This window comes from Pseudomonas sp. Fl4BN1 (assembly GCF_009908285.1).
GTDB lineage: Bacteria > Pseudomonadota > Gammaproteobacteria > Pseudomonadales > Pseudomonadaceae > Aquipseudomonas.
Window position 1 is genome coordinate 1 of record NZ_JAAARM010000035.1, and the last position, 57,671, is coordinate 57,671.

50 protein-coding genes and 1 pseudogene are annotated in these 57,671 nt (G+C 62.4%); 31 read left to right on the forward strand and 20 right to left on the reverse strand.

The features are described 5' to 3' along the window. The first annotated feature begins 85 nt into the window (after positions 1-85). Positions 86-643 (forward strand): NADPH-dependent FMN reductase, encoded by a 558-nt coding sequence (locus GV818_RS27550; RefSeq protein WP_161778034.1) that lies wholly within the window; start codon positions 86-88, stop codon positions 641-643. A 143-nt stretch (positions 644-786) separates the two neighbouring features. On the opposite strand, the gene GV818_RS27555 is transcribed toward GV818_RS27550, so the two are convergent. Further along, positions 787-1,737, reverse strand: a complete 951-nt coding sequence (locus GV818_RS27555) for a DUF1853 family protein (protein ID WP_178125144.1) — start codon at positions 1,735-1,737, stop codon at positions 787-789. Positions 1,738-1,899: 162 nt separating this feature from the next. Between GV818_RS27555 and GV818_RS27560 the strand changes: the two genes are divergently transcribed. From GV818_RS27560 to pepN, 8 genes are all read left to right on the forward strand, one after another. After that, a complete protein-coding gene (locus GV818_RS27560; protein ID WP_161756285.1) occupies positions 1,900-2,790 on the forward strand; it encodes an NAD(+) kinase in 891 nt (296 codons plus the stop codon). Then, positions 2,787-3,761: a metallophosphoesterase gene (locus tag GV818_RS27565; protein WP_178125146.1), complete on the forward strand. Its 975-nt coding sequence runs from the start codon at positions 2,787-2,789 to the stop codon at positions 3,759-3,761. Before GV818_RS27560 ends, GV818_RS27565 begins: the two co-directional genes overlap by 4 nt. A gap of 66 nt (positions 3,762-3,827) precedes the next feature. Continuing rightward, positions 3,828-5,177, forward strand: coding sequence for an ATP-binding protein (locus tag GV818_RS27570; protein ID WP_161778036.1), 1,350 nt, complete (start codon positions 3,828-3,830; stop codon positions 5,175-5,177). After that, on the forward strand, positions 5,177-5,662 hold the full coding sequence (locus GV818_RS27575) for a hypothetical protein (RefSeq protein ID WP_161778037.1): 486 nt from the start codon (positions 5,177-5,179) through the stop codon (positions 5,660-5,662). Before GV818_RS27570 ends, GV818_RS27575 begins: the two co-directional genes overlap by 1 nt. Beyond that, entirely contained in the window at positions 5,662-6,585 is a 924-nt protein-coding gene (locus tag GV818_RS27580; RefSeq protein WP_161778038.1) for a tetratricopeptide repeat protein, read from the forward strand. Before GV818_RS27575 ends, GV818_RS27580 begins: the two co-directional genes overlap by 1 nt. 102 nt (positions 6,586-6,687) lie before the next feature. Beyond that, a complete protein-coding gene (locus GV818_RS27585) occupies positions 6,688-6,948 on the forward strand; it encodes a YeaC family protein (protein ID WP_161756288.1) in 261 nt (86 codons plus the stop codon). Next, positions 6,945-7,775 carry a DUF2797 domain-containing protein gene (locus tag GV818_RS27590; RefSeq protein WP_161756289.1) on the forward strand — a complete coding sequence of 277 codons (831 nt, stop codon included), beginning with the start codon at positions 6,945-6,947 and terminating at the stop codon, positions 7,773-7,775. Before GV818_RS27585 ends, GV818_RS27590 begins: the two co-directional genes overlap by 4 nt. Before the next feature lie 12 nt (positions 7,776-7,787). After that, on the forward strand, positions 7,788-10,451 hold the full coding sequence (gene pepN, locus GV818_RS27595; RefSeq protein ID WP_161778039.1) for an aminopeptidase N: 2,664 nt from the start codon (positions 7,788-7,790) through the stop codon (positions 10,449-10,451). A 546-nt stretch (positions 10,452-10,997) separates the two neighbouring features. Here the strand turns inward: pepN and GV818_RS27600 are convergent. Continuing rightward, complete coding sequence (locus GV818_RS27600; RefSeq protein ID WP_161778040.1) at positions 10,998-12,662, reverse strand: SulP family inorganic anion transporter; 1,665 nt, start codon at positions 12,660-12,662, stop codon at positions 10,998-11,000. Between the two features lie 433 nt (positions 12,663-13,095). Here GV818_RS27600 and GV818_RS27605 point away from each other — a divergent pair, with 433 nt between their 5' ends. The 8 genes from GV818_RS27605 (at position 13,096) to GV818_RS27635 (ending at position 19,500) form a co-directional block, all read left to right on the forward strand. Further along, positions 13,096-14,145, forward strand: coding sequence for a WD40/YVTN/BNR-like repeat-containing protein (locus tag GV818_RS27605; RefSeq protein WP_161778041.1), 1,050 nt, complete (start codon positions 13,096-13,098; stop codon positions 14,143-14,145). A 32-nt stretch (positions 14,146-14,177) separates the two neighbouring features. Beyond that, the gene (locus GV818_RS27610) at positions 14,178-16,553 is read left to right on the forward strand and encodes an efflux RND transporter permease subunit (RefSeq protein ID WP_161778042.1); all 2,376 of its coding nucleotides are present in this window, start codon (positions 14,178-14,180) and stop codon (positions 16,551-16,553) included. Positions 16,554-16,827: 274 nt separating this feature from the next. Next, a complete protein-coding gene (locus tag GV818_RS27615; RefSeq protein WP_161756294.1) occupies positions 16,828-17,121 on the forward strand; it encodes a DUF5629 family protein in 294 nt (97 codons plus the stop codon). Further along, entirely contained in the window at positions 17,108-18,283 is a 1,176-nt protein-coding gene (locus GV818_RS27620; RefSeq protein ID WP_161756295.1) for a lactonase family protein, read from the forward strand. Before GV818_RS27615 ends, GV818_RS27620 begins: the two co-directional genes overlap by 14 nt. Positions 18,284-18,438: 155 nt before the next feature. Beyond that, a complete protein-coding gene (locus tag GV818_RS27625; protein WP_161756296.1) occupies positions 18,439-18,618 on the forward strand; it encodes a hypothetical protein in 180 nt (59 codons plus the stop codon). A gap of 195 nt (positions 18,619-18,813) precedes the next feature. After that, on the forward strand, positions 18,814-18,939 hold the full coding sequence (locus GV818_RS34605; RefSeq protein WP_256667472.1) for a hypothetical protein: 126 nt from the start codon (positions 18,814-18,816) through the stop codon (positions 18,937-18,939). A 118-nt stretch (positions 18,940-19,057) separates the two neighbouring features. After that, positions 19,058-19,243: a hypothetical protein gene (locus tag GV818_RS27630; RefSeq protein WP_161778043.1), complete on the forward strand. Its 186-nt coding sequence runs from the start codon at positions 19,058-19,060 to the stop codon at positions 19,241-19,243. Then, complete coding sequence (locus tag GV818_RS27635) at positions 19,240-19,500, forward strand: hypothetical protein (RefSeq protein WP_161756298.1); 261 nt, start codon at positions 19,240-19,242, stop codon at positions 19,498-19,500. The genes GV818_RS27630 and GV818_RS27635 overlap by 4 nt, the downstream gene beginning before the upstream one ends. An 86-nt stretch (positions 19,501-19,586) precedes the next feature. Here GV818_RS27635 and GV818_RS27640 read toward each other — a convergent pair whose 3' ends face one another. Then, complete coding sequence (locus tag GV818_RS27640; RefSeq protein WP_161756299.1) at positions 19,587-22,685, reverse strand: efflux RND transporter permease subunit; 3,099 nt, start codon at positions 22,683-22,685, stop codon at positions 19,587-19,589. Positions 22,686-22,695: 10 nt separating this feature from the next. Next, the gene (locus GV818_RS27645; RefSeq protein ID WP_161778044.1) at positions 22,696-23,850 is read right to left on the reverse strand and encodes an efflux RND transporter periplasmic adaptor subunit; all 1,155 of its coding nucleotides are present in this window, start codon (positions 23,848-23,850) and stop codon (positions 22,696-22,698) included. A gap of 202 nt (positions 23,851-24,052) precedes the next feature. On the opposite strand from GV818_RS27645, the gene GV818_RS27650 reads away from it, so the two are divergent. From GV818_RS27650 to nudC, 5 genes are all read left to right on the forward strand, one after another. Then, complete coding sequence (locus tag GV818_RS27650) at positions 24,053-24,754, forward strand: response regulator transcription factor (protein WP_161778045.1); 702 nt, start codon at positions 24,053-24,055, stop codon at positions 24,752-24,754. 4 nt (positions 24,755-24,758) lie between these two features. Further along, on the forward strand, positions 24,759-26,060 hold the full coding sequence (locus GV818_RS27655; RefSeq protein WP_161778046.1) for an ATP-binding protein: 1,302 nt from the start codon (positions 24,759-24,761) through the stop codon (positions 26,058-26,060). A gap of 646 nt (positions 26,061-26,706) precedes the next feature. After that, on the forward strand, positions 26,707-27,483 hold the full coding sequence (locus GV818_RS27660; RefSeq protein ID WP_161778047.1) for a class I SAM-dependent methyltransferase: 777 nt from the start codon (positions 26,707-26,709) through the stop codon (positions 27,481-27,483). 214 nt (positions 27,484-27,697) lie between these two features. After that, complete coding sequence (locus GV818_RS27665) at positions 27,698-28,510, forward strand: crotonase/enoyl-CoA hydratase family protein (protein ID WP_161778048.1); 813 nt, start codon at positions 27,698-27,700, stop codon at positions 28,508-28,510. A 6-nt stretch (positions 28,511-28,516) separates the two neighbouring features. Next, entirely contained in the window at positions 28,517-29,347 is an 831-nt protein-coding gene (gene nudC, locus GV818_RS27670; RefSeq protein WP_161778049.1) for an NAD(+) diphosphatase, read from the forward strand. Here the strand turns inward: nudC and GV818_RS27675 are convergent. Next, positions 29,315-30,094, reverse strand: a complete 780-nt coding sequence (locus GV818_RS27675) for a TSUP family transporter (protein WP_161756306.1) — start codon at positions 30,092-30,094, stop codon at positions 29,315-29,317. The genes nudC and GV818_RS27675 overlap by 33 nt on opposite strands. Positions 30,095-30,511: 417 nt before the next feature. After that, positions 30,512-31,747, reverse strand: coding sequence for an acyl-CoA dehydrogenase family protein (locus tag GV818_RS27680; RefSeq protein ID WP_161778050.1), 1,236 nt, complete (start codon positions 31,745-31,747; stop codon positions 30,512-30,514). 390 nt (positions 31,748-32,137) lie between these two features. Between GV818_RS27680 and sfnG the strand changes: the two genes are divergently transcribed. After that, on the forward strand, positions 32,138-33,232 hold the full coding sequence (gene sfnG / locus GV818_RS27685; RefSeq protein ID WP_161778051.1) for a dimethylsulfone monooxygenase SfnG: 1,095 nt from the start codon (positions 32,138-32,140) through the stop codon (positions 33,230-33,232). A gap of 449 nt (positions 33,233-33,681) precedes the next feature. Here sfnG and GV818_RS27690 read toward each other — a convergent pair whose 3' ends face one another. Together GV818_RS27690 and GV818_RS27695 are read right to left on the reverse strand one after the other, a co-directional pair. Continuing rightward, positions 33,682-34,161, reverse strand: coding sequence for a DUF1348 family protein (locus GV818_RS27690; protein ID WP_161756309.1), 480 nt, complete (start codon positions 34,159-34,161; stop codon positions 33,682-33,684). A gap of 58 nt (positions 34,162-34,219) precedes the next feature. Beyond that, entirely contained in the window at positions 34,220-34,783 is a 564-nt protein-coding gene (locus tag GV818_RS27695; RefSeq protein WP_161778052.1) for a TetR/AcrR family transcriptional regulator, read from the reverse strand. 272 nt (positions 34,784-35,055) lie between these two features. Here GV818_RS27695 and pssA point away from each other — a divergent pair, with 272 nt between their 5' ends. After that, positions 35,056-36,399: a CDP-diacylglycerol--serine O-phosphatidyltransferase gene (gene pssA, locus GV818_RS27700; RefSeq protein WP_161756311.1), complete on the forward strand. Its 1,344-nt coding sequence runs from the start codon at positions 35,056-35,058 to the stop codon at positions 36,397-36,399. 47 nt (positions 36,400-36,446) lie between these two features. On the opposite strand, the gene GV818_RS27705 is transcribed toward pssA, so the two are convergent. The 9 genes from GV818_RS27705 to GV818_RS27745 all read right to left on the reverse strand — a co-directional run bounded on the left by GV818_RS27705 (position 36,447) and on the right by GV818_RS27745 (position 46,267). Next, the gene (locus tag GV818_RS27705) at positions 36,447-37,652 is read right to left on the reverse strand and encodes an MFS transporter (protein WP_161778053.1); all 1,206 of its coding nucleotides are present in this window, start codon (positions 37,650-37,652) and stop codon (positions 36,447-36,449) included. Between the two features lie 67 nt (positions 37,653-37,719). Then, complete coding sequence (locus GV818_RS27710; protein ID WP_161778054.1) at positions 37,720-38,550, reverse strand: hypothetical protein; 831 nt, start codon at positions 38,548-38,550, stop codon at positions 37,720-37,722. 149 nt (positions 38,551-38,699) lie between these two features. Then, a complete protein-coding gene (efeO, locus tag GV818_RS27715) occupies positions 38,700-39,524 on the reverse strand; it encodes an iron uptake system protein EfeO (RefSeq protein ID WP_161778055.1) in 825 nt (274 codons plus the stop codon). Positions 39,525-39,559: 35 nt separating this feature from the next. Further along, positions 39,560-40,873, reverse strand: a complete 1,314-nt coding sequence (gene efeB, locus GV818_RS27720; protein WP_161778056.1) for an iron uptake transporter deferrochelatase/peroxidase subunit — start codon at positions 40,871-40,873, stop codon at positions 39,560-39,562. Positions 40,874-40,888: 15 nt separating this feature from the next. Further along, complete coding sequence (gene efeO, locus GV818_RS27725; RefSeq protein ID WP_161778057.1) at positions 40,889-42,088, reverse strand: iron uptake system protein EfeO; 1,200 nt, start codon at positions 42,086-42,088, stop codon at positions 40,889-40,891. Positions 42,089-42,096: 8 nt separating this feature from the next. Beyond that, entirely contained in the window at positions 42,097-42,945 is an 849-nt protein-coding gene (efeU, locus tag GV818_RS27730; protein WP_161756316.1) for an iron uptake transporter permease EfeU, read from the reverse strand. 520 nt (positions 42,946-43,465) lie between these two features. Further along, entirely contained in the window at positions 43,466-44,371 is a 906-nt protein-coding gene (locus tag GV818_RS27735; protein WP_161756317.1) for an AraC family transcriptional regulator, read from the reverse strand. 152 nt (positions 44,372-44,523) lie between these two features. Continuing rightward, entirely contained in the window at positions 44,524-45,822 is a 1,299-nt protein-coding gene (locus GV818_RS27740; protein ID WP_161778058.1) for a glycosyltransferase, read from the reverse strand. A gap of 85 nt (positions 45,823-45,907) precedes the next feature. Further along, positions 45,908-46,267 (reverse strand): response regulator, encoded by a 360-nt coding sequence (locus GV818_RS27745; protein ID WP_161756319.1) that lies wholly within the window; start codon positions 46,265-46,267, stop codon positions 45,908-45,910. A 252-nt stretch (positions 46,268-46,519) separates the two neighbouring features. Between GV818_RS27745 and GV818_RS27750 the strand changes: the two genes are divergently transcribed. From GV818_RS27750 to GV818_RS27770, 5 genes are all read left to right on the forward strand, one after another. Beyond that, the gene (locus GV818_RS27750; RefSeq protein ID WP_161778059.1) at positions 46,520-50,014 is read left to right on the forward strand and encodes a response regulator; all 3,495 of its coding nucleotides are present in this window, start codon (positions 46,520-46,522) and stop codon (positions 50,012-50,014) included. Next, positions 50,014-50,829, forward strand: a complete 816-nt coding sequence (locus GV818_RS27755; protein ID WP_161756321.1) for a CheR family methyltransferase — start codon at positions 50,014-50,016, stop codon at positions 50,827-50,829. Before GV818_RS27750 ends, GV818_RS27755 begins: the two co-directional genes overlap by 1 nt. Further along, a complete protein-coding gene (locus GV818_RS27760; RefSeq protein ID WP_161756322.1) occupies positions 50,826-51,431 on the forward strand; it encodes a chemotaxis protein CheB in 606 nt (201 codons plus the stop codon). Before GV818_RS27755 ends, GV818_RS27760 begins: the two co-directional genes overlap by 4 nt. Continuing rightward, positions 51,425-52,633 carry a hybrid sensor histidine kinase/response regulator gene (locus GV818_RS27765; RefSeq protein WP_161756323.1) on the forward strand — a complete coding sequence of 403 codons (1,209 nt, stop codon included), beginning with the start codon at positions 51,425-51,427 and terminating at the stop codon, positions 52,631-52,633. The genes GV818_RS27760 and GV818_RS27765 overlap by 7 nt, the downstream gene beginning before the upstream one ends. Before the next feature lie 74 nt (positions 52,634-52,707). Next, positions 52,708-53,085: a response regulator gene (locus GV818_RS27770; protein WP_161756324.1), complete on the forward strand. Its 378-nt coding sequence runs from the start codon at positions 52,708-52,710 to the stop codon at positions 53,083-53,085. Between the two features lie 8 nt (positions 53,086-53,093). Here the strand turns inward: GV818_RS27770 and GV818_RS27775 are convergent. Beyond that, positions 53,094-53,453, reverse strand: a pseudogene (locus GV818_RS27775) (response regulator); the annotation flags it as partial. An 82-nt stretch (positions 53,454-53,535) separates the two neighbouring features. On the opposite strand from GV818_RS27775, the gene GV818_RS27780 reads away from it, so the two are divergent. Beyond that, complete coding sequence (locus GV818_RS27780; RefSeq protein WP_161756325.1) at positions 53,536-54,927, forward strand: S-type pyocin domain-containing protein; 1,392 nt, start codon at positions 53,536-53,538, stop codon at positions 54,925-54,927. Between the two features lies 1 nt (position 54,928). Further along, positions 54,929-55,402: a DUF6392 family protein gene (locus tag GV818_RS27785; RefSeq protein WP_178125145.1), complete on the forward strand. Its 474-nt coding sequence runs from the start codon at positions 54,929-54,931 to the stop codon at positions 55,400-55,402. 233 nt (positions 55,403-55,635) lie between these two features. On the opposite strand, the gene GV818_RS27790 is transcribed toward GV818_RS27785, so the two are convergent. Together GV818_RS27790 and GV818_RS27795 are read right to left on the reverse strand one after the other, a co-directional pair. Then, positions 55,636-56,691, reverse strand: coding sequence for a tetratricopeptide repeat protein (locus tag GV818_RS27790; protein ID WP_161756327.1), 1,056 nt, complete (start codon positions 56,689-56,691; stop codon positions 55,636-55,638). A gap of 73 nt (positions 56,692-56,764) precedes the next feature. Then, positions 56,765-57,664 carry a bestrophin family protein gene (locus tag GV818_RS27795; protein ID WP_161778060.1) on the reverse strand — a complete coding sequence of 300 codons (900 nt, stop codon included), beginning with the start codon at positions 57,662-57,664 and terminating at the stop codon, positions 56,765-56,767. Between the last annotated feature and the right edge of the window lie 7 nt (positions 57,665-57,671).

Below are 57,671 nucleotides of genomic sequence, written 5' to 3' on the forward strand. Positions count from 1 at the left end.
AGGAAATGGGTTGGGTGGGGTAGCAGGCAACCCCCTGGCTCATCTATAACTAGCATCTTCTTCAAGCCAACGGTTGGAAACTCCAATGAGCAATGTCTACAAGGTTGCAGTGCTGGTCGGCAGTCTGAGAAAACAGTCCTTGAACCGTAAGGTCGCCCTGGCTCTGGCCGAGCTGGCACCGGCCAATCTCCAGCTGAACATCATCGAGATCGGCGACTTGCCGCTCTACAACGAAGACATCGACGTGACTCCACCGGCGGCCTACGGGCAGTTTCGCCAGCAGATCAGCGCTGCCGATGCTGTGCTGTTCGTGACCCCAGAATACAACCGCTCGGTGCCGGCCGCACTGAAGAACGCGATCGACGTTGGTTCGCGTCCTTACGGCAAGAGTGCCTGGAGCGGCAAGCCGGGTGCGGTGATCAGCGTTTCCCCGGGGGCCGTTGGCGGCTTTGGGGCCAACCATCACCTGCGCCAGTCCCTGGTGTTCCTCAATGTCCCGTGCATGCAACAGCCCGAGGCTTACCTGGGCGGCGCCGGCTCGGCGTTCGACGAGTCCGGCAAGCTGTCCGAGGCAACCCGGCCGTTCCTGCAGGGCTTCATCAGCGCCTATGGGCAGTGGATTGAGCAGCAGAAAAAAGTCTGACCACGATCCATGGCCGGCGACCCCGGGCTCCCTGTCCGGGAGCCGGCTTGCTGGCGAAGGCGTGAGCCTGGCATCGGCCTGGCGGGTGCCCGGGCTGACACTCGCAACGCCGTTCGGTTGCTTCTGAGCCCATCAGTTGTGGCTCATGAGGCTCCCGGTAGATGGGGCCAGAGATCGGCAACCAGGAACAACCGCTCGGCTTCTTCCCAGCTGCCTTGGGCATTTTCCTCCAGCCGCACCAGCAATTGTGCGGGGGCGTGCGAGTCAAGATCCGCTCGCCATTGCTGCAGTTGCGCGGCAGTCCAGGTTTGCTCGGCGAGATAGTGGGCCGGGGCCAGCCAGGCTTGGCGAGGCAAGAGCTGCCAGCGCCCTGGCGCGCTCTGGGAGATGAACGCTGGCCAGTCGCGCTGATGCAGCCAGCGTCCGCGCAGGTGCTGCGGATGGGCGCCGCAGGGGGCTGCGGCATGACCCGGCCAGGGATACAGCAGGTAGCCGCCGAGCCACAAGTGCGCGCTGAAGGCCTGGATATCCAGTGCTGCCAGGGCTTCATGGCTTTCATCCCGGGCGGAGATCGGCAACTGATGCTCTTTCAGGTGCGCCAGCTTGCGATCCAGGCGGTCATGACAGCCGGGGCCCAGCCATTGCGCGCGGTCCTCGCCGTCGCCGTTCTGTGGGCCCAGATAGAGCTTGATCGCCAGTTCCAGGTGATGCACCCCGTCGCGGTCACGCAGCAGCATGTCCAGTTCGCCGAGGGTATGTCCGCCCCGGCGGATCGGCAGGTTGGCGGCCAGCAGTTCCACTCCCGGGGCATGGTGCACGGCAAACTGCCAGAGGCGTTCGTAGTACAGGCCCAGGCGTCGGGTTGGACCCTGGCTCAGCCACTGGCGCAGGGCGCGGCTGTCCAGGTCCTGGCACCGCAGCCAGTGGGCCAGCAGTTGCGGCGCCTGCACCCAGTCGCTGCCGGCCAGGGGGTGGCGCTGCGGCCAGGGCGTGTGGCTGAGCATCGGCGGCGCGAGGATGACCCAGGCGAGGTCGCGGACTTCAGGTTGACGCAACTGGCGGGGGAGGCTGACTAAATCCGCGAACAGGAGCATCTTGCGAGCATAGACGCAAACCCATGCCGTTCGCGATAAATGCGTGCCACTCGCAGTTGCCGCTGATGTTCCTAAGCCCTCGTGGCTGAAAGGATTTTGTCTAACGCCGGGTTTCGCCCATAATCCTCTGTTTCGCCCGTACCCGAACCTCGCAGGAGCCCCATGGAGCAATTTCGCAATATCGGCATTATCGGTCGCCTGGGCAGTTCGCAGGTGCTGGACACAGTTCGCCGACTGAAAAAGTTTCTGCTGGCCCGCCACCTGCACGTGATCCTCGAAGACACCATCGCCGAAGTGCTGCCCGGCCACGGCCTGCAGACGTCCTCGCGCAAGCTGTTGGGCGAGGTCTGCGACATGGTCATCGTGGTCGGCGGCGACGGCAGCCTGCTGGGCGCCGCCCGGGCCCTGGCGCGGCACAATGTTCCGGTGCTGGGGATCAACCGCGGCAGCCTGGGTTTTCTCACCGACATCCGCCCCGATGAGCTGGAGGTCAAGGTCGCCGAGGTGTTGGACGGCCACTACCTGGTGGAAAACCGCTTCCTGTTGCAGGCCGAAGTCCGCCGCCACGCCGAGGCCATCGGCCAGGGCGATGCGCTGAACGACGTGGTGCTGCACCCGGGCAAGTCGACGCGGATGATCGAATTCGAGATCTACATCGACGGCCAGTTCGTCTGCAGCCAGAAGGCCGATGGCCTGATCGTCGCCACGCCCACCGGTTCCACGGCCTACGCGCTGTCCGCTGGCGGGCCGATCATGCATCCCAAGCTGGATGCCATTGTGATCGTGCCGATGTACCCCCATACCTTGTCTGGAAGACCGATTGTGGTCGATGGCAATAGTGAGCTGAAAATCGTCGTGTCCAAAGATATGCAGATCTATCCGCAAGTCTCCTGTGACGGCCAGAACCACTTTACCTGTGCGCCCGGCGACACCATCACGGTCAGCAAGAAGGCGCAGAAACTGCGCCTGATCCATCCACTGGACCACAACTACTACGAGGTCTGCCGGACCAAGCTCGGCTGGGGCAGCCGACTGGGCGGTGGAGGCGACTGATGCTCGATCCCGCGCGTAGCTACGACCTGATCGGTGACGTGCACGGTTGCGCCTTGACCCTGGAGCACTTGCTGGATCGGCTCGGTTATCACAAGCAGGGCGGCGTCTGGCGGCACCCGTCGCGGATGGCGGTGTTCCTCGGCGACATCATCGACCGCGGCCCGCGTATCCGTGAATCCCTGCACATCGTCCACGACATGGTCGAGGCCGGCCAGGCGCTGTGCATCATGGGTAACCATGAGTTCAACGCTTTGGGCTGGAGCACGCCGGCCGCCGAGGGCAGTGGCAAGCAGTTCGTGCGTGAACACACGCCACGCCACGCCCGCCTGATCCACGAGACCCTGGCCCAGTTCGAGCAGCACCCCGGCGACTGGCACGATTTTCTCGAGTGGTTCTATGAACTGCCGCTGTTCGTCGATGCCGGGCGTTTTCGGGTGGTACATGCGTGCTGGGATGCCGGCCTGATCGCCCCGCTGCGCCAGCAGTACCCGAATGGCTGCATCGATCGCCCATTCCTGCAGGCCTCGGCGTTGCCCGACAGCTTCGCTTGTACGGCCTTTGACCGCCTGCTGCGGGGCACCGACATGCGCCTGCCCCATGGCTTGACCATGACCAGTGGCGACGGCTTGACCCGGGCCTTCTTCCGCACCAAGTTCTGGGAAGACGATCCGCAAACCTATGGCGACATCGTCTTCCAGCCCGACGCGTTGCCCGAGCCGGTGGCGCGCACGCCGCTGTCGCCAGCGGAAAAGAACAGCCTGCTGCGTTATGGCGCCGATGAGCCGATGTTGTTCGTCGGTCACTACTGGCGCAGCGGCAAGCCGGCGCCGATTCTCCCCAACCTGGCATGCCTGGACTACAGCGCGGTGCTCTACGGCAAGCTAGCGGCTTACCGGTTGGACCAGGAAACCCGCCTGGACCCGAATAAATTTGTCTGGGTCGACGTCGAGCGGCCCGAGGTATTGCGATGAGTCTCTGTACAGGGCCGAGGTCTTCTCGCCAGGGTTTTAAATTGCATCTAGTCAAAGGAAGTAGCCATGGATGATTCGATGCTGGATCAGTTGGAGGCCGCCCTGCGCGCGTCTCCCGGTAACCAAGCCCTGCTCACGTTGCTGCTCGAGGCTTGCTTGGAACGCAGCGACTATGAGCGTGGATTGAGGCTGTTGCCCGAGGATCTGCAGCAATGGGCTGAAGCCGATGAGCTGAAGGCATTGGCTGCGCGGCTCTACCTGGCCGCCGGTGACCCGGGGAAGGTTCTGCCGATGGCAACGGGTTCGAGTCCGGCGCAGGGGCTGCTCAGGGCGCGCGCGCTTGCAGACCTGCAACGCCTCAAGGAGGCCCAGGTCGAGTACCGCGCTGCGATTGAGCAAAACCCGGCGCTCGAAGACATGGAGTTGTGGCGGCGATTGAATGTTTCTGTGGTGGACTTCCCCGGGGCTGAAGGGCGTCCGCGACTGCGGGTTATCTCCAACGATGATACCGACCGCAGCGAAGCTCATCGGTTACTGGTTCCGGAACCGGAGACCGTGACCTTTGCCGATATCGGCGGTTTGGATGAGTTGAAGAAGACCATCCACAAAAAAATCATCCTGCCTTATCAGAAGCCAGGGCTGTTTCAGCGCTTCCGCAAGCGCGTAGGTGGCGGGGTCTTGCTGTACGGGCCGCCAGGTTGCGGAAAAACCTTGTTGGCCCGAGCTACTGCGGGTGAGTGCAAGGCGAAATTTTTCAACGTAGCGATTTCCGATGTTCTGGATATGTACATCGGTGAGTCCGAGCGTAAGCTGCATGCTTTGTTTGCCAAAGCCCGGGCTGAAGCGCCCGCGGTGATGTTCTTTGATGAAGTCGAAGCGCTTGGTGGCAAGCGTTCCAATACCCGGGAATCGACCTCTTCGAAGCTGGTGAGTCAATTTCTCTCTGAAATGGATGGCTTCAGCAACGATAACCATGGCGTGCTGATCCTGGCGGCGACCAACGTTCCCTGGTCGGTGGACTCTGCATTCCGTCGGCCAGGGCGTTTTGATCGGGTGCTTTTTGTGCCGCCACCCGATCGGCCTGCTCGTGAAAACATGCTGCGGATGATGATGAAAGGTCGGCCGATGGCGCATGACATCGACTTTGCCTTCCTCGCCAAAAATACCTCGGGTTTTTCCGGTGCCGACCTGGGCGAGCTGGTAGAAACCGCAGCAGACGAGGCTATTGAGGAGTCCATCAACGAAGGGGCGGAGCAGGCCATCTGTGACCGACATTTCAAGCACGCCTTGAAAGACGTGCGGGCAACAACCCTGGAGTGGCTGACCACCGCGCGTAACTATGCACGTTACGCCAATGAAGGAAATCAGTACGACGAAGTCCTGAGCTTCCTGGAAAAAAACGGTAAGGGACGCTGATGGCTGCTCATGGAATCTATCGCATCGATGACGAGCCTCGGCCCGGTGCACTGGCCAGATTCGCCACCGCTCCATTCTGGCCCTTGCTGGCGCTGATGATGGGCGGATTCTGGCTCGGCCTGCCATGGTTTGTTTTCAACTCGATCGCCGTCGGCAGCCCGACCCGGGTTCGCGAGTCGCTTTGGGCTGGTGCCGGCCTGCTGGGCAGCCTGCTCATCGCGCTACTTCTGACGTGGCTGCTGAGCAGCGGCTACATCGTCAGCAAGACCCAGGTGCAATACGCCTTGCTGGTGATGGTGGTGTGGAAGTTGGCGATTGGCTATGTCTTGTTCACGCTGCAGAACGCGACCATTGAGATCTACCAATACTATGGTGGCGTGCTCAATCGTTTCGCGCCCTTGGTGGCTCTGGCGGGAGCGTTCGTGCTGAGGGGCTTTGTCCTTGATTTGGTGCCCGTCACCCTATGGTTTCTGGTGATGAGCTGATGAATACCGACTACCTGATTCAACTGGCCTACCAACGACTGCAAGCCGGCAACCCTAACGGCGCCATCGACAGCTTGCGCCAGTCGTTGGCGGAAGACCCTCAGTCGGCCGAGGCTCATGCGCTGTTGGCCATTTGCCTGATGAACACCCGGCGGGTGCATGCCGCCAGACATGAGACGGGGTTGGCCTTGGTGGCCGATCCCGACCTGCCGTTGGCGCACTATGCAGCAGCTCAGGTGATGATCGCTCAGCGCAAGTTCAAGCAGGCGCAGCAGCACCTGACGCAGTTGCTGGATATGGAACCGCTGAATCCTACCTATCACCGCAGTCAGGCTGAGCTCTATCAGTTGACTGGGCGTTTGGCCGAGAGCCTCGCGCCTCTGGAAAAAGCCCTGGAACTGCAACCCGATAGCGCCAATAACCTAGTGGCGATGGCCGAGTATTACCGTGCCGTTGGTGACTGGGACAAGGCCCAGCAGTTTGCCCGACAGGCGCTGCAGGCCGAACCGGGGCACACCGGAGCGGTTGTGGTGCTTGGGCACCTGCTATTGCGCCAGGGGCAGATTGCCGAAGCCCGTGAACACGCGGTTTGGGCGCTGCAGGAGGATGCCAACAACGTTGCCGCGTTGCACCTGCTGACAGCAGTCAAGGCACGCAGCAGCGTTTTGCTGGGTTTCTGGTGGCGCCTAAACAACTGGATGGTCGAGCGCGGCTCGACCCGGGCGATCATTGTCCTGTTGGCGATGTTTGTGGTTTATCGCGTCGTCATCATCAGTGTCACCGCCCAGGGGTATTCACAGGCCGCCGAGATGATCAACTGGTGTTGGTTGGCGTTTGCCATCTATACCTTTGCCGCGCCGCAGATGTTTCGTCGTCTGCTTGAAAAAGAACTGCGTCAGGTCAAGCTGTCCAAGGACTTCTAGCCGGGTAGTACTTGTCTGAGAACCGCCTTCGAGAGGGTTGTCGGCAATATCCCACGAGACCGCCACTGTTAAACTTGCGACATCAATTGGAGAGTGTTCAACATGTCGTCCTTTGTCGAAATGATCGAAAACATCACCCCCGAGATCTACCAGAGCCTGAAACTGGCGGTAGAAATCGGCAAATGGTCCGATGGCCGCAAACTCACCGCCGAGCAGCGTGAACTGTCCCTGCAGGCGATGATTGCCTGGGAAATGCAGAACTTGCCCGAGGAGCAGCGCACCGGCTACATGGGCCCGCAGGAATGCGCCTCGAAGTCGGCACCGGTGCCGAACCTCCTGTTCAAGTCGGATGCCATCCATTGATCGAGATTGGCCGCGGCTCCATCAGCAAAATGTCGGCGCGCCTTGACGGGCCGGATGTTCAGTACGCTTTTCGCCTGGGTGACAGCGAGGTGCCGGTCAATCCGTTGATCGGCAGCACCTTGCGCCTGGAATACCTGGGGGCGATCCACTGCTCCCACTGCGGACGCAAGACCAAGACCAGCTTCAGCCAGGGCTACTGCTACCCCTGCATGACCAAGCTGGCCCAGTGCGACCTGTGCATCATGAGCCCGGAGCGTTGCCACTATGACGCCGGCACTTGCCGCGATCCGTCCTGGGGCGAGCAGTTCTGCATGACCGATCACGTGGTCTACCTGGCCAACTCCTCGGGGATCAAGGTGGGCATCACCCGCGCCACTCAATTGCCTACCCGCTGGATCGACCAGGGCGCCAGCCAGGCGCTGCCGATCATGCGTGTGGCGACCCGCCAGCAATCCGGTTTCGTCGAGGACCTGTTCCGTTCCCAGGTGGCCGACAAGACCAACTGGCGCGCCTTGCTCAAGGGCGATGCCCAGGCCGTGGACCTGACGCAGGTGCGTGAGCAACTGTTCGAATCCTGCGCCGAAGGCCTGCTGGCCCTGCAGGAGCGTTTCGGCCTGCAGGCCATCCAGGCGGTACGGGACATCGAGCCCCTGGAAATTCGTTACCCGGTCGAGCAGTACCCGGCCAAGATCGTCAGCTTCAATCTGGACAAGAACCCGATTGCCGAAGGCACCCTGATGGGGATCAAGGGCCAGTACCTGATCTTCGACACCGGCGTGATCAACATTCGTAAGTACACGGCCTACCAGCTCGCCGTGCATCAGTAGAAGGAATTCGCCATGCGCACCGACCAACCGAAGATGATCTACCTGAAGGACTATCAGGCCCCCGAGTACCTGATCGACGAGACCCACCTGACCTTCGAGTTGTTCGAGGACCACAGCCTGGTCCATGCGCAGCTGGTGATGCGTCGCAACCCGGCCCGCGGCGCCGGCCTGCCGCCGCTGGTACTGGACGGCCAGCAGTTGGAACTGCTGTCGGTGGCCATGGGCGACCGCGAACTGACGGCGGCGGACTACCAGCTGGACGACAGCCACCTGACCCTGCACCCGAGCAGCGCCAGCTTCACCCTGGATACCAGCGTAAGGATCCATCCGGAAAGCAACACCGCCCTGGAAGGCCTGTACAAGTCCAGCGGCATGTTCTGTACCCAGTGCGAGGCCGAAGGCTTTCGCAAGATCACCTATTACCTCGACCGTCCGGATGTGATGAGCACCTTCACCACCACCGTGGTGGCCGAGCAGCACAGCTACCCGGTGCTGTTGTCCAACGGCAACCCGATCGCCAGCGGCCCTGGCGAAGACGGCCGGCACTGGGCGACCTGGGAAGACCCGTTCATGAAGCCGGCGTACCTGTTCGCCTTGGTGGCGGGTGACCTGTGGTGTGTCGAAGACACATTCACCACCATGAGCGGCCGCGATGTAGCGCTGCGCATCTACGTCGAGCCGGAAAACATCGACAAGTGCCAGCACGCCATGAACAGCCTGAAGAAGTCCATGCGCTGGGACGAAGAGACCTATGGCCGGGAATACGATCTGGACATCTTCATGATCGTTGCGGTCAACGACTTCAACATGGGCGCCATGGAAAACAAGGGCCTGAACATCTTCAACTCCAGCGCCGTGCTGGCCCGTGCCGAAACCGCCACCGACGCCGCGCACCAGCGGGTCGAGGCCATCGTCGCCCACGAGTACTTCCACAACTGGTCGGGCAACCGCGTGACCTGCCGCGACTGGTTCCAACTGTCGTTGAAGGAAGGCTTCACGGTGTTCCGTGATGCCGGTTTCTCCGCGGACATGAACTCGGCCACGGTCAAGCGCATCCAGGATGTGGCCTACCTGCGCACCCACCAGTTCGCCGAAGACGGCGGCCCCATGGCCCATGCCGTGCGCCCGGAAAGCTTTATCGAGATTTCCAACTTCTACACCCTGACCGTGTACGAGAAGGGGTCGGAAGTGGTCGGCATGATCCACACCTTGCTCGGCGCTGAAGGCTTCCGTAAGGGCAGCGACCTGTACTTCGAACGCCACGACGGCCAGGCCGTGACCTGCGATGACTTCATCAAGGCCATGGAAGACGCCAATGGCGTCGATCTGACCCAGTTCAAGCGCTGGTACAGCCAGGCCGGCACGCCACGGCTGGCGGTGAGCGAGTCCTACGACGCGGCAGCCAAGACCTACAGCCTGACCTTCCGCCAGAGCTGCCCGCAAACCCCGGACAAGGTGGAAAAACAGCCGTTCGTGATCCCGGTGGCCCTGGGCCTGCTCGATAGCAGCGGTGCCGACATGGCCTTGCGCCTGGCCGGTGAAGCCGCTGCCCAGGGCACGTCCCGGGTGTTGTCGGTGACCGAGGCCGAGCAGACCTTCACCTTCGTCGACATCGCCGAACAGCCGCTGCCGTCGCTGCTGCGGGGCTTCTCGGCCCCGGTGAAGCTGAGCTTCCCCTACAGCCGTGACCAGTTGATGTTCCTCATGCAGCACGACAGCGACGGTTTCAACCGTTGGGACGCCGGCCAGCAATTGTCGGTGCAGGTGTTGCAGGAACTGATCGCCCAGCAGCAGAAGGGCGAGGCCCTGGCGATGGACCCGCGCCTGGTCACGGCGCTGCGCAGCGTATTGACCGACGACCGCCTGGATCAGGCCATGGTCGCGGAAATGCTCTCGCTGCCGGGCGAGGCCTACCTCACCGAAATCAGCGAAGTGGCCGATGTCGAAGCCATCCATGCCGCCCGCGAATTTGCCCGCCGGCAGTTGGCCGACGAGTTGTTCGAACCTTTGTGGCAGCGTTATCAGGCCAACCGCGAAGTGTCCAAGCGCACGCCTTATGTGGCCGAGGCTGAACATTTCGCCCGGCGTGCCTTGCAGAACATTGCCCTGTCGTACGTGATGGTCAGCAGCAAGCCGGAGTTCCTGGTGCCGGCGGCAGCCAAGGAGCAGTTCGAGCACGCCGATAACATGACCGAGCGCCTGACCGCGCTGGCGGTGCTGGTCAATTCCCCTTACGAGGAAGAAAAGGCCTGGGCCCTGGAACTGTTCGCCGAGAACTTCAAGGACAACCCGCTGGTCATGGACCAATGGTTCAGCGTCCAGGCCGGCAGCCCGTTGCCGGGTGGCCTGGCGCGGGTCAAGGCGTTGATGCAGCACCCGACGTTCAACATCAAGAACCCGAACAAGGTGCGGGCGCTGATCGGTGCTTTCGCCGGGCAGAACCTGATCAACTTCCATGCGGCGGATGGTTCCGGCTACCGCTTCCTGGCCGACCTGGTGATCGAACTCAACGGCTTCAACCCGCAGATTGCTTCGCGGCAACTGGCGCCATTGACCCGCTGGCGCAAATACGACAGCGCCCGCCAGGCGTTGATGAAAGGCGAGCTGGAGCGCATCCGCGCATCTGGCGAGCTGTCCAGCGACGTCTTCGAAGTGGTCAGCAAAAGCCTCGCCTGAGGCAGCACCGCCTTCGCTGGCAAGCCAGCTCCTACGGCCACGACAACGTTCGCACTGTAGGAGCCGGCTTGCCGGCGAACAGGCCCTCGAACCTTGCACCGCCCCAGCCATCGCCTTCGCTGGCAAGCCAGCTCCTACGGCCACGGCAACGTTCGCACTGTAGGAGCCGGCTTGCCGGCGAACAGGCCCTCGAACCTTGCACCGCCCCAGGCATCGCCTTCGCTGGCAAGCCAGCTCCTACGGCCGCGCAAGGTTCGCCATTGTAGGAGCCGGCTTGCCGGCGAATAGGCCCTTGAGCCATGCACCGCCCCAGGCATCGCCTTCGCTGGCAAGCCAGCTCCTACGGCCGCGGCAAGGTTCGCACTGTAGGAGCCGGCTTGCCGGCGAACAGGCCCTTGAGCCATGCACCGCCCTAGCCATCGCTTTCGCTGGCAAGCCAGCTCCTACGGCCGCGGTAAGGTTCGCCATTGTAGGAGCCGGCTTGCCGGCGAACAGGCCCTCGAGCCATGCACCGCCCCAGCCATCGCCTTCGCCGGCAAGCCCGCGCTACGCGAGCGGTGCTGCCGTGGGGGCAGGGGGGATCTCGCTTTGTAGCGCTTCAGTCAGGCCAGGGTGATAGTTCTGCGCACCAATGGCGTGCAGGATGCCAACCCGTTCCAGCTTGGCATGCACCCTGAGGTTGGCCTCGCAGAGCTTCACCACAATCGCGCGCTTGTGCAGTTGGCCGATCACTTCTTCCAGAGTCTGCAGCCCGGTGATGTCCATGAACGGCACGTGCTGCAGGCGGATGATCAGCACTCGGGGATCACTGTGGGTCTGGGCCAGGGCACGCTCGAAGGTTTCCGCAGCGCCAAAGAACAGCGGCCCTTCAATGGTGTAGACCAGCACGCCTGGCGGCAGATGCCCTCGACCCTTGCCGTGCAACTCGTTGGCCAGGTCCGCTTCCACCACCTGCTGCACCTCCACCGAGGAGGCCATGCGCCGTAGGAAATGCAGCATCGCCAGGACCACCCCTATGTTCACCGCGATCACCAGGTCGCTGAACACCGTCAGGACAAAGGTGCACAGCAGGATCGCCACATCGGCCCGGGGTGCCCGTTGCACCATGCGCTTGAAATGGTGCAGTTCGCTCATGTTGTAGGCCACTACGAACAGGATCGCCGCCAGCGTGCAGAGCGGGATATTGGCCGCCAACGGTGCAAAGAACAGGATGATCAGCACCAGCACCGCCGCGTGGGTAATGCCGGCCAGTGGGCTGTTGCCGCCGTTGCGGATATTGGTGGCGGTGCGGGCAATCGCGCCGGTGGCCGCGAAGCCGCCGAACAGTGGCGCGGCCAGGTTGGCGATGCCCTGGCCGATCAGCTCCTGGTTGGAGTCGTGGCGGGTGCCGGCCATGCCGTCGGCCACCACCGCGGATAACAGCGATTCGATGGCGCCGAGCATGGCGATGGCAAAGGCCGGGCCGATCAGGTCCAGCACCCGGGGCAGGCTGATCGTTGGCAATTGCAGCTGAGGCAGGCCCTGGGGGATGCCGCCGAAGGCGCTGCCGATGGTGGCTACGCCCTGGAACTGGAATAGCGACTGTAGAGCGGTGGCCAGGATCATCGCCACCAGCGGTGCCGGTAGGCGCTTGAGGTGTGGAATCTTCGGCACGCACAGCAATAGCGCCAGGCTGAGCCCGGCCAACGCAGTAGTGGCCAGGTGCAGGTTGGGCAGCGCCTGCAACAGGTGCCAGAGTTTCTGGTGAAAGTATTCGCCCTGGGCGGCGGGCAGGCCGAAGAAATCTTTCCACTGGCTGACCCAGATGATCACCCCGATGCCGGCGGTGAAGCCGAGAATCACCGGGTCCGGAATGAACTTGATCAGGGCCCCCAGGCGACTGATGCCCAGCAGGAACAGGATGATCCCGGCCATCATTGTCGCCAGTTGCAGGCCGTCGACCCCGTATTTGGCGGTAATCCCGGCGAGAATCACGATAAAGGCCCCGGTGGGCCCGGCGATCTGCAAGCGGCTGCCGCCGAACAGTGACACCAGCAGGCCGCCGACGATGGCGGTGTAGATCCCCTGTTCGGGCTTGACCCCGGAAGCGATGGCAAAAGCCATGGCCAGGGGCAGCGCCACCACGCCGACAATCACTCCGGCCACCAGGTTGCGTGCCCAGTGCCGAGGTTTCAGCAACCCGGCCTTCCACGCCTCGCGTATGGCGATCATCGCTCACTCCTGAAGGTCAACGGGGCTGGCAATCCATGCCGCTCATCATAGCCAACAGTAGGGCGCGGGGACCCCTGCTGTGGATCAGCCTTTGCGCGTTTTCCGCGGCAAGGGGCGGCAAACAGGTCCAGCTTCAGCCGAGTCGGTGGTTTTTTTGTGGCGGTCCCTGCGGCTTGTCACGGGCAGTGTCGCGATATTGATCACCCCAGCGAATGCCCGAGCATTCAGGGACTTGGACAGGAACAGTGATTAACAAAAGATAACGTGGCGTTGATTGTCAGACCTTTCCAAAGCCCGATAGGATAGCCCGCAGCCGAAGGGGCTCTAGATTGCAGGTTTCAGGACGATCATCGAATCGATCCGGCCTTTACAGACCCTGGAAGGCGCCCTGAAAGGTTGAATGACCTGACAATAATAAATGGGGGAATGGTCTATGAGTGAGCCTGTCATGGGTGTGGTTGTTGGCCGCCCGCCGGCGCTGCGCACGTTCGCACTGCTGGCTACAGCGCTCTCGCTGTTGGCTGTCGTGACGCTGTCGACACCGGTCCTGGCCGCAGCCAATGCGGCGCAAACGGTCTATTCCATCGAATCGGCCAAGGCCGCGAAAAGCCTGATGCTCGATGTTGTCCACGCCGGCAAGCGCCTGGTAGCGGTGGGTGATCGCGGGCACATTCTCTACTCCGACGACCAGGGCGTGACCTGGACCCAGGCCAAGGTGCCGACCCGGCAATTGCTCACGGCGGTGTACTTCGTCGATGACCAGCACGGCTGGGCGGTGGGTCACGATGCCCAGGTCCTGGCCAGCAGTGACGGCGGCGCTACCTGGAGCCAGCAATACCAGGACCTCAAGCGCGAAGCGCCGTTGCTCGATGTCTGGTTCAAGGACACTCAGGCCGGCTACGCCATTGGCGCTTATGGCGCACTGCTGGAAACCACGGATGGCGGCCAGCACTGGGAGGACGTCAGCGACCGCCTGGACAACCAGGACCAGTTCCACCTCAACGCCATTGCCGAGGTCAAGGACTCCGGGCTGTTCATTGTCGGTGAGCAGGGCAGCATGTTCCGCTCCGCCGACGGCGGGCAGACCTGGGAACGCCTCGAAGGCCCCTATGAAGGCTCGCTGTTCGGCGTGATCGCCACCGGCCAGCCGGCGACCCTGCTGGTCTATGGCCTGCGCGGCAACCTCTATCGCTCCACGGACTTTGGTGGCACCTGGGAACAGGTGGAGCTCAACGCGGCCCGTGGCGCCCTGGAGTTCGGCCTGTCCGGCGCCACGCTGCTCGACGACGGCTCGCTGGTGATCGTCGGCAATGGTGGCAGCGTGATTCGCAGCACCGACCATGGGCAGACCTTCAGCGTGTTCAATCGTCCCGACCGCATTTCACTCTCGGCGGTAACCGCTGATGGCGACGGCAAGCTGGTGCTGGCCGGGCAGGGCGGGGTACGGGTCTCTGCAGCAACGGGCGCTGAACTTGGCCAATAGGCCGGGCACATAATAAGAAGGTGGGGAATTCCATGAGCAGTCATCACCAGGACAAGGCGAACTTTCTTGAGCGCCTGATTTTCAACAACCGCCCGGCAGTGATTTTCATCTGCCTGCTGGTCAGCACGTTCCTGTTCTGGCAAGCGACCCTGATCCGGCCATCCACCAGCTTCGAAAAGATGATTCCGCTCAAGCACCCGTTCATCGAGCGGATGATGGAGCACCGTAACGACCTGGCCAACCTGGGCAACACCGTGCGCATTTCGGTGGAAGCCAAGGATGGCGAGATCTTCACCAAGGACTACATGGAGACCTTGCGGCAGATCCACGACGAGGTGTTCTACATCTCCGGTGTCGATCGCTCCGGGCTCAAGTCCCTGTGGAGCCCGAGCGTGCGCTGGACCGAAGTCACCGAGGAAGGTTTTGCCGGCGGCGAAGTGATCCCGCAGAGCTACAACGGTTCGGCCGACAGCCTCGAGCAACTGCGCAACAACGTGCTCAAGTCCGGCCAGGTCGGGCGCCTGGTGGCCAACGATTTCAAATCCAGCATCGTCGATATCCCGCTGCTGGAGTCCTACCCGGACCCGCAGGACCAGGGCAAGTTGCTGGCCCTGGATTACCAGAAATTCTCCCACGAGCTGGAAGAAAAGATCCGCGACAAGTTCGAGGCGCAGAACCCCAATGTGAAGATCCACATCGTCGGTTTCGCCAAGAAGGTCGGCGACCTGATCGATGGCCTGATCATGGTGGTGATGTTCTTCGGGGTGGCCTTCATCATCACCCTGGTGCTGCTGTACTGGTTCACCTGGTGCATCCGCAGCACCATCGCCGTGTTGATCACTACCCTGGTAGCGGTGGTCTGGCAACTGGGGCTGATGCACGCCTTCGGCTTCGGCCTGGACCCATACTCGATGCTGGTGCCGTTCCTGATCTTCGCCATCGGCATTTCCCACGGGGTGCAGAAGATCAACGGCATTGCCTTGCAGTCCAGTGATGCCGACAACGCCCTGACCGCGGCGCGGCGCACCTTCCGCCAGCTGTTCCTGCCGGGGATGATTGCGATCCTCGCCGACGCCGTGGGTTTCATCACCTTGCTGATCATCGATATCGGGGTGATTCGCGAGTTGGCCATCGGCGCCTCCATCGGTGTGGCGGTGATCGTGTTCACCAACCTGATCCTGCTGCCAGTGGCGATTTCCTATGTCGGCATCAGCAAGCGCGCCATCGAGCGCAGCAAGAAGGACGCCTCCCGCGAGCATCCGTTCTGGCGCCTGCTGTCGAACTTTGCCAGCCCGAAAGTCGCGCCAATTTCCGTCGCCCTGGCCCTGGTGGCCTTCGGCGGCGGCCTCTGGTACAGCCAGAACCTGAAGATCGGCGACCTTGACCAGGGCGCGCCGGAGCTGCGTCCCGACTCGCGCTACAACAAGGACAACAACTTCATCATCAGCAACTACTCCACCAGTTCCGATGTGCTGGTGGTGATGGTCAAGACCGCGGCCGAAGGCTGCTCGCGCTACGCCGCCATGGCGCCCATCGACGAGCTGATGTGGAAGATGCAGAACACCGAGGGCGTGCAGTCGGCGATCTCCCTGGTGACTGTGTCCAAGCAGATGATCAAGGGCATGAACGAGGGCAACCTGAAATGGGAAACCCTGTCGCGCAACCCCGACGTGCTCAACAACTCCATCGCCCGGGCCGATGGCCTGTACAACAACAACTGCTCCCTGGCGCCGGTGCTGGTGTTCCTCAATGACCACAAGGCCGCGACCCTGGACCGTGCGGTGCATGCGGTGCAGGAGTTCGCCCAGGAACACAACCAGGATGGCCTGGAGTTCATCCTGGCCGCCGGTAACGCCGGGATCGAGGCCGCCACCAACGAAGTGATCAAGGAGTCCGAGCTGACCATCCTGATCCTGGTGTACATCTGTGTGGCGGGCATGTGCATGATCACCTTCCGCTCCTGGGCGGCGACCCTGTGTATCGTCCTGCCGCTGGTGCTGACCTCGGTGCTGGGCAACGCCCTGATGGCCTTCATGGGGATTGGGGTCAAGGTCGCGACCCTGCCGGTGGTGGCCTTGGGGGTGGGGATCGGTGTCGACTACGGCATCTATATCTACAGTCGCCTGGAAAGCTTCCTGCGGGCCGGGCTGCCGCTGCAAGAGGCCTACTACCAGACCCTGCGCTCCACCGGTAAAGCGGTGCTGTTCACCGGCCTGTGCCTGGCCATTGGCGTGTGCACCTGGATCTTCTCGGCGATCAAGTTCCAGGCCGACATGGGGCTGATGCTGACCTTCATGCTGCTGTGGAACATGTTCGGCGCCCTGTGGCTGCTGCCGGCCCTGGCGCGATTCCTGATCAAGCCCGAGAAGCTCGCCGGGCAGAAGGGCAACTCGCTGTTCGCCCACTGATCCCGCGCTGATCGATCACCCGCCGCAACCCAGGGTTGCGGCTTTTTTATGCCTGGCGATTAACTCGGCAAGAGAGGCCGGCCTTGAGGTGCCGGTGGTGTCTGTCGCAGGTTGTGCCGACGGCACGATCTGCGGTTGCAATCGACCTTCGGCAGATACGCTCTTGACGCTTCAACGGCGGCACATCGCGCTTCAAGACTGCGGCGCAATGCTGGCCCAACCCGCTGGCGCCAATCAGCTATCATTGCGCCTTTCCAATTGATGATTGATCGCTATGACCGCTGCTACCGACACCTTGCTCACCGCCCTTGAAGCCTGCGACATGCTGGAAATCGACGGCCTGCACGCCTTCGATTTCACCCTCGACGAGCAGCGCCTGCTGATCGAGTGCATGGATGGCCGCGCCGCCAAGCGCTGGAGCTTCACCCTGGCCCAACTGCAGGCCGCGACCTTCGACCCGCAGTTGCAGAGCTGGACCCTGGTGGCGGACTCGGGCGAGCACCGCCTGGTATGCATGAGCGCGTTCAGTGCCCGTGACGAAGAGGAGAGTGAGCATGAAGATGCGTAATTTCTGGCCCCTGTTGATGGCCGGCAGTGTCGGCGCCATGGCGGTCCAGGCCGCTCCGGCCGATAGCCAGGAGTTGTTGGTGGGTTCTTACACCCAGGGGCAGAGCCAGGGCCTGTATCGCTTGCGCTTCAACGAGCGCACCGGGCAGATCGATCCCAAGCCGCTGCAGGTGGTGAAGAGCTCCAACCCCTCTTGGCTGACGCTGTCCAAGGACCTGAAGTTCGTCTTCGCGGTGAATGAGAACAGCCCAGGGCAGGCCGACCCCATCGGGCGTGTCAGCAGCTACAGCCTGGCGCCCAAGACCCATCAGCTGAGCCTGATCAACCAGGTGCAGAGCCAGGGCAATGAGCCTACCCATTCGAGCCTCAGCGCCGACGGCAGCTACCTGTTCGTCAGCAACTACTCGGTGGACCCCGATCCAGGTGGCAGCCTGGCGGTGGTGCCGGTCAGCGCTGATGGCCACCTGTCGCCCGTGGTCCAGCTCAGCAGCCATCCGGCCAGCCGGGTGGATGCCGAGCGCCAGCAATCGGCCCACGTGCACTCGTCGGTGTCTTCGCCGGACGGCAAGTTCGTGTTCGCCAACGACCTGGGGGCGGACAAGGTGTTTGTCTATAGCTACGACCCCAAGGCCAATCCCGAGCATCCACTGCGCCCGGCCGATCCGGCGTTCGTCCAGTTGCCCCCTGGCAGTGGCCCGCGTCACCTGCTGTTCAGCGCGGATGGCAAGCACGCCTACCTGACCATGGAAATGAGTGCCCAGGTGGCGGTCTTCGATTATCAGGACGGCAAGCTGACCCAGCGTCAGCTGGTTGACCTGGCGGCGAATGGCGCCAAGGAGAAAAAGGCCGCGGCGGCACTGCACGCGTCCAAGGACGGTCAGTACCTCTACGTCAGCAACCGTGGCACCGCCAACCAGTTGCTGGTGTTCGCCATCGACCAGAGCAATGGTCAGCTCAAGGAGATCCAGCGCCGTTCCGTCGAGGGCGATCATCCGCGGGAGTTCAGCCTCGATCCGAGCAACCGCTATGTGCTGATCGGTAACCAGAAGAGCAACGAGATCGTGGTGATCGAGCGCGACGCCAAGACCGGTTTTCTCGGCAAGACCGTGCAGAAACTGCCCTTTGAAGCGCCCAGCGATATCAAGTTCCTGGTGCGTCAATAGGCCGCAGGCCCCGTCACCCGGGGCCTGACTCCTTCTATTAACGCCGCTGATAATGGCTACTGCCGCAAAGAATTTTTTCCCGCCAACCCTCGGGAGTAAGTTTGCTTCACGGCCCACACGGGCAAGCAAGCCAACTGAATACGAGGGTTACCCACATGAACTTCAATCTCTTCTCCGTGATCGCAGCCTCGGCCATTTCTGCCAGCGTGGTACTGCCTGCCAGCGCCAATGTGGAAATCAGCCAGAAGAAATCCGCCACCAACACCTACACCCAGAAATACCTGCAGCAGAGCGCCAACTTCTACGCCGCCCTGGATCACAAGGTGCAGAGCTGAGACTCAGTGCAGCCTTTGTTCGTCAGGTCCCAAGGTATGCAGGAGCGAAGTCACTGAAGCAGTGATGTCGCTCCTGCATTACCTGTTTGCGACCGAATCCCCGCACCAGGCAAATTTTGCTTGGTAGTATCACATGGCCATATGTTTAAATTTGACGCTGACTTATTGACTCTTTCCCGAGCAAGGATCGATAGCATGGTGATGCGTCTGACTGTGGTTCTGCTGTTGCTCTATTCCACCCCCATCCTGTCCTCGGCGCAGCCGGTGGAAGGTGAACCCGAGACTTCCCGCGAGCGCTTGGCGAGCCTGTTGCAGGACTGAAGCCTCTGGGGTTTCAGGATCAAAAAAATTGATAATGGCCATGGATAAAAACGTCTTTTTATCAGCCTTTGCTTGATGGATTCTCTGGGCACTGCAACTGCCTTCGGAGAACCCCAGCATGGCCCGCTCGCTCCTGACCTCTGCCAAACACGGCGCCTATGTGGCGATTGCCCTGTACCTGACGATGGTGCTGTGGGTCAGCCTGGCCGCCAGTCCATCGCTGGACCGGACGCAGAACCCGCCGCAACAGGCCCGGGGCAGCGAGACGCTGTCGGCCCAGCCCCATGGAGCCGCGGGGTTATGAACGGGAGCAGACTGATGGTCGCCGCCTTCCTGGCCTTCTTGACCAACGGCGCTACCCTGCTGGGAGTGGGGCAGGGGTCGGCGGGCGCACTGGCGCGCAATATCGAATGCAAGCATCTGATTGCCCATCACAGCCAGGCAGCGAAACCCCCGAACCTGCTGGCCGGCACGCCGCCGGTCAAAGCCCGGGGCGCATTCCCCGGGCCCTTTGCACTGGAATGCCCGCAGTCACAGCGCTGCCCGGCCATGACGGCCTGAGCCGCGCTCTGCGACGGCAATTACTCCGGGGGAGGGTTAGATCCGTGGTAGGCGGGCCCTGAAATCAGGACCCGCCTGGAGTGGGCTCAGGGTTTGCGTGAGCCGCGGGTTACCAGCTTCATCACCACCACGAAGAACACCGGGACGAAGATCACCGCCAGGGTCGCGGTGATCATGCCGCCGATCACACCAGTGCCGATGGCCTGCTGGCTGGCGGAGCTGGCACCGGTGGCAATGGCCAGGGGCACCACGCCGAGGATGAAGGCCAGGGAGGTCATGACGATCGGGCGCAAGCGCAAGCGGGCGGCCTGCACCGTGGCCTCCAGCAGGTCGTGGCCTTCGTCGTACAGGCTCTTGGCGAACTCGATGATCAGGATCGCGTTCTTCGCCGACAGGCCGATGATGGTGATCAGGCCGACCTTGAAGAACACGTCGTTGGGCATACCGCGCAAGGTCACCGCCAACACCGAACCCAATACCCCCAGTGGCACCACCAGCAGCACCGAGGTGGGAATCGACCAACTCTCGTAGAGCGCCGCCAGGCACAGGAACACAATCAGCAGCGACAGGCCCAGCAGCAACGGCGCCTGACTGCCGGAGAGGCGTTCCTGCAAGGACAGGCCGGTCCATTCCAGGCCCAGGCCGGTGGGCAATTGGGCCACCAGGCGCTCGATTTCCTGCATGGCTTCACCGGTACTGTGGCCGGGTGCCGGTTCGCCGGAAATGGCGATGGCCGGGTAGCCGTTGTAGCGGGTCAGCTGCGCCGGCCCCAGGCTCCAGCTGGCGCGGACGAAGGCCGACAACGGCACCATCTTGCCAGCGCTGTTGCGCACGTTCAGGCGTAACAGGTCTTCCACCTGGCTGCGTTGATCGCCTTCGGCCTGGACCACCACCCGCTGCATCCGTCCCTGGTTGGGGAAGTCGTTGATGTAGGCCGAGCCCAGGGCGGTGGACAACAGGTTGCCGATATCGGCAAAGGACACGCCCAGGGCATTGGCCTGCTTGCGGTCGACTTCCAGTTGCACCTGAGGTGCCTCGGCCAGGGCGCTTTCGCGGACGTTGGCCAGGATCGGGCTGTTTTCCGTTGCCTTCAACAGATCGGTCCGGGCTTGCATCAGCGCCGCATGCCCGAGGCCGCCACGGTCCTGCAGGCGGAATTCGAAGCCGCTGGAGGTGCCCAGGCCATCGATCGGCGGCGGCAGGATCGCGTACACCACCGCGTCCTTGATGGCACTCAGCGCGCCGTTGGCGCGATCGGCAATCGCCATGGCCGAGTCATTGCTGCCCCGTTGCGACCAGTCCTTGAGGGTGGTGAAGGCCAGCGCCGCGTTCTGCCCGCTACCGGAGAAGCTGAAGCCGAGGATGATGGTGCTGTCGCCGACCCCCGGTTCCGAGGCGTTATGCGCCTCGATCTGCTCCACCACCTGCACCGTGCGGTTCTGGCTGGCGCCGGGCGGCAACTGCACATCGGTGATGGTGTAGCCCTGATCCTCGACCGGCAGGAACGAGGAGGGCAGGCGAGTGAACAGCAGCGCCATGATCGCCAGCAGGGCGACGTAGATCAGCAGGTAGCGTCCGCTGCGCTTGATCGCGTAGGCCACGCCGCTCTGGTAGCGGTCGCTGAGGCGTTCGAAGCGGCGGTTGAACCAGCCAAAGAAGCCTTTGCGCTCATGGTGTTCGCCCGCTGCGATGGGCTTGAGCAGGGTGGCGCACAGGGCCGGGGTCAGAGTCAGCGCGAGGAACGCCGAGAACAGGATCGAGGTGGCCATGGACAGCGAGAACTGCTGGTAGATCACCCCCACCGAACCAGGCATGAAGGCCATGGGAATGAACACCGCGACCAGCACCAGGGTGATGCCGATGATCGCCCCGGTGATCTGCTTCATCGCCTTGCGCGTGGCCTCCTTGGGCGACAGCCCCTCACTGGCCATGATCCGCTCGACGTTCTCCACCACCACGATGGCATCGTCCACCAGGATGCCGATGGCCAGCACCATGCCGAACATGGTCAGCACGTTGATCGAGAAGCCCAGGGCCAGCATGGTGGCGAAGGTGCCCATCAGCGCCACTGGCACTACCAGGGTCGGAATCAGGGTGTAGCGGATGTTCTGCAGGAACAGGAACATCACCAGGAACACCAGCGCCATGGCTTCGAGCAGGGTGTAGATCACCTTGGTGATCGAGACCTTGACGAAGGGCGAGGTGTCGTAGGGGATCTTGTATTCCACGCCGGCCGGGAAGTAGTTCGACAGCTCGTCCATCTTCGCTCGGATCAGCGTCGCGGTGTTCAGTGCGTTGGCCCCGGGAGACAGCTGTACGCCGACGGCGGTGGACGGCTTGCCGTTCAGGCGAGTGCCGAACTGGTACTCCTGGCTGCCGATTTCCACCCGCGCGACATCGCCGATGCGCACCGTGGAACCGTCCGGGTTGGCCCGCAGAACGATGTCGGCGAACTCCTCAGGGGTAGTCAGTTGTCCCTTGACCAGGATCGTCGCGGTGATTTCCTGGCTGGACGGGTTCGGCAGGTCGCCGATACTGCCGGCCGGCACCTGGGCGTTCTGTGCGGCGACGGCGGCATTGACGTCCGCCGGGGTCAGGTTGAAACCGATGAGCTTCTGCGGGTCGAGCCAGATTCGCATGGCCCGCTCGGCGCCATACAACTGGGCCTTGCCGACGCCGTCGACGCGACGGATCTCGTTCATCACGTTGCGGGCCAGGTAGTCGCTGAGGCCGACGTTGCTCAAGCGCCCGTCATTGGAGGTCAGGGTGATCAGCAGCAGGAAACCGGCAGAGACTTTCTCCACCTGCAGGCCTTGCTGGGTCACGGCCTGGGGCAGGCGCGGCTCGACCGCCTTGAGGCGGTTCTGCACGTCGACCTGGGCCAGTTCCGGGTTGGTCCCGGGCTGGAAGGTCGCGGTGATGGTGGCGCTGCCGAGGCTGCTCTGGGAGGAGAAGTACAGCAGGTGGTCGGCACCGTTGAGCTCCTGCTCGATCAGGCTGACCACCGACTCGTCCAGGGTCTGTGCCGAGGCGCCCGGATAGACCGCGTAGATCTCGATCTGCGGCGGCGCCACGGTGGGGTACTGAGCCACCGGCAACTGGGGAATCGCCAGGGCACCACCCAGAAGGATGAAGAAGGCGACCACCCAGGCGAACACCGGGCGATCAATAAAGAATTGCGGCATGTTGTACTACCTACTGGCCAGGATTCTGGGCGAGCGGAACAGGGCTGTCGTCGATCTCGACGCGCTCCCCGGGACGGGCGTGCTGCAGGCCTTCGACGATCACGCGGTCGCCAGGCTTGAGGCCCTCGGTCACGATCCAGCGGTCGTTTTGCACCCCACCCAGTTGCACCGGGTGTTGCGCCACGTGGTTCTCGGCGTCCACCAGCAACACCTGGGCGATGCCGGCGCTGTCGCGCTGGATGGCCCGCTGCGGCACGCTGATGCCCTGCTGGTTGACGGCCTGTTCGAGGCGCACGCGAACGAAGCTGCCGGGCAGCAGGTCGAGGTCCGGGTTGGGGAACTCGCTGCGCAGGATGATCTGCCCGGTGCTCGGGTCGACGCTGATGTCGGCGAACAGCAGCTTGCCCGGCAGCGGATAGAGGCTGCCGTCGTCCTGGATCAGCGTGGCCTTTGCCTGGTCCTTGCCGACTTGCTGCAACTGGCCGGCGCGGAAGGCCCGGCGCAGTTCGTTGAGCTCACGGGTGGACTGGGTCAGGTCGGCATGGATCGGGTCCAGTTGCTGGATCAGCGCCAGCGGTGTGGTTTCGTTCTGGCCTACCAGGGCGCCCTCGGTGACCAGGGCGCGGCCGATACGACCGGAAATCGGCGCGGTAACGGTGGCGTAGCCAAGGTTGAGCTTGGCGCGCTGTACCGCCGCCTGGTTGGCCGCGACTTCGGCGTCGGCCTGGCGCGCAGCGGCCCGGGCGTTGTCGTACTCCTGGCCGCTGATGGCCTGGTCGGCGATCAGCTTGGAATAGCGCTGTTCCTGCAGGCGCGCCTGGAACGCGGTGGCCTCGGCCTTGCGCAGGCTGGCCTGGGCGCTGTCCAGATCGGCCTTGAACGGTGCCGGATCGATGCGAAACAGCACCTCACCCTGCTTGACGTCGGAGCCCTCGCGGAAGGTCCGCTGCAGTACTACCCCGGCTACCCGGGCGCGGACTTCGGCGATCCGCGGTGCGGCGATCCGCCCGCTGAGTTCGCTGGTGATGGACAGTGCCTGGCTCTGGATCGTTTCGATCCGTACCTTGGCCGGAGGTGGTGTCTGCTCGCCCTCGGTTTTACCGCAGGCGCTCAGCGCCGCTGCCAGAACCATCAGGCAGAGTGGCGCAAAGAGTTTATTCGACATGCTGATACCCCAATAATGACCTCGGCATGCTAAGGGCATGGGTCAAGGCCCGCTGTGAAGCTGTGTAGGTGCTGTGTGAAAAAGTGTGAAGCGGGCGCGCCTGGGTGGCCAGTGTTGTATATCCTTGGCGCCTTGCTGGTTTTGCCCGGTGCTCTATAAAGAACGCCGGTATTCTGTACTTCTTCAATAAAGACCTCTCGTCATGCCCAACATTCTTCTCGTCGAAGACGACACCGCGCTCTCCGAACTGATCGCCAGCTACCTGGAACGCAACGGTTATCAGGTCAGCGTGATCAGTCGCGGCGACCAGGTGCGGGAGCGGGCGAAGGTCAGCCCGCCGGACCTGGTGATCCTCGACCTGATGCTCCCGGGGCTGGATGGCCTGCAAGTCTGCCGATTATTGCGGGCCGACTCGGCCACCTTGCCGATCCTGATGCTGACCGCCCGCGATGATAGCCACGATCAGGTGCTGGGTCTGGAAATGGGCGCCGACGACTATGTGACAAAACCTTGCGAACCGCGAGTGCTGCTGGCCCGGGTTCGTACGTTATTGCGCCGCAGCAGCCTCAGTGAGCCGCAGAGCGCCAGCGACCAGATCCTCATGGGTAACCTGTGCATCGACCTGTCGGAGCGCACCGTGACCTGGCGCGAACAGTTGGTGGAACTGTCCAGCGGTGAATACAACCTGCTGGTGGTGCTGGCCCGGCATGCCGGCGAGGTGCTGAGCCGCGACCAGATCCTCCAGCGCCTGCGGGGCATCGAATTCAACGGCACCGATCGCTCGGTGGACGTGGCGATCTCCAAGTTGCGGCGCAAGTTCGACGATCACGCCGGCGAGGCGCGCAAGATCAAGACCGTGTGGGGCAAGGGCTACCTGTTCAGCCGTTCCGAGTGGGAATGCTGATTCCATGCTGCGCATCCTGGTCCGCCTGTACCTGATCACCATTGTTGCCTTCAGTGCCGCGATCTATCTGATTCCCGACCTGGTGATCAAGGTCTTCCATGAGCGTTTCGTGGACTACAACCTGGATCAGTCCCGGGGCTTGCAGGGGCTGATCGTCAAGCAGTTCCGTGCCATACCGGCAGCGCAGTGGCCGTCCCTGGTCAAGGAAATGGACCAGGAGTTCCACCCGCTGCAAGTGGCCCTGGTGCGCATCGACGACCCGGACTTCAGCACCTACGAGCGCGAACGCCTGCAGCGCGGCGAGAAGGTCGTGCGCCTGGGTGATTGGGGTTGGCGCACCTTGGCGGTGTCGCCGCTGGATGAGCAGTTGGCAGTGAAACTGGTGGTGCCGCCGGACCCACTGGACGTCAACCTGCTGTACTGGGCCATTAACGTGCTGATCGTTGCCGTGTTGCTGGCGTGCCTGCTGCTTTGGGTCAGGCCGCACTGGCGTGATCTGGAGCGCTTGAAAGGCACCGCCGAGCGCTTCGGCAAAGGCCATCTGAGTGAGCGCACGCAGTTGCCCGCACGTTCCAACATCGGCAGCCTGGCTCGGGTGTTCGACACCATGGCCGGGGACATCGAGAAACTCCTGAACCAGCAGCGCGACCTGCTCAATGCGGTGTCCCACGAGTTGCGCACGCCCCTGACCCGGCTGGATTTCGGCCTGGCCCTGGTGCTCTCCGACGACTTGCCGAGCACCAGCCGCGAGCGTTTGCAGGGGCTGGTGGCGCACATCCGCGAGCTGGATGAACTGGTGCTGGAACTGCTGTCCTACAGCCGCCTGCAGAACCCGGCATGCCTGCCAGAGCAGATCGAGGTGTCCCTGGACGAGTTCATCGACAGCATCCTGGGCAGCCTCGACGATGAACTGGAGTCGGACATCGTCATCGATGTGCTGCTGCATGGCACCCTGGAACGCTTCGCCCTGGACCCACGCTTGACCGCCCGGGCCTTGCAGAACCTGTTGCGCAATGCCACCCGCTACTGCGAGAAACGCATCCAGGTCGGGGTGCTGGTGAGCGATTCCGGGTGTGAGATCTGGGTCGACGACGACGGCATCGGCATTCCCGACGATGAGCGCGAGCGGGTGTTCGAACCCTTCTATCGCCTGGATCGCAGCCGCGACCGCTCCACCGGCGGCTTCGGCCTCGGGCTGGCCATCAGCCGTCGAGCGCTGGAGGCCCAGGACGGCACTCTGACAGTGGAAGCGTCGCCGCTGGGGGGCGCACGTTTCCGCCTGAGCCTGCCGCCGCCCAGAGTCTGAATCCACAGCGCACGCCCGTAGGAGCCGGCTTGCCGGCGAAGAGGCCCTTGAGCCCTGCATCGCCTGTGCCGACGCCTTCGCTGGCAAGCCAGCTCCTACAGCAGTCAGACAGACCGTGCAGTTCCCTGTAGGAGCCGGCTTGCCGGCGAAGAGGCCCTTGAGCCTTGCATCGCCTGGGTGGACGCCTTCGCTGGCAAGCCAGCCCCTACAGCAGTCAGATAAACCGTGCAGTTCCCTGTAGGAGCCGGCTTGCCGGCGAAGAGGCCCTTGAGCCCTGCATCGCCTGTGCCGACGCCTTCGCTGGCAAGCCAGCTCCTACAGCAGTCAGATAAACCGTGCAGTTCCCTGTAGGAACCGGCTTGCCGGCGAAGAGGCCCTTGAGCCCTGCATCGCCTGGGCGGACGCCTTCGCTGGCAAGCCAGCTCCTACAGCAGTCGGATAGACCCTGCAGTTCCCTGTAGGAGCCGGCTTGCCGGCGAAGGGGCCCTTGAGCCCTGCATCGCCTGGGCGGACGCCTTCGCTGGCAAGCCAGCTCCTACAGCCAGCTCCTGCAGCGAGGATGCAACTGACAGGAATTTCATGCGGTCTGCTGCAGGTCCGGGTTTATCCTGCCCGCCACTCACCCGCGCTATGAGGAGGTTCACCCATGAACGATCAGGCGATTCATCAGGCGGCGGCCGACGGCTATCAACAGGCCGCCGATACCTATGTGCGCGGTCGGCCGGACTATCCGTCAGCCCTCGACCCCTGGCTGCGGGAGACGCTGGGCCTGGGGCCGGGCCGGGTGGTGGTGGACCTGGGCGCCGGCACCGGCAAGTTCACTGGCCGCTTGCTGGCCAGCGGGGCCCAGGTGATCGCCATTGAGCCGGTGACGCAGATGCGCGCGAAACTGGCCGCCGCCCAGCCCGAGGCCCAGGCCCTGGAGGGCAGTGCCGAGGCGCTGCCCCTGAAGGATGCTTCGGTGGACGTGCTGGTCTGTGCCCAGGCCTTCCACTGGTTCGCCAGCCGCGCGGCGCTGGACGAGATTCATCGCGTGCTCAAGCCCGCTGGCAAGCTGGCCCTGGTGTGGAACCTGCGCGATGGCCGGGTGCCCTGGGTGGCGCGCCTGGACGCCATGGTCAATGCCTTGCAGGGCGACACCCCGCGCTATTACACCGGCGCCTGGCGCCAGGCCTTTCCCCACCCGGGGTTCGGAGCGTTGCAGGAGCAGCACTTCAGCCAGGGCCACAGCGGCACGCCGGAAGACGTGATCTTCAACCGCGTGCGTTCCACCAGCTTCATCGCCGCCTTGCCCCAGGCCGAGCGCGACGCCGTGGACCGGCAGATCGCCGCGCTGATCGACAGCGAGCCCGATTTGCGCGGCAAGGCCCAAGTCTCGGTGCCCTATGAGACCGCCGCCTTCCACTGCATCAAGCAGGGCTGAACCCAACCGCGAAACCACGGCCAATTGCCCTGAGCGCGGGCTTGCCAGCGACAGGGCCGGCAAGCCCGGCCAAGAGCCGGAGGCTTGTTCGCCGGCAGCCGGTTCCTGCGGGGCGATGCCCAGTCCCGCTTTTGGCCAATGCGCTGCCTTACGGCTCGCCACTGCCACTTGCTATAGTTCGGCCTCATTTTCTGCCCAGTAAAGGATCACTGCCATGTCCGAATACCAAGCCTTTCGCGTCGAACTCGCTGACAACATCGCCCATGTGCAGATCAACCGCCCGGAAAAGATCAACGCCATGAATGCCGCGTTCTGGAGCGAGATCGTCGAGATCTTCCAATGGATCGACGACACCGATGCCGTGCGGGTGGTGGTACTCAGCGGCGCTGGCAAGCATTTCTCCTCGGGCATCGACCTGATGATGCTGGCCGGCGTGGCCAATGAGCTGGGCAAGGATGTGGGGCGCAATGCACGCCTGCTGCGGCGCAAGATCTTCCAGCTGCAGGCTTCCTTCACCGCCGTGGACAACTGCCGCAAGCCGGTGCTGGCGGCGATCCAGGGTTATTGCCTGGGTGGTGCCATCGACCTGATCAGCGCCTGCGACATGCGTTACGCGGCTGATGATGCACAGTTCTCGATCAAGGAAATCGACATCGGCATGGCTGCGGATGTCGGCACGCTGCAACGCTTGCCGCGGATCATCGGCGACGGCATGCTGCGTGAGCTGGCCTACACTGGGCGCACCTTCGGTGCCGAGGAAGCGCGCAACATCGGCCTGGTCAATCGCACCTACAGCGATGCCTCCAGTTTGCTGGACGGGGTCATGGAGATTGCCCGGGAGATTGCCGCCAAGTCGCCGATTGCGATCAGCGGGACCAAGGAAATGCTCAGCTACATGCGCGACCACCGTATCGATGACGGCCTGGAATATGTCGCCACCTGGAACGCCGCCATGCTGCAGTCCAATGACCTGCGCGTGGCCATCGCCGCCCACATGAGCAAACAGAAACCCGAATTTCTGGATTGATTGACGATGATTGAACGCTGGACCACCGCAGTACTGGATACCGACCTTCCCGGCGGCTGGGCCGTGGCCCGTGGCCCGGACGGTTTTCTCTATGACGACAACGGCGCGCTGTTCCCCCGGCACTGGCTCAAGGGCCAGGACCTGCCGCTGCTGGCGGAACACGGCATTGGCCACTTGGATGGCGAGCCGGTGTACCTGCTGGAACTGAGCGCCCGCGCCGAGGTGCCGGGTTGCGGCTGGAAAGGCCTGCGGGCCTTCATGCTGGAGGGCGACCATACCCTGTACAAGGTCCTGGGTTATGCCGCGCAGATCGGCACCTGGGCCCGGGAGCATCGTTTCTGCGGCAGTTGCGGCCGGCCCATGGCCCAGGTGCCGGGGGAGCGGGCGATGTATTGCCAGCCTTGCGACCTGCGCGCCTACCCGCGCATCTCACCGAGCATGATCGTGCTGATCACCCGCGGTGATGAGGTACTCCTGGCTCGCTCGCCGCGTTTCGTCACCGGGGTCTACAGCACCCTGGCGGGTTTTGCCGAGCCCGGCGAGTCGGCGGAAGACTGCCTGATTCGCGAAGTGCGTGAAGAGGTGAGCATCGAGGTCAGGAATATCCAGTACGTCGGCAGCCAGTGCTGGCCGTTTCCCCACTCGATGATGCTGGGTTTTCATGCCGAATACGCCGGCGGCGACATTGTCCCGCAGGAAGACGAGATCGAGGACGCCCAGTGGTTCAACGTGCACGCGCTGCCGCCGTTGCCGGCCTCGCGCTCGATCGCCCGTTATCTGATCGACCTCTATGTGGCGCGGCGCTTAGGCCACGCTGAACCAGTGCTGCCAGGCTAGGCGCACGGTCAATCCCAGGACCACGGTGATGAACACCGGGCGAATGAACTTGGCACCACCGCTGATTGCGGTGCGTGCACCGAAGAACGCCCCGACCATCACCGACAGGCCCATGCTCAGGCCGATGATCCAGTCCACTTGCCCGGAGAACACGAACACCGACAGCGCCGCAATGTTGCTGACGAAGTTCATGCTGCGGGCCACGCCGCTGGCCTTGACCAGGTCGATGGGGTAGAGCAGCAGGCTGCTGACGGTCCAGAACGCACCGGTGCCCGGGCCTGCCACGCCATCGTAGAAGCCCAGGCTGAAGCCCTGGCTCGACTGCCATTTCTTCTTGATCGGCGCGTCACTGTCCAACGGCGCCTTGGGTGTGCCGCCGAACAGCAAGTACAGGCCACAGGCAAAGACAATCACCGGAAGCATCTTGTTCAGCCATTCCGCCGGCAGGTAATGGGCGACGATGGCCCCCGCCAGCGCGCCCACCAGGGTGCCGACGATGGCGTGGGTCCACTGCCTGGGGTGGAACAGCTTGCGGCGATAGAAGGTGAAACTGGCGGTGGCCGAGCCGAAGGTCGAACTGAGCTTGTTGGTGCCCAGCACCAGATGCGGCGGCAAGCCTGCGGTGAGCAGGGCCGGGGTGGTCAGCAGGCCGCCACCGCCGGCAATGGCGTCGATGAACCCGGCGATGAAGGCGACGACGGCGAGAATGGCGAGGGTGGTCAGGTCAACGCTGAGTTCGAAAGGCATGGATTCGGCTTATTTTTGGCGGGAAGGGCAAAGGGGGCTGCCCGAACGAGCGCCATATTACCCGCAACCCCGCCCGCTGCGCGACCGCCTCGACCTTGGTCTGATGCCGCCTGAGCCGAGCGCCCGTGCGGATAACGCCTTCGCTGGCAAGCCAGCTCCTACAGAACGGCACAGCGCGAATTCATTGTAGGAGCCGGCTTGCCGGCGAAGAGGCCCCTGAGCCGAGCGCCTGTGCGGATAACGCCTTCGCTGGCAAGCCAGCTCCTACAGAGCGGTGCAACGCGGATTCATTGCAGGAGCCGGCTTGCCGGCGAAGGGGCCCCTGAGCCAAGCGCCCGTGCGGATAACGCCTTCGCTGGCAAGCCAGCTCCTACAGAACGGTACAGCGCAGATTCATTGCAGGAGCCGGGCCTGAGGTCAGCGCTGCGGGCCGTTGCCGATCTGCCAGACAAAAGGCGGCTCGCTGCCGTTGATCCGCCAGTCGCCGACAATCCGCGCCTTGTAGATCACCGGGTTGTGCGACGACACCGTTCGCGCGTTGCGCCAATGCCGATCCAGGGCCTTGCCCTGGCGAATATCCGAGGCCCCCAGGGCATTGAACAGCTCGCTGGTGGCACGCTGGATCAGTTCGGTCACCACCACCTGGGCGGTGGCCGATTCGATCTCCGCCGCGACATTGGCCTTTCGTTCCTTGAACTCATCCCCGGCAAAGCGCGCCAGGTAGGCCCGTTGTGCCGGCACCGCGGCCCGCAGCGTGGCCGCTTCGGCGGCATACACCAGGGCGGCGATCTCGCCGACCACTTGCTGTACCTGGGCATCGGCGCTGACCCGGGGCGCATTGCCGTGGCTGTAGATGCGCTTGCGCACCCGCACTTCGTGGGTCACGTCACGCACGGCGGCGCGGCCGATCCCGGCCAGGGTCGCCAGCAGCACCAATTGGTAGAAGGCCGTCTGGTATTTGAAGCGGGTGGCGAAGTCGATAAGGTTCTCCGCCTGCACTTCGGCGTCCTTGAAGCGTGCAGTGCCACTACCGGTGGTGCGCTGGCCGAAGCCATCCCAGTCGTCACTCTGCTCGATCCCCGGCTGGCGGGTACGTACTGCGGCGATCACATCGCCGCCGGTATCGCTGCGCTGGGCATAGACATCGATCCAGTCAGAGAAAATGCTCCCGGTGCTGTAGAACTTTTCGCCGTTGAGGCGCCATTTCTCACCGTCCGGGGTCACCTGGGTGATGACTTGGCCGATCTCCACCGTGCCAATTTCGGTCCAGGCGCAGCCGACGATATCGCCTTCGACAAAACGCTTGAACCACAGGTCCCGGGCCGGTCCTGGCGGAGCGTTGAGGCGGTCCTCGACGAAGGCGAAGTGCCCGCGCAGGGCCTGGGGCAGATTGGCGTCGGCCTCGGCCAACTCGATCAGCAGTTGCAGCAGCTGGGGCAGGGACGCGCCGCCACCGCCATATGCCAGCGGCACGCGCAACGCGCCGAACCCGGATGCCTTGAGCCATTGGATCGGCTCATGGGGCAGGCTGCGGCTGTGCTCGCGTTCCACGGCGCCAGCCGCGATTTTCTGGAATATCGGGCGGAACCGCTCGGCCAGGGCCTCGTAGTCGACCCCAACGGACAGCGGATTGATTACCTGGTGTTCAGTCATGGTGTAGCTCCTGGGTTCGGCAGAAAAAGACAGTGCGCGTCGAGACTGATTGCACACAGCATGCCGCAATGCGCGGGGCCGGTTTACCTGGGGGAGGGTGATGAGGTGTCGCGGGCAACTGTTGCCCCGGCAACAGCCCATCAACAAATCGCCAGGTTTGCGTGGTTGCCTGTCACCGTTGCCGCAGGCCCGGGCCGTGTCCGGATACCCGCGCCGGGCGGCGCTGCGTTGAACAAGGCGTCGCGCTTGCAGCCCTTGGAACAGCCCCCGCAGGGCTTGCCGGCCCGAGCCTGCAACGGCCGCTACAAGGATGTTCAGCGCAAGGTTTCCTGGCGCTGGCACGCTTGCTGCTCAGGTCCTTGCACCTTTCCCAGTCCTGAGGACCGAACCATGAGTCAGCAAGCCGTCAAATTTGCCTATTGGGTGCCCAACGTCAGCGGCGGGCTGGTGGTGAGCAAGATCGAGCAGCGTACCCACTGGGGCATCGACTACAACCGCAAGCTGGCACAGATCGCCGAAGCCGCCGGCTTCGAATACGCCCTGACGCAGATCCGTTTCACCGCCGGTTACGGCGCCGAGTACCAGCATGAGTCGGTGGCCTTCAGTCACGCGTTGCTGGCGGCCACCCGCACGCTCAAGGTCATTGCCGCGATCTTGCCCGGTCCCTGGCAACCAGCCCTGGCGGCCAAGCAACTGGCGACCATCGACCAACTGACTGATGGCCGCATTGCGGTGAACATCGTCAGCGGCTGGTTCAAGGGTGAGTTCCAGGCCATCGGCGAGCATTGGCTGGAGCACGACGAGCGCTATCGCCGTTCCGAGGAGTTCATCCGCTGCCTGCGCGGGGTCTGGAGCGAGGATCACTTCACCTTCAAGGGGGATTTCTACCGTTTCGACCACTACAGCCTCAAACCCAAGCCCCTGGGCCAGCCGGAAATCTTCCAGGGCGGCAGTTCGCGAGCGGCGCGGGACATGGCGGCAAGGGTCTCCGACTGGTACTTCACCAACGGCAACAGCGTCGAGGGAATCAAGGCCCAGGTGGACGACATCCGAGCCAAGGCTGCCGCCAACCAGCATTCGGTGAAGGTCGGGGTGAATGCCTTTGTGATTGCCCGGGACACCGAGGAAGAAGCCCGGGCAGTGCTGCAGGAGATCATCGACCAGGCCGACCCGGAGGCGGTGAATGCCTTTGGCGATGCGGCGAAGCAGGCGGGCAAGGCCTCGCCGGAAGGAGAGGGCAACTGGGCCAAGTCGAGCTTCGAGGACCTGGTGCAATACAACGATGGTTTCAAGACCAACCTGATTGGTACCCCCCAGCAGATAGCCCAGCGGATTGTCGCCTTGAAGGCGGTGGGGGTGGATCTGGTGCTGGCGGGTTTCCTGCATTTCCAGGAAGAGGTTGAATATTTTGGCAAGCGCGTACTGCCGCTGGTGCGCGAACTGGAAGCCCAGGCCCGGCTCAAGGACCAGGAAGTCGCCGCCTGATGTGACCCGCCCCGGGCCAGGCTTGCCGGCGCAAGCGCCCCGAAGCCTGGTGCAAGGCTTACAGGCGCCTTCGCTGGCAAGCCAGCTCCTACGGGAGGGTGGTTGTTGCGCGGGCTATCTGTAGGAGCCGGCTTGCCGGCGAAAGGGCCCGAAAGCTTGGTGCAAGGCATGCAGACGCCTTCGCTGGCAAGCCAGCTCCTACGGGGGTGGTGGTTGTTGCGCGGGCTATCTGTAGGAGCCGGCTTGCCGGCGAAAGGGCCCGAAAGCTTGGTGCAATGCATGCAGACGCCTTCGCTGGCAAGCCAGCTCCTACGGGGGTGGTGGTTGTTGCGCGGGCTATCTGTAGGAGCCGGCTTGCCGGCGAAAGGGCCCGAAAGCCTGGTGCAAGGCATGCAGACGCCTTCGCTGGCAAGCCAGCTCCTACAGAGGGTAGGTGTGGCGCGGGTCCGTTACAGGCCCAGATCGGAAAGGCTCGGGTGGTCATCCGGACGGCGACCCAATGGCCAATGGAACTGGCGTTCGCTGGCCTTGATCGGCATGTCGTTGATGCAGGCGAAACGATGGGCCATCAGCCCTTGCTCGTCGAATTCCCAGTTTTCATTGCCGTAGGAACGGAACCAGTTGCCCGAGTCGTCATGCCATTCGTAGGCGTAACGCACGGCAATGCGATTGTCGGTAAAGGCCCAGAGCTCCTTGATCAGCCGATACTCCAGTTCCTTGGCCCATTTGCGACTGAGGAATGCCTTGGCCTCTTCGCGGTTGTGGGCGAACTCGGCGCGGTTGCGCCATTGAGTGTCCAGGGTATAGGCCAGGGATACCCGCTCCGGGTCCCGGGAGTTCCAGCCGTCTTCGGCCAGGCGAATCTTTTCAATGGCCGACTCGCGGGTGAACGGCGGAAGGGGCGGACGCGTTGGTACGTTAGATGACATGACCTGTCTCCAATGAAAGGTGTTGTTCAAACAAACAAGTTGCTCTTGTTTAAAACAATCAGAGGTCCAATAACTTGCGCGCCATGCATTGCGCATTATCAGCAGCACTGTGATCGCCCATGACAAGGGCAACGGTAATGGCGCCATCGATCAGAATCAGCAACTGCGCCGCCAATTGTGAGGGATGCGCTGCGCCATGGTCCTGGCAAAGCTCGCGCACGTAGTCGAGCAGTTTCTGTTTATGCTGTTTCGCCACCTGGCGCACCGGGTCCTGGGAATCACCGGTTTCGCCGCTGGTGTTGATAAAGGCACAGCCGCGGAAACCTTCCGAGGCGAACCATTCCTTGAGCACATCGAACAGCGCCAGTAGACGCGCCGCGGGGCTCACGGCCTTGTCCACCTCGGTCTTGAACCAGTGCATCCAGCGTTGGTCGCGACGTTCGAGGGCGGCTACCACCAACTCGTCCTTGTTGTTGAAATAGCGATAGACGCTCTTTCGCGAAACCCCGGCGGTTTTCACCAGAAGATCCATGCCGGTGGCGGCAATGCCACTTTTATAGATCAGCTTCTCGGTGACGTCGAGGATGATGTCGCGTGTTTCAGTGGGAGTGATTTCGTTCATGTGGCAAAGAGTAGAACGATCGTTCTCCTTGGTCAATCAAGTTGTTTGCAATTCTCCGAATACTTCTCGCGAGTCATGAAAGTAACCGGCCTGCCAGCGAAAGTGGCGCCTGCTCGGAACAAGGCCCCAAGCCTGTTCGCCAACTCGCCGAGCAGCGCCCGAGTGCTCCTGCGGATAGGCCAGGGATGGCCTTATAAATGCCAAGCAGGGGACTCTGGCCGGCCCATGGTGTAAGCTCTTGCGCTCTTTGGATTTGAGCCACTGCGAGCCCTATGCCGTCGCTTTTCAAACGTTCTTTGCTGCCCAAGCTGCGCAGCTTCCCCCTGGCTGCCGAGGCCTTCACCACGCTGACTGGCGCTGCGGAATTTCGTCGCACGCTGCTGGAGCAAATTGCCCAGGCCACTCGACGCATCTATATCGTCGCGCTGTACTTGCAACAGGATGAGGCCGGCCAGGAAATCCTCGATGCCCTGCATGCCGCCAAGGCCGCTCGCCCCGAACTGGAGGTGGTGGTCGTGGTGGACTGGCTGCGGGCCCAGCGTGGCCTGATCGGGGCCGGCAAGCAGCCGGGCAACTCGGCCTGGTATCAGGACATGACTCGCACGCATGCCAGCGAAGTACCGATCTACGGTGTGCCGGTGCAGACCCGGGAGTTGTTCGGGGTCTTGCACCTCAAGGGTTTCGTGATCGATGACTGCGTGCTGTACAGCGGCGCCAGCTTGAACAACGTGTACCTGCACAAGTTCGACAAGTACCGTTTCGACCGTTATCACCTGCTGCATAACCAGGCCCTGGCCGACTCCATGCACCACCTGGTAAAGCACGGTCTGGTGGAGTCGCGGGCGGTGCATCGGCTGGACCTGCCGAACCTGCCCAGCACCCGCAGCCTGCGTAACGATATCGGTGACCTGCGCAGCCGTCTCAAGCACGCCACCTATGACACCACCGCCGGTGGCCTGGACAAGAGCGGGCTGTCGGTCAGCCCGTTGCTCGGGGTCGGCAAGGGCAACCCCTTGAACCGGGTGGTCTGCGAACTGATCGCCGGGGCCCAGCAGCAACTGACCATCTGCACCCCGTATTTCAACCTGCCACTAGTCGTCACCCGGGAGATCAACCGTGCCTTGGAGCGCGGGGTGCGGATCGACATCATTGTTGGCGACAAGACCGCCAACGACTTCTATATCCCCCCCAGCCAGCCGTTCAAGGTAATTGCCGCGCTGCCTTATCTGTACGAAATCAGCCTGCGGCGTTTCGCCAAGCGCCACCAGAAGGTGATCGACAGCGGCCAGTTGAACCTGCACCTGTGGCGTGACGGTGACAATACCTACCACCTCAAGGGCATGTGGGTCGACGAGCGTTATACCTTGCTCACCGGCAACAACCTCAACCCGCGAGCGTTTCGCCTGGACCTGGAAAACGCCCTGTTGCTGGATGATCCCAAGGGCGAGTTGCTGGATGCGCGAGGTGCCGAGCAAGAGCAGATCTACCGTCACACCCGGCGCATTGAACACTTCCAGTACCTGGACAGTCTGGTGGACTACCCCGAGGCCGTGGGCAAGTTCCTGCGCCGGGTCAGCCGTGTGCGGATCGAGCGCTTGTTCTACCGCATGCTGTGATCACAGGGGACTCGGCATTGGCCTGGTAGCCGCTGCCGAGTCGGCGTTCAGCTCCTGGCGCGCGGGTATGGCCAGATCACCACCATGAGCAGCAACACCGCGGCCAGCAGATAGGGCAGGCGTGGTTCGATGGCGTAGATCAGGCTCCCGGCCAACGGTCCGATGACCACGCCGAAACCCTGGGCGGCACCGATGCTGCCCGCAGTGGCGCCTTGTTCCGAAGCTTCTACGGCATTCGCTGCCAGGGCCGAGAACGAGGGGAAGATACCGCCCATGCCGGCCGCCGAGACAAAAAACGCCAGCCACAGGCCCCAGGCACTGTCCACCAGCATGCTGCCGGCATAACCCACGGCCGACAGCAAGGCGCCGTAGCGGATCATCCGCAGGGGTGGCCACTCCAGCCTGCGCACCACCAACTGCGAGCAGATCAGAGCCACGCCGACCATGGCCAAGGCCACGCCCGCGGTCTGGGCAGCATCGGCCGGGCTCATGTGCAGCCGGTCCAGGGCGTAGAAACTGACGGTGATCTGGGCAATCGACACGCAGAGCATGGCGATGAAGGCCACCACCATTGGCCGGTGCAACCGCGGGTCGCTCAGGCGGACCCGGGTCGGGGCCTGCCTGAGGTGCAGCTCCTGGCGCGGCAATTTGAAGCGCAGCACCAGGAACGCCAATAACGGCAACACCGCCATGGCGTAGAAGGGCAGGCTCAGGCTGTAGCGGGCCAGCAGCGCGGCCACGGCCGGTCCCACCACCAGGCCTACGGCGTTGGCGGCACCGAGGGTGGCCATGGCGCGGGCCCGGTGCTGCGGTTCGACGTTGTCGGCGATCAGGGCGAAGCCGCCCACCGGAATCGCCGCATAGAAGGCACCGATCAGGCCGCGTCCAAGCATCAGGCCGGTAAAGGCCACGGCAATACTGGGCAGCATCTGCAGCGACAGGTCGATGAACAGGCACAGGGCCCAATAGGCCAGGGTGAAGCCGGCGGTGCCCAGCAGCAGCACCCGACGACGGCCGAAGCGATCGCTGGCTCGGCCCCAGGGGCGCGCCAGGAGCATCCAGATCACCCCGGACACGGTGACGGCGGCGCCGGCGTGCCAGGTTTCCAGGTGCAGTGCGCGGGAGATGGGACCAATCAGCGAGACGAAGGCCATCATCGACATGGTGCAAGCCATGTAGGCGACCATCAGCGGCAGCAGGCTGAACGCGCTACTGTTCTTTAAAACATGGGGGCGCGGAGTGGAGCGTGGCATGGGCTAGCTTCCGTAAATTCTTGGCTACAGGGGCGATCTCAATTGGGTATCTCTATAACGTCGACGGTTATGGCACGGAAGCGTCACTTTCACCGCTTGCGAACCCTTGGCTCTTGTTGCAGTGACGTCTTTCAAAATGTGTGCTGAAGGGTGGGGTACTAGTGGCTATCAATACGCTCTCATCATCAATTCGGGTCATCCGTTCTTGTCGAGGATCTTTCACACAAGGATCGTATGCATACATTTCGAAGTGGACGACAAAGATGCGCCCAATCGAGTTCAGCGCACGTTCATACCAGGGAGTGAGGTAGACGGTTCCGAGGATCAGCGCTGCGACGCCGAGAAGCCTCATGGTCCTAACAGAGTTAGTCCAGCGGGCCGTCTTATGTCGGATGCCTGGAAGCAGTAGGCCAGTGAAGATAATCGGTAATGAGATCAAGCTGCTTAGTAACAGTTGAAGCGAAACCCCGATGTAGATCATAGCGATGATCACCAGCAACACCGCCAATGTTGCTAACGGGGTGAGAAAGGCTGTGGTGTAGGGAAAGAGTGACGGAGGGACGCCGGTAATTTTGTTAACGATGATTGCGGCATAGGCTGCTGAGAACGCCAAGGTCATGGCCAGCAGCCCTGTCAGCACGACGCGTACCAACCAGGACTTTTTTTGCCAAGTCTTGAGTTGTGAAGCCCAGGCGTAAATTTCAATCAATACGGCTAGTGCCGATAGGGTTGCTGCCGCCCCCAGTAGTACAAGGTTCAATGGCATCGAAGAGCGAGCATCGGCCGTGGTGACAGTGCAGACCATCCACGCCAGAGAAAAGCCCATGGCGGCGGAGTACAGCTTTATGCGAGTTGGAGCTTCGATCCAGTCAATAAAAAAATTAATGATGCTGTTCAATCGTTGTTTCAAAATTTTCCCAAGTCCTTTTGATAGTCCCGTACCGGAAGGGCACGGGAACCATCGCATTATGCCTTAAGCGTCTTTAAGCGACTTGCGCTGGTCGCCTTTCCTCTTACTGAGGTCGGTGACTGCTCGTTTACGGCAATTCAGTTCAGACCCAGTTTGCCGCGCAGGGTGGAGAGGTCCTCCGCCAGGGTGTTGACCGGGCCCACCAAGGCCTTGCGGTCGGCTTCCTTGACCTTGTCGTAGGTCATGAAACCGCCGTCCGGGGTTTTGTACTTGGCGAGGATCTTGTTCACCGCGGCGAAGTTCTTGTCGACCTTGGCGACAAAGGCCTTGTCCTGCTTCTCGATTTGCGGACGGAACAGGTCGACGATTTTCTTCGCACCGTCGATGTTGCCCTGGAAGTCGTAGAGGTCGGTGTGGCTGTAGCGATCTTCTTCACCGGAGATCTTGGTCGCGGCCACTTCTTCCAGCAGCGCGGCGGCGCCACCGACGACTTTTTCCGGCGGGAAGGTCAGGCCGGCGACGCGAGCCTGCAAGTCCTTGACGTCCTTGTTCAGGCTGTCGGCCAGCTCGCCCAGGCCTTCGGTGCTGTTTTCCGAGAACAGCGAGTATTCCAGGCGGTGGAAACCGGTGAAGTCTTCGGCCTTGACGCCTTTTTCATGGTCATTGACCCGGGAGTCGATGGAGGCGTCGAGGTCACTGAAGAGTTCGGCGATCGGCTCGATCGACTCGTAGTAGACCCGGGTCGGCGCGTACAGCTTCTTGGCGGTGGCCAGGTCGCCCTTTTTCACTGCGTCGGTGAATTGCTGGGTGTGGCTGGTCAGCCCATCGAGCTGTTCGGTGACGTAGATCTTGTAGTCGGAGATCGGCCCCACCAGCTCCAGGGGCGCGGTGGCAGCGAATGCCGCAAGCGGAGCATGGAGCAAGCCAAGGGTCAGCAACACAGCGAGAGGCGACTTTTTCATGGGACTTTTCCGTGGGGGTAGTGTTGTTTTTGGTGTTAGGCAGTGATTTTTGCTTGAGTGGCATCGAGCAATGAGCGACCGATGAAATCCTGGTCGCCGGTGACACCCGGCAAGGTGAAGAAATAACCGCCGCCCACAGGCTTCAGGTACTCCTCCAGGGGCTCGCCGTTCAGCCGGGTCTGCACTGCGACAAAGCCTTTTTCCAGGTCCGCCTGGTAGCAGATGAACAGCAGGCCCATGTCCAGCTGGCCGTTCTTGTTGACGCCGTTGGAGTAGTTGAACGGCCGGCGCAGGATCAGGTTCTGCTGGCTCTGCGCGGTGCGTGGGTTGGCCAGGCGGATGTGGGCGTCGAGCTTGGTGACCTTGCCGTGGGGGTCTCGGGCGTAGTCGGGGACCTGGCTTTCCTTCTGGCCGTCCATGGGCGCGCCGCTGGTCTTGACCCGGCCGATGATGCTTTCCTGCTCTTGCAGCGGGGTGCGGTCCCAGCGTTCGACGAAGTTGCGGATGATCCGCACCGCCTGGTAGCTGCCATGGGCCGCCCAGGCCGGTTCGTCACTGCCGGGCTGGACCCAGACGATCTGCTGCATGGCCTTCTGGTCGTTGGAGTCGGGGTTGGCCGAGCCGTCGCGAAAACCCAGGAAGTTGCGCGCGCTTTGCGCCGCCTCGCCGGGCTTGGCCGGGGCCTGGGGCGGTACGCTGCCTTCCTGTTTCCAGCGCACCAGCAGCAGGTCGGGCAGGTTCTTCACGATATCGCGCAGGGCGTGGATGTTGGTGTCGGCGGTGTTGGAGCAGATCTGCAGGCTCAGGTCGCCGTGGCAGTTGGCAGGCTCCAGGGCATCGTTGGGAAACCCCACCATGCGCGTCAGGCGCTTGGGTTTGGCAGATTCCAGGCCGAAGCGTTCGTCGAACAGCGACTCGCCCACCGAGACGCTGATGGTCAGGTTGTCCGGGGTCACCACCGGGCCGAGGATGCCCGAATCCAGGGGCGGCAGTTTCGGGTCGACCTGGGTCACCGGGCCGCCGCTCATGAGGAAGCTGATGCGTTCATTGAGGGTGCGAAACAGCCGCTCCAGGTCATCGCGGTCGCTGGCCAGTACATCGAAGGACACCAGCATGCCCGAAGCCGGACGTGGGGTGACGATGCCGCTCTGGTGCTGGCCGTGGAAGTCGTGATGATCCTGGGTCTTGTCGCTGCTGGGGGCCTGGGTGACCTGGGCTGCGGCGCTGGCGGCCATGGCCGGGCAGCTCAGGCTGCTGCCGGCCAGGGCTACGCCGGCAGCGCCCATGCCCAGCAACACGCGCCGGCGTTGGGCGGAAAAAGACGGGTTGGACTGGTCTGAATCGTTCATTGAAGGCTCGTCTTGTTACAGGCCGGAGAGGCCGAGTGCGGGATCGATGCGGTCGAGGGCGTCGGCCAGGGCCTTGGCCTTGTCGGCAAGCTCTTTGCGTTGTTCGGCGCTGACCTGGTCGTAGGCGACATAACCGAAGCCATCGCGCAGGCTGTCGAGCCGGGCGGCCAGGGCATTGGCGGCGTTGTCCACCTCGGGCAGCAATTGCGCCGCAGACTTGGCCAGCAAGGGCCGCAGCAGGTCGATGACTTTGCGCGTGGTGTCCAGGTTGGCAGCAAAGCCGTTGAGGTCGCTGTGGCTGTAGCGTTCCTCCTCGCCGCTGCTGGCTCGCAGGTCGGCCAGGCTGCGCATGTTGCGGGCCACGATGCTCACCAGTTGCTCCGGCGGCAGGGTCTGGGCCAACAGCTGCTCCTTGAGGCTGGCCACATCGCTGGATAAGTGTTGCGCCACCGGGGCCAGGCCTGCCAGGTCGCGCTTCTGGAACAGGCCGTACTCCAGGCGATGGAAGCCGCTGAAGCCCGGGTCCTGTTCACGCTGTTCGAAATAGTCGGCGCGGGCGTTGATGGCGTTGTCCAGTTCGGCCAGGCGCTGGGCCGCGGGAGCCAGGCGCTGATAAGCGGCGCGGGCCGGCAGGTACAGGGCCTGGGCCTGCTTCAGGTCGCCGCTGTCGATGGCTTGCTGCAAGGCGTTCACCGCCTTGGTCAGGGCGCTGCCCTGGGTGCTCAGGTAGACCCTGAACTCCGACAGCGGGCCGATGAAGGCCACCATCGACGGCCGCGCCTTGGCCTGGGCATCAGACTCGGCGGTCGGGGTCACGTGCAGGGTGCCGCGGGGGTTGCTCAGCAGCCCGCAGGTGATGGCGTAGTCACCGGGCAGCAGGTTGGCGTTGATCACCTGGCTCAGGCCCGGGGCGATGTTCTCCCGTTCTTCCACCACCAGCACGCCGTCGAGGATTTCCCATTCCACGGCGCGATCCGAGCGGTTGACGATGCGAAAGCTGGTGTGCCCGGCCGGGACCGTCAGCGCATTGGGCTCGCAGCTCTTGGGGTGGATGGTCACGGTGATTTCGCCCTGGTGGGCCTGGCGCTTGCTGGCGGCCAGTTGCGAGGCGTAGTAGAACAGCCCGCCGGCGGCGATCATCACGATCACCGAGCCGGCAACCGCCCAGCGCAATGCGCGGGGAGGCGAGGCCTGGGGAGAGGCTTGCTGGGTCATGGGGAGCCTTACTGACTGGAAACGGAAGACGAAGAGCCGGGCGCCTTGGCGGGGGCGCCACCGGGCAGGAAGAACAGCACCAGGGTTACGGCCAGGTACAGCACATAGGCGCCGAGGGTGCTGACGGTGGGCGCGTCCTGGTAGCCGAACATGCCGGCCAGCACCGAGCCCAGCGGGCCGTCCATGGGCAGGCTGGCGCTGAAGTCGAAGAGCACGGTCTGCAGGTGGTTCCAGATTCCCGCTTCATGCAGCGCCTGCACCGAGTTGGCGAGGATGCCGGCGGCCACCACTAGGATGAACAGACCGGTCCAGCGGAAGAATGCGCCGAGGTTCAGGCGCATGCTGCCGGTATAGATGAGGAAACCGACGATGATTGCCACGATCAGGCCCAGCAGGGCGCCGATGGGCGCGCCGGGGCCTTCGCTCTGCTGGAACACCGCCAGCAGGAAGAACACGGTTTCCAGGCCTTCCCGGGCCACGGCGAAGAACACCATGGCGATCAGCGCTGTGACTTGGTGCTTGGAACCGGTCAGGGCATGGTCCAGGGACACATGCAGGGAGTGCTTGATCGAGCGCGCCACCTTGCGCATCCAGAACACCATGGAACTGAGGATGCCCACGGCCACCAGGCCGACGATGCCCTCGAACAGCTCCTGCTGCTTCTGCGGGAACTCCGCACTCATCAGCTCCAGGCCACCGCCCACCAGTAGGGCCAGGGCCACGGCGAGGAATACGCCGATCCACACGGCGGGCATCCACTGGCCGCGACCGGTCTGTTTCAGGTAGCTGGCGATGATGCCAACGATGAGCGCGGCTTCAATCCCTTCGCGCAGCATGATCAGAAATGGAACGAGCATTCAGCACCGGCGGGTCAATTTGGTTAGGAAGTAATTTGTAACATAATGATACTCATTGCCAAATGAAGATTGTTACCAACTGCTGAACGGAAGCTGAACGGGATTCGTTTACCAAGGTAAAGGCTTTTGCCGCTCCAGCCTGATGGCTGTAGGAGCCGGCTTGCCGGCGAAGAGGGCCGCAAGACGTGCGCTGATCGGCTGGCGCCTTCGCTGGCAAGCCAGCTCCTACAGGGGGGCGGCTGCGCGACGTGGCTTTTTGTAGGAGCCGGCTTGCCGGCGAAGAGGGCCGCAAGACGTGCGCTGATCGGCTGGCGCTTTCGCTGGCAAGCCAGCTCCTACGGGGGCGGCGGCTGCGCGACGTGGCTTTTTGTAGGAGCCGGCTTGCCGGCGAGGGGGGCCGCAAGACGTGTGCTGATCGGCTGGCAAGCCAGCTCATACGGGGGCGGCTGCTGCGCGATGTGGCTTTTTGTAGGAGCCGGCTTGCCGGCGAAGGGGACCGCAAGACGTGCGGCAGTTCGGCTCAGCCGAGGTTCTGTTCGGTCAGCCGTTGCACTGCCAGGCGGCGGTAGTGGGAAGGGGTCATGCCCTTGAGCTGCTGGAAACGCCGGTTGAAGTTGGAGATGTTGTTGAAACCCGACTCGAAGCACACGTCAGTCACCGGCTTGTCGCCATCGGCCAGCAGCTCGCAGGACTTGCTGATTCGCAGGCGATTGACGAACTCGATGAAGCAGCGCCCGGTGGCCTGCTTGAACACCCGGGAGAAGTAGGTGGGCTTCATCCCGAGGTGGTCGGCGACTTCGTCCAGGGTCAGCTCCCGGGCGTAGTGGGCAAAGATGTAGTCCACCGCGCGGTTGGTGCGGTCGATGCTGTGCTCATCCGCCAGCTGCACGCGAGTGGCCCCGGACAGCAGTTGGTAGTCGTCGCAGGCGGCGAGCAGCTCCATGAGGATGAAAAAGTGGCCGAGGCGGGTGATGCCGGTGGAGTCGGCAATGCGCTGCATCAACGGCAGGGCCTGGGCGATGGTGTGCTGGCAGCGAAACTCGATGCCGTATTGCGCGCGCTCCAGCAGCGCTGTGAGGTTTTTCAGCTCGGCGAACACCTGGCTGCCGCTGTCGAACAGTTCATCGGTGAAGTTCACCAGCATGTCGCGCTTGAGCACCACTTCGTCCTCGGCCACCTGGCTGATCCAGTTGTGCGGCAGGTTGGGCCCGGTGAGGAACAGCGTCTGCGGATAGAAGTTGCCGATGTAGTCGCCGATGAACACCTTGCCGGAGCTGGCGACGATCAGGTGCAGCTCGTATTCCTTGTGGAAATGCCAGCGCACCAGGGGGCAGGGGAAACCGTGCTGGCGGTAGATGATGGACAGGCCGTTGTGGTCGTCCATCAACTCATAGGAAGGATCGGTGATCTTGCCGGGTCGACTCATGGCGCAGGTCTGTTTTTGTTGTTGGCCCGGCTGATAATGCCTCGGGACTTGCCCGCGCACCAGTAGCAACGGGTCGCCAGCGAAGGCGGCCCGCTGCCTTGTGCAAGGCTCAAGGGGCTCTTCGCCGGCAAACGCAACAGCGCCCGGTGCGGCTACGAGATCGGGCGGTTTTTTGCTTCGATCCATTGCGCCATGTATTGGGTGCTCTTGTGATGATGGTGACGCAGCATGGCCCCGGTGAAGTTGTCCCGCCGCAGTTGCGCCAGGTGCTCGCGGCCGTGCAGCAGGCGCTGGATCAGCGCTGGGCCGTGGACCTGCTGCCGGTAGCGCGCCTCAAGCAAGCGTGCGCCATCCGCCTGGGCCTGGTTCCACTGGTGCTGATCCTGATGCAGGCGCACTGCTGCCGCCGCGATGGCGCTGGCGGACTCTGCCACCACGCCCGGCCAGGGCAGGCTCCCCGCGGACATGGATTCGCTGCCCACCGGCGTGGTCACGCTGGGGGTACCACAGAGCATGGCGTCCAGCAGCTTGCCCTTGATCCCGGCGCCGAAACGCAAGGGTGCCAGGCAGACCCGCGCCGCGCTCATGACCTGCAGCGCATCTTCGGCCCAGTTCATGATGTGAAAGCCCTGGGCCGGGTTGTGCAGTGCCGCCGCTTTGGGCGGGGTGTAGGCGCCATATAGATGCAGTTGTGCGCCAGGCAGTTGCTGGCGGATCAACGGCCACACCCGGTTCTTCATCCACAGCACCGCGTCCCAGTTTGGCGCGTGGCGGAAGTTGCCGATGCTCAGGAAGTGCGCCCGCTGGGCAAACGGCACGAACGACTCTGGCAACTGCTCCAGCATCAACGGGCACCAATGCAGCAGGGCCGGCGGCAGGCGGAACTGCTCGACCAGCAGTTCGATCTCCACCTGCGAGATCATCAGGCTCAGGTCGCAGCGGTAGATCGCGGCAATTTCGCGCTTGGCCAGGTCGGTCTCGGCCATGTGCTGGAACTCCTGTTCCGCTGCCTGGGCGAACAGCGCACTGAAGTCATCTTCGTCGGCGTGGCGCTTCAGGTGCTCCTTGAGTCGCTGGTGCCGGGCGTGGCGCAGGCATTGCAGGTCCGAGGTCTCCAGCACCCGCAGGGCATTCGGGCAGTGTTGCTCCACACGCCAGCCGAACTGCTCCTCCATCATGAATTGATCGAACAGCACAATGTCGGGCGCCAGTTCGGCGACGAAACGGTCAAAACTGCTGTTATTGAGCTCGATCGGGCATTCGCGGATGCCCAGGGCGCGCAGGTCTTCCTTGTGTTCGCCTTCGTTGGCCGGGCTGGCGAAGGTCAGCTCCCAGCCCTGCTCGAGAAAGCTCTGGAGGATCTGCATCATGTGCCCGCCGGCCGCAGAGGAGCGGGGCTCGGGCCAGACGTAACCAATGATCAGGACTTTGGTTGCGGCAGTGGGACTCATGAGCGGCTATTCCTGGCAGGCGAAGGCAAAAAAAGGCCGCCATTAAACCACAGTGGGCAAGCGGCTGATCCGGCCGCCCGTGGATTCAGCCGAGGATGCTGCGCACCTTGTCCCGCAGTTGATCAATGGAGAAGGGTTTGCCAATCACCGACATGCCGCTGGGTACCTCGATGGATTCGGCGTAGCCGCTGGCGAACAGCACCGGCAATTGTGGAAGCAGTTGGCGTGCACGTTCCGCCAGCTCGCGGCCGTTCATTCCAGGCAGGCCGACATCGGTCATCAGCAGGTCGATGTGTTGCCCGTGCTCTTCCAGGAGCTTGAGCGCGGTGTCGCTGCCATCGGCCTCCAGAACACTGAATTCGAGCTCTTCAAGGACATCGACGATCAACATGCGCACGATGGCATCGTCTTCTACGACTAGGATGGTGGAAGCGCTGTCGGGCATAAGGTCACTCTCGAAAAAATGAATTCGCTGGGCGGCGCAACAGCCGGCCCTGTGCATCAGTAAGTGCCGGGTTGCCACAAGTTCCCGAAGCTGTACAAAAAAATAGGATTGTACAAGCATTGGCAAGAATAACCGCTTCCATTGTCCCAGGGCAGGCCAAATTGCGGTGACACACGCATTGGTTATAAAAAATAGCTGCGGTGACTGAATGTGGGGCAAACTTCGTTTTTTTACCTGCGCCAGGTCCATCAAATGATCCGTCCGTCCTCGGTTGATGAACAGAGTTTCCGCAAACTGCTGACCCGCAACGTCAGCCTGCCGCTGGGCGTAGGCGTGCTCAGCGCGGTTTTTTTCGTCTCGTTGATCACTTACCTGCTCTCGGTGATCCAGTGGGTGCAGCACACCGACCGGGTGATCAACAATCTCAATGAGGCGGCGCGCCTGAGCATCGACCTGGAAACCGGCATGCGCGGCTTCCTGATCACCGGCGACGAACATTTTCTCGACCCTTACGAGGTGGCCAAGCCACGCATCGTCAGTGAGCTGCGCGGCATCCAGGTGCTGGTGGCGGACAACCCTCAGCAAGTGGACCGGCTCAAGCGCCTGGAAGCCTTGCAGGTGGAGTGGAACAGCTTCGCCCAGGGGATGATCGAGCTACGCCGCCAGAACGGTGATTATCGGGCGGTGGTGCAAGCCGGGCGGGGCAAGCGCTTGACCGACGAGATCCGCAAGGAGTACGACGACGCGGTGGACATGGAGCAGCAGTTGCGGGTCAGCCGCAACGCCGACGTCAGTCGCACCACGATTCTCAGCGTGAGCCTCTATCTGCTGTTCGTGGTGGGCATCAGCGGCTTGCTCGCCTATGTCGGGCGCCGTGACCTGCTGGCGCTGTCGAAGAGCTACAGCGACAACCTCGAAGCCCAGGAGCAGAGCTCCCGGCGCCTGGAGCAGCAAGCCTGGTTGCGCAACGGCCAGACCGAGCTGGCCGAGCAAATGCTCGGCCAGCTGACGCTGAACCTGCTGGGGCGCAATATCCTGCAGTTCTGCGCCCAGTACCTGGGCTCGCCGGTGGCGGCGCTGTATGTCCGTGAAGAACATGGCGGTCTCAAGCGCGTGGCGTCTTACGGCTTCTCCCGGGAGCAGGAGGCACAGGAACAGGCGCTGTACGGCGACGAAGGCCTGGTGGGACAGGCCGCGCAGCACAAGCGGTTGATTCGCCTGGACGATGTGCCGGCGGATTATTTCAAGGTCAGCTCCGGCCTTGGCGACGGCGCGCCGCGCAGTGTGCTGGTGATGCCGACCCTGGACGATGGCCGGGTCAACGGGGTGATCGAGCTGGGTTTCCTGCGGGCCTTGAGCGAGCGTGATGTCGAATTGCTGGAGCTGATTGCCAGCAACATCGGCACCTCCATCGAGGCCGCGCGCTATCGCCAGCGGCTGCAGGAAGTCCTGGCTGAAACCCAGCAGCTCAACGAAGAACTGCAGGTGCAGCAGGAAGAACTCAAGACCGCCAACGAAGAGCTGGAAGAGCAGTCGCGGATTCTCAAGGAATCCCAGGCGCACCTGGAAACCCAGCAGGTGGAACTGGAGCAGACCAATGAACAGCTGGCCGAGCAGGCGCAGATCCTGGTGGACCAGCGCGATGCCATGGACCTCAAGAACCGCGAGTTGAACCAGGCGCAGGTGCAGTTGCAAGAGCGTGCCGAAGAGTTGCAGCGCTCCAGCAAGTACAAGTCCGAGTTCCTTGCCAACATGTCCCACGAGCTGCGCACGCCGCTCAACAGTTCGTTGATCCTGGCCAAGTTGCTGGCGGAGAACCCCCAGGAAAATCTCAGCGCCGAGCAGGTCAAGTTCGCTGAGTCGATCTACTCGGCCGGCAATGACCTGCTGAACCTGATCAACGACATCCTCGATATTTCCAAGGTCGAGGCCGGCAAGCTGGAAGTGCGTCCGGAGAATGCCAGCGTGCCGCGCCTGGTGGACGGCCTGCGCAGCCTGTTCCAGCCGTTGACCGCGGACAAGGGCCTGGACTTCAAGGTGGAACTGCAGCCGGGAGTACCGCAGATGCTGTTCACCGATTGCCAGCGGGTCGAGCAGGTCCTCAAGAACCTGCTGTCCAACGCGGTCAAGTTCACCGAGAAGGGCCAGGTCAGCCTGAGCGTGTCCGCCCAGCCGGGATCGAGGATTGCCTTCGCCGTGCAGGACTCGGGAATCGGCATCGCCGAGGATCAGCAGGAAAGCATTTTCGAAGCCTTCCGCCAGGCCGACGGCACCACCAATCGACGTTACGGCGGCACCGGTTTGGGGCTGTCGATCTCCCGGGACCTGGCAGCCCTGCTTGGTGGCTTCATCAGCGTCAGCAGCGAACCGGGTCGCGGCAGCATTTTTACCTTGGTACTGCCGGAGCAGTACAGCGAAGCGCAGCAACCGGTGCTTGCGCCACGGGTCTCGGCAGTGTCGGTCGTGGCGCCGCAAGTGCTCAGCCCGGCGGCTCCTGTGGCTGAGGTCGAGCCGGTACAGATTCCGCGCTTCGCCGATGACCGGGACAAGGCTCCGTTCAGCAGTCGCTGCATTCTGGTGGTGGAAGATGAGGCGAACTTTGCGCACATTCTCTTCGATCTGGCGCACGAGCTGGGTTACCACTGCCTGGTAGCCCACGGCGCCGATGAAGGCTACAGCCTGGCCGCCGAATTCATTCCCGACGCAATCCTGCTGGACATGCGCTTGCCCGATCACTCGGGCCTGACCGTGCTGCAGCGGCTCAAGGAACATGCCCAAACCCGGCATATCCCGGTGCATGTGATTTCGGTGGAAGACCGGGTCGAAGCGGCAATGCACATGGGCGCCGTGGGCTATGCGGTGAAACCCACCACCCGCGAGGAACTCAAGGATGTCTTCGCCCGCCTGGAAGCCAAGCTGACGCAGAAGGTCAAGCGCGTGCTGCTGGTGGAGGATGACGACCTGCAACGGGACAGCATTGCCCGGCTGATCGGCGACGACGACATCGAGATCACCGCCGTGGGCCTGGCCCAGGATGCCTTGGACCTGCTGCGCGAGAATGTCTACGACTGCATGATCATCGACCTCAAGCTGCCGGACATGCTCGGCAACGACCTGCTCAAGCGCATGTCCACCGAGGATATCCGCTCATTCCCACCGGTGATCGTCTACACCGGGCGCAACCTGACCCGTGACGAAGAGGCCGAGCTGCGTAAGTATTCGCGCTCGATCATCATCAAGGGCGCCCGTTCGCCGGAGCGCCTGCTGGATGAAGTGACGCTTTTTCTGCACAAAGTCGAATCCCAGTTGTCCCATGAGCGGCAGAAGATGCTCAAGACCGCCCGCAGCCGCGACAAGGTGTTCGAGGGGCGCAAGATCCTCCTGGTGGATGACGACGTGCGCAACATCTTCGCCCTGACCAGCGCCCTGGAACACAAGGGCGCGGTGGTGGTCATCGGTCGCAATGGTCATGAAGCCATTGCCAAACTCAATGAGGTCGAGGACATCGACCTGGTGCTGATGGATGTGATGATGCCGGAGATGGACGGTTATGAAGCCACGGTGCAGATCCGCAAGGACCCGCGCTGGCGCAAGCTGCCGATCATCGCGGTTACCGCCAAGGCCATGAAGGACGATCAGGAGCGCTGCCTGCAGGCCGGCTCCAATGATTACCTGGCCAAGCCCATCGACCTTGACCGGCTGTTTTCGCTTATCCGCGTGTGGCTGCCCAAGATGGAAAGAATTTAGTGGAGCGTAATACCGAGATCGAACTGCGTTTGCTGATCGAAGCTATCTATCTGAAATACAGCTACGACTTCCGCGACTACTCCGGCGCTTCGATCAAGCGCCGGGTCAACCACGCCTTGCGCCAGTTCGAGTGCAAGACCATTTCCGCGTTACAGGAACGGGTGCTGCACGACCCGACTGCGTTCATGCAGTTGCTGCAGTTCCTGACCATTCCGGTCAGCGAGATGTTTCGCGACCCGTCGCACTTCCTGGCCATCCGCCAGGAAGTGGTGCCGCTGCTCAAGACCTATCCGTCGATCAAGATCTGGATCGCCGGTTGCAGCACGGGCGAAGAGGTCTATTCCATGGCCATCCTGCTGCGCGAAGAGGGGCTGCTGGAACGCACCATCATCTACGCCACTGACATCAATCCCAGCTCCCTGGAGAAGGCCAAGCAAGGCATCTTCTCCCTGGAGAATGTGCGGGCCTACACCCACAACTACCAGCAGGCCGGCGGCCAGTGCTCCTTTGCCGACTACTACACGGCGGCCTATGACTACGCGATCTTCGACAAGAGCCTGCGGGACAACGTGACCTTTGCCGATCACAGCCTGGCAACCGACAGCGTATTCTCAGAAACTCAGTTAATTTCGTGTCGTAATGTATTGATTTATTTCAATAAAAAATTGCAGGATCGAGCCTTTGGGTTGTTCCATGAGTCGCTCTGCCATCGTGGGTTCCTGGTCCTGGGCAGCAAGGAAACCCTGGATTTTTCCGCCTATGGCAAGCACTTCGAACCCCTGGTCAAACAAGAACGGATCTACCGCAAGACATGAACCAGCAGATTGCCAGCCTGGGTATCTGGCCGCGAGTCGAGGCCATTGTGGTAGGGGCCTCGGCCGGTGGCGTCGAGGCCTTGCTGAGCCTGTTCAGTGGCTTGGCCCAGGGTTTTCGCCTGCCGGTGATCGTGGTCCTGCACCTGCCCGACGAACGTCGCAGCCTGTTGGCGGAGGTTTTCGCCCGGCGCCTGGCGCTGCCGGTGAAGGAGGCCGAGGACAAGGAGCAGATCGTCCCGGGCACGCTGTACTTCGCCGCCCCCGGTTATCACCTGTCGGTGGAACAGGATCACAGCCTGTCCCTGAGTCAGGAAGAACGCCTGCACCATTCACGGCCGGCCATTGATTACCTGTTCGAGTCCGCCGCCGATGCCTATGGCGCGCGCCTGGCTGCAGTGCTCCTCACCGGGGCCAGCCAGGACGGCGCCCGGGGGCTGGCCGAGGTCAAGCGCCAGGGCGGCCTGACCATCGTCCAGGACCCCGATGAAGCCCATGTGTCGACCATGCCGGATGCAGCCTTGGCCCTGCACCAGCCGGATTACATCCTCCCTTTGCGCGGCATCAGCCGTCTGCTTGTCGAGCTGGAACGAATCGCATGTTAAGTAATATTCAAGCCAAGCTGCTGATCGTCGACGACCTGCCAGAGAACCTGCTGGCCCTGGAGGCGTTGATCAAGCGTGAGGACCGCACGGTGTACAAGGCGCTGTCGGCCGACGAAGCCTTGTCGCTGCTGCTCCAGCATGAGTTCGCCATGGCCATCCTCGACGTGCAGATGCCCGGCATGAACGGTTTCGAGCTGGCTGAGCTGATGCGCGGCACCGAGAAGACCAAGAACATCCCCATCGTGTTTGTCAGCGCTGCCGGGCGCGAGCTCAACTACGCCTTCAAGGGCTACGAGAGCGGGGCGGTGGACTTCCTGCACAAGCCCCTGGATATCCACGCGGTGAAGAGCAAGGTCAACGTCTTCGTTGATCTGTATCGCCAGAGCAAGGCCATGAAGCAGCAGGTCGAGGCCCTGGAGCAGAGCCGGCGTGAACAGGAGACGTTGCTGCAAAAGCTCCAGGCCACGCAGAACGAACTGGAGCAGGCGGTGCGCATGCGCGACGACTTCATGTCCATCGTTGCCCATGAGGTGCGCACGCCGCTCAATGGCCTGATCCTGGAAACCCAGCTGCGCAAGATGCACCTGGCCCGGGAGAACGCTGCGGCCTTCAGCCTGGACAAGATGCATGCCATGGTCGATCGCGACGAGCGCCAGATCAAAAGCCTGATCCGGCTGATCGAGGACATGCTGGATATCTCGCGGATCCGTACCGGCAAGCTGTCGATCCGGCCGTCGCGTTTCGACCTGGCGCAACTGGTGCACGGCCTGGTGGAGAACTTCGCGCCCCAAGTGGAGGCGGCGCAGTGCTCGCTGACCCTGCAGGCCGAGCAGCCACTGGAAGGCAACTGGGATGAGTTTCGCATCGAGCAGGTGGTTTCCAACCTGTTGACCAATGCCTTGCGTTACGGCGCCAAGAGCCCGATCGAAGTCCGGGTGTATGCCGAGGACGGCGAGGCCCGGGTTGAAGTCCGGGATCACGGGATCGGTATCAGCGAAGACAACCAGAAACGTATTTTCCAGCAGTTCGAGCGGGTCAGCGCCAGCCACGTGGCTGCGGGGCTGGGCCTGGGGCTGTTTATTTCCGAGCAGATCGTCACCGCCCACGGTGGCTCGATCCGGGTTGAAAGCCGTATTGGCGAGGGTGCGCTGTTTCGCGTGGGCCTGCCTCTTGGCGGCGCTGGCTTGTCAGTAAATGAGTAAAAACGTCACGCGCACGCAACCTCTGCGTGACCCAATGGTCGTATCTGCAGCAATTGACCGAGCAAAGGTTTTCCATGAGTGAAGATGCACAAGACGTCGTACTGATCGTCGAAGATGAACCGGTGATTCTGATGCTGCTGGCCGACTACCTGTCGGGCCTGGGCTACTGGGTCTTACAAGCCGAAAACGGTGAGCAGGCGTTCGAGATTCTCGCCAGCAAGCCGCACCTGGACCTGATGATCACCGATTACCGGCTGCCAGGCGGGATCACCGGGGTGATGATCGCCGAGCCGGCGGTGAAACTGCGCCCGGACCTCAAGGTGATCTTCATCAGCGGTTATCCCAATGAAATCCTCGAGTGCGGCAGTCCCATTACCCGCAAGGCGCCGATCCTGGCCAAGCCCTTCGACCTCAGTAGCCTGCACGAACAGATCCAGCGCCTGCTGGCCTGAACCGCCGCTCAGTCACCGACCATTTCCCGCACCTTGGGGGGCAGCAGGTCAAAGGTGAAGGGTTTGCTGATCAGCTGCATGCCGGGGTCAAGAAAGCCGCCACGGACGGCCGCGCGCTCGGCATAGCCAGTGATGAACAGGACCTTCAATTGCGGGCGCATCTGCCGCCCGATCTCTGTCAACTGCCGGCCATTCATGCCCGGCAGCCCGACATCGCTGATCAATGGATCAATACGTTGCCCCGAATCGACAATCGGTATCGCGCTGTGCGCGTTGCCAGCCGCGAGGAAGGCGTAGCCGAGTTTGCCGAGTACCGCACAGATTCGCACCCGCACCGCCAAATCGCCCTCGACGATCAGCCCGACTTCGTGATTTCTCGGATGTTTCCTACAGAGTAAATCTCAGCTTGCGTAGTAGGGTCTGCGATTGACTGAAACGCCGAGGGAACATATGCGTTTGCTCAAAAGTACTGATCCTGGAGCACACGATGCTGAGCCGCCACATTCTGCCGAGGCCACGGTCCGTAAGGCGTTGGCGAGCAATCGAGCAAGTCTTGAAGGCCTGGATGAGTTGTTACGCGAGCACTACACCATCAACAGTGATCGGGACATTCTCGATGCCGTTAGAAATGGTGACTGGGTGTTGGTCGAAAACAGCTCTAGCGCAGGAGGCGGCGGCGGTATTGCTCGCCGCGCCTTAGAGTCAGAACCGGTTTACATCCAGAAAGACCAATGGCCTGACCCCAAGCCCCGTACTGAGCTCATCTTCGCCAAATCCATCAGCACTGCGCCCTGGGGCACCACCAAGGCGGGCACCGACAGCGAGCCAGCGGCAAACTTCGGCAAGACCATGGTTCTGGCGTCCTCAACAGCAGAGGTCGGGCTGGGAAAAATTGCCGGAGAGCTCATCCTAAGAAGTTTCGTTTGGTCACTGGAAGCAAGCGGTACGCTGCTAAAAAATGCTGCAGGTCCTATGGGGCGTGTAGTGATTCTGGCAATGACCCCGACCATGCTCGGTGACGGCTCGTTCTACACCGAAAAACAGTTGCAGGACATGCGCGCCGCTACCACGCGGGTTCGTTTCCAGTTCCGCCGCGATGGCCAAGGTGCTCTCCAGATCTATGGCATCCACACCAGCGCCCAGTCAGGACAAGACTCGGTTCCGGTGATCAAAGCCCAATGGAATGCCGAAAAAAGCGCCATGGAAGCCAACCTCGGCACGATCACGATTATCTGGACGCCCAACCACGGGCCGGTGGTGACAACCCCCACCGCTTATCCTGGCGTGACTGACGAACTGGCTAACATCATGGTCCACCCCATCAGCGAAGGGGGTGACAGCAAGATCGAAGGCTCTCCCATTGATGAGCTGAAAGCCAAAGACTGTATTGTCACGTTCCCGGCTGACTCCGGGATCAAGTCGTTGTACCTGGTTTTTGCCAAACCGATGGTCAATCCGTTGGAGGTTGGACCTGCCAATGACCTGTCCAGTAGAAGTGCAAAGGATGGGTTGGATATTGACCACATGCCGTCGAAGAAAGCGCTGGAAACTTTTTTGAAGACAAACGTTCCCGGCATAACTGATACGAGGATAAAAACCGCCCTACGGAAAGCTCCAAGCATCGCCATCCCGCGCACAGTCCACCAGAAATACAGCGAGACATATGGCGGCAGAAACACCAAAGTTCAACAGGCCAAAGATGCCACAGACCTACGCACGGCTGTAGAGACTAATCTCGATGCAATCAAGCCTTATTTGCTCGAAGAAGGCTTTACCGAAGAGCAGATCGAAACGGCACGCACCGAACTGCACAACCTTCATCAGGAACAAGGCTGGTATTGATATGAACGCAGCAATGATTGATGAGCTAGTTAAAAGCCTTGGGCGTACTTACCCCGAAATGATTGCCTCAGGGATGTATCTACCGGGCGGCCCTCCAAAAGGAATCTTCGAAGACAGCGACACCTTATCAATGTCGCCTGGGCCAGGTATAGAACTGGGATTCTGGGCCAGAAATCAACGGTTTGAAGATCTATTTGTCACTTTTCTAAAAGGCTTCGAAGGAGAACAAACTTACACAGGAAGTCTGCCCTACCAACTCAAAACCAAGATGAACCAGGCTTGGGTCAGATCCCAGTATGGCGAACCGCTGGAATCAGGCGCTCCCTATAGAATCCCTGTGCTGGGTATGACTGGCGGGTGGGATTGCTATCGACTCCCAAGCATCTCCAAAGACATCAATGTGTTGTTCAAGTACAACACTGAAATGGAAGTGGATGGAGTCGTCTTTAGGCTGAACGAAAAGTCGCACGTCTAGCATCTGGAGTGATCTTTTGCCGAAGGCGGTCACCGATCGTTGTCCGGGTTGCGCAATCGCCGCAACTCACCTTGAGCGACTTCTTCCAGTAGTGCGAAGGAGTACCGCCCCAACACATGGATGTGCTCGAAGATCAGCAGTGACGCGAATGCGTTGATGTGGCTGCTTGTTCACTGGCCCGCCGAGGGCCAGCACCGTTCAACTGTTGTCGCGGACAGGCATTCGCCGGTGGCTTACAGACCCTGTTGCAATGCCGGGTCGTCGGGGTTCTGCTGCTCCAGCTGGGCCAGCAGCACTTGGACATTCTGCAGTTGGCCGCTTTCTTTCCAGTAGTTGATCAGCAATACCCGCGCCTTGCGGTTGTAAGGCTGGCGCTGGACGATTTCCTCCAGTTGTTTCTGCGCGGCTTCCAGCTCTTGTTCGCTGTACAGGGTGGTGGCCAGGTCGTAACGGTAGGCGGCGTTGTTGGGCTCCAGTTCCACCGCCCGGGACAGGCCCAGCAAGGCAAACTCGCCCTGGTCGTGGTGCAGCAGCCAGAGCCCCAGGGCATGTTGCAGGTAGGCCGAGTCCTGCTGGGCTTGCAGTTGCTTGGCCAGTAGCTGGCGGGCCGCTTCGCTCTGGCCTTGCTTGTCCAGCACTTCGATCTGCAGCACCACCGCCTGCAGGTTGTCCGGGGCCAGGCGCAGGGCCTGTTCCAGGGTCTGCTGGGCTTTGACCAGGTCGGCGTTGTGCAGGTACAGGCGCGCCAGTTGGTACTGCGCCTCGACGTTGTCGCCCCGGGTCTTGAGCACCTGGGTGTATTCGTCGATCACCTGCTGCAATGGGCCGAAGTACAAACCCTGGTCATCCGGGGACAGGCCCAGCAGGGCATCCACTGCGGCAAACCGCACGCTTTGCTCATGATCGTCGAGCAACGGTCCCAGCAGCAGGCTGCGCTGGCCGTTGGGCACCAGACCGAGCACGCTCTTGATCGCGGCTTTGCGCACTTCGGCCGAGGGATGGTAGAGGTCGGCGTCCGCCAGTTTCAGGGCTTGCGGGCTTGGGTAGTTGGGCAGTACGGCCAGCAGGCGGATGCGTTGCGGGTCGCTGAGGTCGGGCCGTCCCAGTTGCTGGTAGAGCATCCGGGCCGCGCCCGGCTGGCCGTTGCGGGCCTTTTCCAGGGCCTGGCCATAGCCATGCTTGATGGCCTCGGGCACCGCCGGCGGACTGCTGCGCAGAAAGCTCCAGGCCAGGGCCAGGACGATGACGATAACCAGGCTGATCAGCAGGTAGCGGCGGGGTCGGGTCATGCAGGAGTCCATAGCTGACGACTTTTTGAAGGCGCAAGCTTCGGTCAGGAATCGGTCCGAGTCAAACCCGCGCTCAGGTCAGCACATATTCCTGGGGTTCCAGCGCTGGCGGCAGGTCGCGCTGCCCCAGTGCCGCCAGGACTTCGCGCTCCAGGCCACGCAATAGAGCGCTGCACGGCAGGTCGTTGTCGTCGTAGCCGAAAGGGTCTTCCAGATCGTTGCCGATCTCGTCCAGGCCCAGGAAGGTGTAGCTGATGATGGCGGTGAAGATCGGTGCCAGCCAGCCCAGGGGCTCGGCCATGGCGAATGGCAGGATGATGCAGAACAGGTAGATGGTGCGGTGCAGCAGCAGGGTGTAGGGAAAAGGCAGCGGGGTGTTCTGGATCCGCTCGCAGGAGGCCTGCACCAGGCTCAGGCTGACCAGCCGGGTTTCCAGCTGGGTGTAGCGCCATTCGCTGATCAGCCCTTGCCCGGCCCATTGCGAACAGCGTTGGCCGATGCGCTGCAACTGGGCATCGGCGAGGTTCGGGTGGCCGGGGTCGAGGCTGGCCTGGGCCCAGGGACGCAGGGCGGCGGCCTCGTCTTCATGGCGCAGGCGGGCGATCAGGCTGTGGGCGAAACCGCACAGGTCCCGCAGCAGGCCCTCGCGTTCCGGATTGCTCTCGATCACCAGGCTTTCCCGGATTAGCGAACGCACTTCGATGATCAGTTGACCGAGCTGCTTGCGGCCTTCCCACCAGCGGTCGTAGCAAGCGTTGTTGCGAAAGCTCATGAAGATCGACAGCGACAGCCCCAGCAGGGTGAAGGGCGTGGCGTTGACCTTGGAGAAATAGCTCGGTTCCAGGGTTTCTATCAGCACGATGGCCGAGGCCAGCAGGGTCACCAGCGCGCAGCGCCAGGCAATGCGCTTGGCGATCGAACCCTTGAGGGCGAAGAGGATGCTGATCAGGTTGGGCTTGGGACGGACAATCATCGGGGAT

Excerpts from the sequence above, each read along its gene's own strand:
- GV818_RS27550 (WP_161778034.1), top strand. The coding sequence starts at position 86 with ATGAGCAATGTCTACAAGGTTGCAGTGCTGGTCGGCAGTCTGAGAAAA.
- GV818_RS27555 (WP_178125144.1), bottom strand. The coding sequence starts at position 1,737 with ATGCTCCTGTTCGCGGATTTAGTCAGCCTCCCCCGCCAGTTGCGTCAA.
- GV818_RS27560 (WP_161756285.1), top strand. The coding sequence starts at position 1,900 with ATGGAGCAATTTCGCAATATCGGCATTATCGGTCGCCTGGGCAGTTCG.
- GV818_RS27570 (WP_161778036.1), top strand. The coding sequence starts at position 3,828 with ATGGATGATTCGATGCTGGATCAGTTGGAGGCCGCCCTGCGCGCGTCT.
- GV818_RS27575 (WP_161778037.1), top strand. The coding sequence starts at position 5,177 with ATGGCTGCTCATGGAATCTATCGCATCGATGACGAGCCTCGGCCCGGT.
- GV818_RS27580 (WP_161778038.1), top strand. The coding sequence starts at position 5,662 with ATGAATACCGACTACCTGATTCAACTGGCCTACCAACGACTGCAAGCC.
- GV818_RS27585 (WP_161756288.1), top strand. The coding sequence starts at position 6,688 with ATGTCGTCCTTTGTCGAAATGATCGAAAACATCACCCCCGAGATCTAC.
- pepN (WP_161778039.1), top strand. The coding sequence starts at position 7,788 with ATGCGCACCGACCAACCGAAGATGATCTACCTGAAGGACTATCAGGCC.
- GV818_RS27600 (WP_161778040.1), bottom strand. The coding sequence starts at position 12,662 with ATGATCGCCATACGCGAGGCGTGGAAGGCCGGGTTGCTGAAACCTCGG.
- GV818_RS27605 (WP_161778041.1), top strand. The coding sequence starts at position 13,096 with ATGAGTGAGCCTGTCATGGGTGTGGTTGTTGGCCGCCCGCCGGCGCTG.
- GV818_RS27610 (WP_161778042.1), top strand. The coding sequence starts at position 14,178 with ATGAGCAGTCATCACCAGGACAAGGCGAACTTTCTTGAGCGCCTGATT.
- GV818_RS27615 (WP_161756294.1), top strand. The coding sequence starts at position 16,828 with ATGACCGCTGCTACCGACACCTTGCTCACCGCCCTTGAAGCCTGCGAC.
- GV818_RS27620 (WP_161756295.1), top strand. The coding sequence starts at position 17,108 with ATGAAGATGCGTAATTTCTGGCCCCTGTTGATGGCCGGCAGTGTCGGC.
- GV818_RS27625 (WP_161756296.1), top strand. The coding sequence starts at position 18,439 with ATGAACTTCAATCTCTTCTCCGTGATCGCAGCCTCGGCCATTTCTGCC.
- GV818_RS34605 (WP_256667472.1), top strand. The coding sequence starts at position 18,814 with ATGGTGATGCGTCTGACTGTGGTTCTGCTGTTGCTCTATTCCACCCCC.
- GV818_RS27630 (WP_161778043.1), top strand. The coding sequence starts at position 19,058 with ATGGCCCGCTCGCTCCTGACCTCTGCCAAACACGGCGCCTATGTGGCG.
- GV818_RS27635 (WP_161756298.1), top strand. The coding sequence starts at position 19,240 with ATGAACGGGAGCAGACTGATGGTCGCCGCCTTCCTGGCCTTCTTGACC.
- GV818_RS27640 (WP_161756299.1), bottom strand. The coding sequence starts at position 22,685 with ATGCCGCAATTCTTTATTGATCGCCCGGTGTTCGCCTGGGTGGTCGCC.
- GV818_RS27645 (WP_161778044.1), bottom strand. The coding sequence starts at position 23,850 with ATGTCGAATAAACTCTTTGCGCCACTCTGCCTGATGGTTCTGGCAGCG.
- GV818_RS27650 (WP_161778045.1), top strand. The coding sequence starts at position 24,053 with ATGCCCAACATTCTTCTCGTCGAAGACGACACCGCGCTCTCCGAACTG.
- GV818_RS27655 (WP_161778046.1), top strand. The coding sequence starts at position 24,759 with ATGCTGCGCATCCTGGTCCGCCTGTACCTGATCACCATTGTTGCCTTC.
- GV818_RS27660 (WP_161778047.1), top strand. The coding sequence starts at position 26,707 with ATGAACGATCAGGCGATTCATCAGGCGGCGGCCGACGGCTATCAACAG.
- GV818_RS27665 (WP_161778048.1), top strand. The coding sequence starts at position 27,698 with ATGTCCGAATACCAAGCCTTTCGCGTCGAACTCGCTGACAACATCGCC.
- nudC (WP_161778049.1), top strand. The coding sequence starts at position 28,517 with ATGATTGAACGCTGGACCACCGCAGTACTGGATACCGACCTTCCCGGC.
- GV818_RS27675 (WP_161756306.1), bottom strand. The coding sequence starts at position 30,094 with ATGCCTTTCGAACTCAGCGTTGACCTGACCACCCTCGCCATTCTCGCC.
- GV818_RS27680 (WP_161778050.1), bottom strand. The coding sequence starts at position 31,747 with ATGACTGAACACCAGGTAATCAATCCGCTGTCCGTTGGGGTCGACTAC.
- sfnG (WP_161778051.1), top strand. The coding sequence starts at position 32,138 with ATGAGTCAGCAAGCCGTCAAATTTGCCTATTGGGTGCCCAACGTCAGC.
- GV818_RS27690 (WP_161756309.1), bottom strand. The coding sequence starts at position 34,161 with ATGTCATCTAACGTACCAACGCGTCCGCCCCTTCCGCCGTTCACCCGC.
- GV818_RS27695 (WP_161778052.1), bottom strand. The coding sequence starts at position 34,783 with ATGAACGAAATCACTCCCACTGAAACACGCGACATCATCCTCGACGTC.
- pssA (WP_161756311.1), top strand. The coding sequence starts at position 35,056 with ATGCCGTCGCTTTTCAAACGTTCTTTGCTGCCCAAGCTGCGCAGCTTC.
- GV818_RS27705 (WP_161778053.1), bottom strand. The coding sequence starts at position 37,652 with ATGCCACGCTCCACTCCGCGCCCCCATGTTTTAAAGAACAGTAGCGCG.
- efeO (WP_161778055.1), bottom strand. The coding sequence starts at position 39,524 with ATGAAAAAGTCGCCTCTCGCTGTGTTGCTGACCCTTGGCTTGCTCCAT.
- efeB (WP_161778056.1), bottom strand. The coding sequence starts at position 40,873 with ATGAACGATTCAGACCAGTCCAACCCGTCTTTTTCCGCCCAACGCCGG.
- efeO (WP_161778057.1), bottom strand. The coding sequence starts at position 42,088 with ATGACCCAGCAAGCCTCTCCCCAGGCCTCGCCTCCCCGCGCATTGCGC.
- efeU (WP_161756316.1), bottom strand. The coding sequence starts at position 42,945 with ATGCTCGTTCCATTTCTGATCATGCTGCGCGAAGGGATTGAAGCCGCG.
- GV818_RS27735 (WP_161756317.1), bottom strand. The coding sequence starts at position 44,371 with ATGAGTCGACCCGGCAAGATCACCGATCCTTCCTATGAGTTGATGGAC.
- GV818_RS27740 (WP_161778058.1), bottom strand. The coding sequence starts at position 45,822 with ATGAGTCCCACTGCCGCAACCAAAGTCCTGATCATTGGTTACGTCTGG.
- GV818_RS27745 (WP_161756319.1), bottom strand. The coding sequence starts at position 46,267 with ATGCCCGACAGCGCTTCCACCATCCTAGTCGTAGAAGACGATGCCATC.
- GV818_RS27750 (WP_161778059.1), top strand. The coding sequence starts at position 46,520 with ATGATCCGTCCGTCCTCGGTTGATGAACAGAGTTTCCGCAAACTGCTG.
- GV818_RS27760 (WP_161756322.1), top strand. The coding sequence starts at position 50,826 with ATGAACCAGCAGATTGCCAGCCTGGGTATCTGGCCGCGAGTCGAGGCC.
- GV818_RS27765 (WP_161756323.1), top strand. The coding sequence starts at position 51,425 with ATGTTAAGTAATATTCAAGCCAAGCTGCTGATCGTCGACGACCTGCCA.
- GV818_RS27770 (WP_161756324.1), top strand. The coding sequence starts at position 52,708 with ATGAGTGAAGATGCACAAGACGTCGTACTGATCGTCGAAGATGAACCG.
- GV818_RS27780 (WP_161756325.1), top strand. The coding sequence starts at position 53,536 with ATGCGTTTGCTCAAAAGTACTGATCCTGGAGCACACGATGCTGAGCCG.
- GV818_RS27785 (WP_178125145.1), top strand. The coding sequence starts at position 54,929 with ATGAACGCAGCAATGATTGATGAGCTAGTTAAAAGCCTTGGGCGTACT.
- GV818_RS27790 (WP_161756327.1), bottom strand. The coding sequence starts at position 56,691 with ATGACCCGACCCCGCCGCTACCTGCTGATCAGCCTGGTTATCGTCATC.
- GV818_RS27795 (WP_161778060.1), bottom strand. The coding sequence starts at position 57,664 with ATGATTGTCCGTCCCAAGCCCAACCTGATCAGCATCCTCTTCGCCCTC.